Source organism: Pedobacter ginsenosidimutans, assembly GCF_001442625.1.
Classification (GTDB): domain Bacteria; phylum Bacteroidota; class Bacteroidia; order Sphingobacteriales; family Sphingobacteriaceae; genus Pedobacter; species Pedobacter ginsenosidimutans.
The window spans coordinates 57672-115342 of sequence record NZ_LMZQ01000003.1; the positions used below are offsets into that span (position 1 = coordinate 57672).

Annotated in this window: 56 protein-coding genes (2 of these 56 cut by a window edge); 26 read left to right on the forward strand and 30 right to left on the reverse strand. The window is 37.7% G+C overall.

Features of this window, described 5'->3' with window-relative positions; genetic code table 11:
• Nucleotides 1-621 carry the 3' portion of an MBL fold metallo-hydrolase gene (locus ASU31_RS04240; protein ID WP_209434955.1) on the forward strand. It extends 147 nt beyond the left edge of the window, so 621 of the gene's 768 nt are visible here — the last part of the coding sequence; the start codon falls outside the window, past its left edge; it ends in the stop codon at nucleotides 619-621.
• 405 nt (nucleotides 622-1026) lie between these two features.
• Here ASU31_RS04240 and ASU31_RS04245 read toward each other — a convergent pair whose 3' ends face one another.
• Entirely contained in the window at nucleotides 1027-1614 is a 588-nt protein-coding gene (locus tag ASU31_RS04245; RefSeq protein WP_057931152.1) for a YceI family protein, read from the reverse strand.
• Between the two features lie 318 nt (nucleotides 1615-1932).
• On the opposite strand from ASU31_RS04245, the gene ASU31_RS04250 reads away from it, so the two are divergent.
• The gene (locus ASU31_RS04250) at nucleotides 1933-2382 is read left to right on the forward strand and encodes a hypothetical protein (RefSeq protein WP_057931153.1); all 450 of its coding nucleotides are present in this window, start codon (nucleotides 1933-1935) and stop codon (nucleotides 2380-2382) included.
• Between the two features lie 46 nt (nucleotides 2383-2428).
• Nucleotides 2429-2746 carry an eCIS core domain-containing protein gene (locus tag ASU31_RS04255; RefSeq protein ID WP_057931154.1) on the forward strand — a complete coding sequence of 106 codons (318 nt, stop codon included), beginning with the start codon at nucleotides 2429-2431 and terminating at the stop codon, nucleotides 2744-2746.
• Nucleotides 2747-3453: 707 nt separating this feature from the next.
• On the opposite strand, the gene gcvP is transcribed toward ASU31_RS04255, so the two are convergent.
• Nucleotides 3454-6330, reverse strand: coding sequence for an aminomethyl-transferring glycine dehydrogenase (gene gcvP / locus ASU31_RS04265; protein ID WP_057931156.1), 2877 nt, complete (start codon nucleotides 6328-6330; stop codon nucleotides 3454-3456).
• Between the two features lie 341 nt (nucleotides 6331-6671).
• Here gcvP and ASU31_RS04270 point away from each other — a divergent pair, with 341 nt between their 5' ends.
• Nucleotides 6672-7520, forward strand: coding sequence for a hypothetical protein (locus tag ASU31_RS04270; protein ID WP_057931157.1), 849 nt, complete (start codon nucleotides 6672-6674; stop codon nucleotides 7518-7520).
• A gap of 237 nt (nucleotides 7521-7757) precedes the next feature.
• On the opposite strand, the gene ASU31_RS04275 is transcribed toward ASU31_RS04270, so the two are convergent.
• From ASU31_RS04275 to ASU31_RS04285, 3 genes are all read right to left on the reverse strand, one after another.
• On the reverse strand, nucleotides 7758-8321 hold the full coding sequence (locus ASU31_RS04275; RefSeq protein WP_057931158.1) for a hypothetical protein: 564 nt from the start codon (nucleotides 8319-8321) through the stop codon (nucleotides 7758-7760).
• Between the two features lie 197 nt (nucleotides 8322-8518).
• On the reverse strand, nucleotides 8519-9409 hold the full coding sequence (locus ASU31_RS04280) for an EamA family transporter (protein WP_083505269.1): 891 nt from the start codon (nucleotides 9407-9409) through the stop codon (nucleotides 8519-8521).
• Between the two features lie 124 nt (nucleotides 9410-9533).
• Entirely contained in the window at nucleotides 9534-10250 is a 717-nt protein-coding gene (locus ASU31_RS04285) for a pyridoxine 5'-phosphate synthase (RefSeq protein ID WP_057931160.1), read from the reverse strand.
• Between the two features lie 83 nt (nucleotides 10251-10333).
• Here ASU31_RS04285 and ASU31_RS04290 point away from each other — a divergent pair, with 83 nt between their 5' ends.
• Nucleotides 10334-11974, forward strand: coding sequence for an ArnT family glycosyltransferase (locus ASU31_RS04290; protein WP_057931161.1), 1641 nt, complete (start codon nucleotides 10334-10336; stop codon nucleotides 11972-11974).
• Nucleotide 11975: 1 nt separating this feature from the next.
• The gene (locus ASU31_RS04295; protein WP_057931162.1) at nucleotides 11976-12356 is read left to right on the forward strand and encodes a GtrA family protein; all 381 of its coding nucleotides are present in this window, start codon (nucleotides 11976-11978) and stop codon (nucleotides 12354-12356) included.
• Between the two features lie 124 nt (nucleotides 12357-12480).
• Here the strand turns inward: ASU31_RS04295 and ASU31_RS27980 are convergent, their stop codons facing one another.
• The gene (locus ASU31_RS27980; RefSeq protein ID WP_262890336.1) at nucleotides 12481-12603 is read right to left on the reverse strand and encodes a hypothetical protein; all 123 of its coding nucleotides are present in this window, start codon (nucleotides 12601-12603) and stop codon (nucleotides 12481-12483) included.
• A gap of 60 nt (nucleotides 12604-12663) precedes the next feature.
• Here ASU31_RS27980 and ASU31_RS04300 point away from each other — a divergent pair, with 60 nt between their 5' ends.
• Nucleotides 12664-13644 (forward strand): polysaccharide deacetylase family protein, encoded by a 981-nt coding sequence (locus tag ASU31_RS04300; RefSeq protein WP_057931163.1) that lies wholly within the window; start codon nucleotides 12664-12666, stop codon nucleotides 13642-13644.
• A 121-nt stretch (nucleotides 13645-13765) separates the two neighbouring features.
• On the opposite strand, the gene ASU31_RS04305 is transcribed toward ASU31_RS04300, so the two are convergent.
• The 3 genes from ASU31_RS04305 to ASU31_RS04315 all read right to left on the reverse strand — a co-directional run bounded on the left by ASU31_RS04305 (nucleotide 13766) and on the right by ASU31_RS04315 (nucleotide 16802).
• On the reverse strand, nucleotides 13766-14107 hold the full coding sequence (locus ASU31_RS04305) for a DUF6370 family protein (RefSeq protein WP_057931164.1): 342 nt from the start codon (nucleotides 14105-14107) through the stop codon (nucleotides 13766-13768).
• 299 nt (nucleotides 14108-14406) lie between these two features.
• Complete coding sequence (ahcY, locus tag ASU31_RS04310; protein ID WP_057931165.1) at nucleotides 14407-15723, reverse strand: adenosylhomocysteinase; 1317 nt, start codon at nucleotides 15721-15723, stop codon at nucleotides 14407-14409.
• 269 nt (nucleotides 15724-15992) lie between these two features.
• On the reverse strand, nucleotides 15993-16802 hold the full coding sequence (locus tag ASU31_RS04315; protein ID WP_057931166.1) for a hypothetical protein: 810 nt from the start codon (nucleotides 16800-16802) through the stop codon (nucleotides 15993-15995).
• A 577-nt stretch (nucleotides 16803-17379) separates the two neighbouring features.
• Here ASU31_RS04315 and ASU31_RS04320 point away from each other — a divergent pair.
• Entirely contained in the window at nucleotides 17380-17808 is a 429-nt protein-coding gene (locus tag ASU31_RS04320; protein WP_057931167.1) for a CBS domain-containing protein, read from the forward strand.
• A gap of 48 nt (nucleotides 17809-17856) precedes the next feature.
• Here ASU31_RS04320 and ASU31_RS04325 read toward each other — a convergent pair whose 3' ends face one another.
• Nucleotides 17857-18246 (reverse strand): bactofilin family protein, encoded by a 390-nt coding sequence (locus tag ASU31_RS04325; protein ID WP_057931168.1) that lies wholly within the window; start codon nucleotides 18244-18246, stop codon nucleotides 17857-17859.
• Nucleotides 18247-18251: 5 nt separating this feature from the next.
• Complete coding sequence (locus ASU31_RS04330; RefSeq protein WP_057931169.1) at nucleotides 18252-19088, reverse strand: M23 family metallopeptidase; 837 nt, start codon at nucleotides 19086-19088, stop codon at nucleotides 18252-18254.
• A gap of 253 nt (nucleotides 19089-19341) precedes the next feature.
• Here ASU31_RS04330 and ASU31_RS04335 point away from each other — a divergent pair, with 253 nt between their 5' ends.
• A complete protein-coding gene (locus ASU31_RS04335) occupies nucleotides 19342-20094 on the forward strand; it encodes a hypothetical protein (protein WP_057931170.1) in 753 nt (250 codons plus the stop codon).
• 21 nt (nucleotides 20095-20115) lie between these two features.
• Here ASU31_RS04335 and ASU31_RS04340 read toward each other — a convergent pair whose 3' ends face one another.
• The 4 genes from ASU31_RS04340 to ASU31_RS04355 all read right to left on the reverse strand — a co-directional run bounded on the left by ASU31_RS04340 (nucleotide 20116) and on the right by ASU31_RS04355 (nucleotide 24308).
• On the reverse strand, nucleotides 20116-20523 hold the full coding sequence (locus ASU31_RS04340) for a hypothetical protein (RefSeq protein ID WP_057931171.1): 408 nt from the start codon (nucleotides 20521-20523) through the stop codon (nucleotides 20116-20118).
• A 1-nt stretch (nucleotide 20524) separates the two neighbouring features.
• Complete coding sequence (locus ASU31_RS04345) at nucleotides 20525-21973, reverse strand: M20/M25/M40 family metallo-hydrolase (RefSeq protein ID WP_057931172.1); 1449 nt, start codon at nucleotides 21971-21973, stop codon at nucleotides 20525-20527.
• A 308-nt stretch (nucleotides 21974-22281) separates the two neighbouring features.
• Entirely contained in the window at nucleotides 22282-23337 is a 1056-nt protein-coding gene (locus ASU31_RS04350; protein WP_057931173.1) for a TerC family protein, read from the reverse strand.
• Nucleotides 23337-24308, reverse strand: coding sequence for a polyprenyl synthetase family protein (locus tag ASU31_RS04355; RefSeq protein WP_057931174.1), 972 nt, complete (start codon nucleotides 24306-24308; stop codon nucleotides 23337-23339). Before ASU31_RS04355 ends, ASU31_RS04350 begins: the two co-directional genes overlap by 1 nt.
• Before the next feature lie 292 nt (nucleotides 24309-24600).
• On the opposite strand from ASU31_RS04355, the gene ASU31_RS04360 reads away from it, so the two are divergent.
• A complete protein-coding gene (locus tag ASU31_RS04360) occupies nucleotides 24601-25602 on the forward strand; it encodes an alpha/beta hydrolase (protein WP_057931175.1) in 1002 nt (333 codons plus the stop codon).
• An 11-nt stretch (nucleotides 25603-25613) separates the two neighbouring features.
• On the forward strand, nucleotides 25614-26060 hold the full coding sequence (locus ASU31_RS04365) for a hypothetical protein (RefSeq protein WP_057931176.1): 447 nt from the start codon (nucleotides 25614-25616) through the stop codon (nucleotides 26058-26060).
• 196 nt (nucleotides 26061-26256) lie between these two features.
• On the opposite strand, the gene ASU31_RS04370 is transcribed toward ASU31_RS04365, so the two are convergent.
• The 7 genes from ASU31_RS04370 to ASU31_RS04400 all read right to left on the reverse strand — a co-directional run bounded on the left by ASU31_RS04370 (nucleotide 26257) and on the right by ASU31_RS04400 (nucleotide 36985).
• A complete protein-coding gene (locus ASU31_RS04370) occupies nucleotides 26257-27225 on the reverse strand; it encodes a YpdA family putative bacillithiol disulfide reductase (RefSeq protein ID WP_057931177.1) in 969 nt (322 codons plus the stop codon).
• Between the two features lie 138 nt (nucleotides 27226-27363).
• Nucleotides 27364-28776: an MBL fold metallo-hydrolase gene (locus tag ASU31_RS04375; RefSeq protein WP_057931178.1), complete on the reverse strand. Its 1413-nt coding sequence runs from the start codon at nucleotides 28774-28776 to the stop codon at nucleotides 27364-27366.
• 254 nt (nucleotides 28777-29030) lie between these two features.
• On the reverse strand, nucleotides 29031-30050 hold the full coding sequence (locus ASU31_RS04380) for an asparaginase (RefSeq protein ID WP_057931179.1): 1020 nt from the start codon (nucleotides 30048-30050) through the stop codon (nucleotides 29031-29033).
• Nucleotides 30051-30391: 341 nt separating this feature from the next.
• A complete protein-coding gene (locus ASU31_RS04385) occupies nucleotides 30392-31159 on the reverse strand; it encodes a TatD family hydrolase (protein ID WP_057931180.1) in 768 nt (255 codons plus the stop codon).
• 231 nt (nucleotides 31160-31390) lie between these two features.
• Nucleotides 31391-34288 carry an excinuclease ABC subunit UvrA gene (gene uvrA, locus ASU31_RS04390; RefSeq protein ID WP_057931181.1) on the reverse strand — a complete coding sequence of 966 codons (2898 nt, stop codon included), beginning with the start codon at nucleotides 34286-34288 and terminating at the stop codon, nucleotides 31391-31393.
• Between the two features lie 391 nt (nucleotides 34289-34679).
• Entirely contained in the window at nucleotides 34680-35726 is a 1047-nt protein-coding gene (locus ASU31_RS04395; RefSeq protein WP_057931182.1) for a ferredoxin--NADP reductase, read from the reverse strand.
• Nucleotides 35727-36202: 476 nt separating this feature from the next.
• Nucleotides 36203-36985 (reverse strand): lytic transglycosylase domain-containing protein, encoded by a 783-nt coding sequence (locus ASU31_RS04400; RefSeq protein WP_057931183.1) that lies wholly within the window; start codon nucleotides 36983-36985, stop codon nucleotides 36203-36205.
• 263 nt (nucleotides 36986-37248) lie between these two features.
• Between ASU31_RS04400 and ASU31_RS04405 the strand changes: the two genes are divergently transcribed.
• From ASU31_RS04405 to ASU31_RS04420, 4 genes are all read left to right on the forward strand, one after another.
• A complete protein-coding gene (locus ASU31_RS04405; RefSeq protein WP_057931184.1) occupies nucleotides 37249-38781 on the forward strand; it encodes a pseudouridine synthase in 1533 nt (510 codons plus the stop codon).
• A gap of 190 nt (nucleotides 38782-38971) precedes the next feature.
• Nucleotides 38972-40081 carry a lactonase family protein gene (locus ASU31_RS04410; protein WP_057931185.1) on the forward strand — a complete coding sequence of 370 codons (1110 nt, stop codon included), beginning with the start codon at nucleotides 38972-38974 and terminating at the stop codon, nucleotides 40079-40081.
• A gap of 18 nt (nucleotides 40082-40099) precedes the next feature.
• Nucleotides 40100-40594 (forward strand): SRPBCC family protein, encoded by a 495-nt coding sequence (locus tag ASU31_RS04415; protein ID WP_057931186.1) that lies wholly within the window; start codon nucleotides 40100-40102, stop codon nucleotides 40592-40594.
• 4 nt (nucleotides 40595-40598) lie between these two features.
• Nucleotides 40599-41318, forward strand: coding sequence for a phytanoyl-CoA dioxygenase family protein (locus tag ASU31_RS04420; RefSeq protein ID WP_057931187.1), 720 nt, complete (start codon nucleotides 40599-40601; stop codon nucleotides 41316-41318).
• A 177-nt stretch (nucleotides 41319-41495) separates the two neighbouring features.
• Here the strand turns inward: ASU31_RS04420 and ASU31_RS04425 are convergent, their stop codons facing one another.
• From ASU31_RS04425 to tilS, 5 genes are all read right to left on the reverse strand, one after another.
• Entirely contained in the window at nucleotides 41496-41942 is a 447-nt protein-coding gene (locus tag ASU31_RS04425) for a KTSC domain-containing protein (RefSeq protein ID WP_029279950.1), read from the reverse strand.
• 265 nt (nucleotides 41943-42207) lie between these two features.
• Nucleotides 42208-43350 (reverse strand): N-acetyl-alpha-D-glucosaminyl L-malate synthase BshA, encoded by a 1143-nt coding sequence (gene bshA, locus ASU31_RS04430; protein WP_057931188.1) that lies wholly within the window; start codon nucleotides 43348-43350, stop codon nucleotides 42208-42210.
• 138 nt (nucleotides 43351-43488) lie between these two features.
• Nucleotides 43489-43887 carry a GxxExxY protein gene (locus tag ASU31_RS04435; protein WP_057931189.1) on the reverse strand — a complete coding sequence of 133 codons (399 nt, stop codon included), beginning with the start codon at nucleotides 43885-43887 and terminating at the stop codon, nucleotides 43489-43491.
• A gap of 173 nt (nucleotides 43888-44060) precedes the next feature.
• On the reverse strand, nucleotides 44061-44549 hold the full coding sequence (locus ASU31_RS04440) for a hypothetical protein (protein WP_029282618.1): 489 nt from the start codon (nucleotides 44547-44549) through the stop codon (nucleotides 44061-44063).
• Nucleotides 44550-45881 carry a tRNA lysidine(34) synthetase TilS gene (tilS, locus tag ASU31_RS04445; RefSeq protein ID WP_057931190.1) on the reverse strand — a complete coding sequence of 444 codons (1332 nt, stop codon included), beginning with the start codon at nucleotides 45879-45881 and terminating at the stop codon, nucleotides 44550-44552. It abuts the gene before it with no gap.
• A gap of 65 nt (nucleotides 45882-45946) precedes the next feature.
• Between tilS and ASU31_RS04450 the strand changes: the two genes are divergently transcribed.
• On the forward strand, nucleotides 45947-48376 hold the full coding sequence (locus tag ASU31_RS04450; RefSeq protein ID WP_057931191.1) for an OstA-like protein: 2430 nt from the start codon (nucleotides 45947-45949) through the stop codon (nucleotides 48374-48376).
• Between the two features lie 154 nt (nucleotides 48377-48530).
• Here the strand turns inward: ASU31_RS04450 and ASU31_RS04455 are convergent, their stop codons facing one another.
• Both ASU31_RS04455 and ASU31_RS04460 read right to left on the reverse strand, forming a co-directional pair.
• Complete coding sequence (locus ASU31_RS04455; RefSeq protein ID WP_057931192.1) at nucleotides 48531-49103, reverse strand: non-canonical purine NTP diphosphatase; 573 nt, start codon at nucleotides 49101-49103, stop codon at nucleotides 48531-48533.
• A gap of 114 nt (nucleotides 49104-49217) precedes the next feature.
• Entirely contained in the window at nucleotides 49218-49871 is a 654-nt protein-coding gene (locus ASU31_RS04460) for a hypothetical protein (RefSeq protein ID WP_057931193.1), read from the reverse strand.
• 209 nt (nucleotides 49872-50080) lie between these two features.
• Here ASU31_RS04460 and ASU31_RS04465 point away from each other — a divergent pair, with 209 nt between their 5' ends.
• The 10 genes from ASU31_RS04465 (at nucleotide 50081) to ASU31_RS04510 (ending at nucleotide 57427) form a co-directional block, all read left to right on the forward strand.
• Nucleotides 50081-50563 carry a hypothetical protein gene (locus ASU31_RS04465; protein ID WP_245224465.1) on the forward strand — a complete coding sequence of 161 codons (483 nt, stop codon included), beginning with the start codon at nucleotides 50081-50083 and terminating at the stop codon, nucleotides 50561-50563.
• Between the two features lie 54 nt (nucleotides 50564-50617).
• Nucleotides 50618-51976 (forward strand): peptidylprolyl isomerase, encoded by a 1359-nt coding sequence (locus tag ASU31_RS04470; protein ID WP_057931195.1) that lies wholly within the window; start codon nucleotides 50618-50620, stop codon nucleotides 51974-51976.
• A gap of 5 nt (nucleotides 51977-51981) precedes the next feature.
• The gene (locus tag ASU31_RS04475) at nucleotides 51982-52944 is read left to right on the forward strand and encodes an AAA family ATPase (RefSeq protein WP_029279992.1); all 963 of its coding nucleotides are present in this window, start codon (nucleotides 51982-51984) and stop codon (nucleotides 52942-52944) included.
• A gap of 140 nt (nucleotides 52945-53084) precedes the next feature.
• On the forward strand, nucleotides 53085-53702 hold the full coding sequence (locus tag ASU31_RS04480) for an HD domain-containing protein (protein WP_209434956.1): 618 nt from the start codon (nucleotides 53085-53087) through the stop codon (nucleotides 53700-53702).
• Nucleotides 53703-53801: 99 nt separating this feature from the next.
• Nucleotides 53802-54191 (forward strand): RDD family protein, encoded by a 390-nt coding sequence (locus ASU31_RS04485; RefSeq protein WP_057931196.1) that lies wholly within the window; start codon nucleotides 53802-53804, stop codon nucleotides 54189-54191.
• Between the two features lie 540 nt (nucleotides 54192-54731).
• On the forward strand, nucleotides 54732-55220 hold the full coding sequence (locus ASU31_RS27690; protein ID WP_057931197.1) for a DinB family protein: 489 nt from the start codon (nucleotides 54732-54734) through the stop codon (nucleotides 55218-55220).
• Between the two features lie 10 nt (nucleotides 55221-55230).
• On the forward strand, nucleotides 55231-55818 hold the full coding sequence (locus ASU31_RS04495; RefSeq protein ID WP_057931198.1) for a class I SAM-dependent methyltransferase: 588 nt from the start codon (nucleotides 55231-55233) through the stop codon (nucleotides 55816-55818).
• Nucleotides 55815-56318: a hypothetical protein gene (locus ASU31_RS04500; protein WP_245224466.1), complete on the forward strand. Its 504-nt coding sequence runs from the start codon at nucleotides 55815-55817 to the stop codon at nucleotides 56316-56318. The genes ASU31_RS04495 and ASU31_RS04500 overlap by 4 nt, the downstream gene beginning before the upstream one ends.
• 259 nt (nucleotides 56319-56577) lie before the next feature.
• Entirely contained in the window at nucleotides 56578-57099 is a 522-nt protein-coding gene (locus ASU31_RS04505; protein ID WP_057931199.1) for a hypothetical protein, read from the forward strand.
• A 139-nt stretch (nucleotides 57100-57238) separates the two neighbouring features.
• Nucleotides 57239-57427 (forward strand): hypothetical protein, encoded by a 189-nt coding sequence (locus tag ASU31_RS04510; RefSeq protein WP_029280597.1) that lies wholly within the window; start codon nucleotides 57239-57241, stop codon nucleotides 57425-57427.
• A 79-nt stretch (nucleotides 57428-57506) separates the two neighbouring features.
• Here ASU31_RS04510 and ASU31_RS04515 read toward each other — a convergent pair whose 3' ends face one another.
• Nucleotides 57507-57671 carry the final stretch of a glycerophosphodiester phosphodiesterase family protein gene (locus tag ASU31_RS04515; protein ID WP_057931200.1) on the reverse strand. 720 nt of this gene lie beyond the right edge of the window, so 165 of the gene's 885 nt are visible here — the last part of the coding sequence; its start codon lies off the right edge, out of view; its stop codon occupies nucleotides 57507-57509.

A 57671-nucleotide genomic window follows, 5' to 3' on the forward strand; every position in this document is an offset into this window, starting at 1 on the left:
GACCTGATACTTTTTGATACTGGCTTAGGTTTTAGTGATGACCATGGCGAGCTGATTCTACATAAGAATATTCGCAATGCTGGTTTCGACCCTACTGATGTAACCAAGGTGTTAATGTCGCATTTACACTACGACCATTCTGGGGGCATGATCCACAAACAAGGCAACGATAAAGTTGAATTAAGTTTCCCCGATGCAGAATATGTAATTAACCGTGGCGAGTGGGAAACAGCATTTAGCAGCACTTCATCTTCTTACCACACCGATATTTTCGATTTTGTACAACGCAATGCACAATTAAAATTTGTAGAGGGCGATGGCGCATTGGATGAAACCATTGCTTACGAATTTACAGGTGCGCATTGTCCCAACCACCAGGTTTTCCTATTAACAGAAGGTAAACAAAAGATATTTTTTGGTGGCGATGTACTGCCTGAACCTGAAGAACTGGTTAAAAATTTTATTGCCAAATACGATTTCGATGGCCGTAAGGCAATGGAATTACGCAAGGAATTTGGCAAAAGAGCAGCCGAAGAAAATTGGGAATGTTTGTTCTACCATGGCAAAAGCGCTGCCACTGGCTTTGTTGATGTTGTTGAAGGCGGATTTAGGATTAGATAAGTCTAGTCGTTTTTTACCGCAAAGCACGCAAAGAGTAAACGCAAAGTACCCAGAGCTGTTTCTTTTTACCCCAAAGATCATAGAGAAAGGACACAAAGCTCACAGAGCTGGGTGTGCATTTAGAATTCTTAATAACGCTGTGTTCCTGTGTATAAACTCAATGCACTCGGTGGTAAAAACTTAGCGCTCCTTCGCGTCAAACTTAGCCCTCTTTGCGGTTAAACAAAATAGAATCTTTTTTTACCACTGAGAAAGACACAAAGTTGGGTGCTTATAGCTATAGGGTCTCTGTGTTCTCTGTGTAAAACTCTATGCACTCTGTGGTAAAAACTTAACGCTCTTTGCGGTTAAACAAAAAAAGCCCAGGCCAATGCCTGAGCTTTAATTTTTCAAAGACGGAAATAATTATTTTTTAGCTACCAATTTAACAGCTAATTCGAAGTTATCATCAATTGCTTTGTCGCCAATGCTATCGAAGAATGATTTAGAACCGTATTTGATGTCGTATTTAGTTCTGTCAACAACGATTTTACCTGCTAAAGCCGAAGCTGTACCATCTGCATTTACAGTTACAGTTGCAGGGAAACTTAATGGTTTAGTGATGCCTTTGATGGTTAAATTACCTGTTACAGTTACGTTTGCTCCTGAACCAGCAACTTTAGTAATTACGAAAGTTGAAGTTGGGAATTTAGCTGTACCGAAGAAATCGTCTGCTTTTAAGTGACCTTCTAATTTAGCGCTTCCATCAGCATCTTTAATTGAAGCCATATCAATTACAAATGTACCACCAGTTACACTTTTACCGTTAACGGCTAAGGTACCTGATTGTAAAGCTACAGTTCCGTTGTGAGAACCTGTTACTTTTTTACCAACCCAAGTAATGGTCGATTTTGCTGCATCTACAGTATAAGTTACTGGTTTAGTTGGGTTTTTAAAAGCTGACAATGCTACAACTGCCACTAATAAAAAAATTGAGCTAATTTTTAATTTCATTTTCTGGTTTTTTAAAATTTGATACAAATATAGACTAACTCCCGATTTACTGTTGTTGACCTATGTTAAGTTTTTTCAAAAATAATCGGATTTATTTAAAATCATTCTATTGACTGTAGAATTATGGGGAAGGTTTAATTTGTTTACTTTTTTATGTGAATAAAGAAAGGTAGAAGGCTGAAGGTCTAAGGCAGAGGGTTTCCTTAGCATCGCCTAAAAAATGCAAATATTTACTACCTACCTATCATGCTTAATTTTATTCTATACTGTTCATAGAAAAAATAATCTTCTATATTTAGAGAATAATATTAAATGCTCATGAAAAATAAAATTTACGCTTCATTATATTTATTCAGCTTATTACTAATTGCAAGCAGCTGTAATTTCAACAGCACTTATTTAAACCGCGAGGAAGATAAAAAAGATGCAGAGAAAGTAGCGGATCAGTTTTATACTTTGGTTGAGAAAAATGATTTGAAAAATCTAAGCCCTCTTCTTAGCAATCAATTTAAAGCAGTAACCAGTGCACAAAAATTAAAGGATTATTTAACCGGAACTGCCAACAAGCTAGGTGAAATAGAAAGCAAAAAACTAGATCACTGGGAAACGAAAGTGATCAGAGGTTCGAATGCATCAGCGAGTTACGTGCTCTATTATATTGTAGAAAGGGCAAAATTTCAGGCAAAAGAAACCGTTACTTTAACTGCAGAAAACGATCAGATTAAAGTTTTAGGCTATAATGTTAATTCTGAAGGTTTATTCAAATAGGAAGAACCCTTGATCTATAAAAGGTATTGAAATCGGCAGCTAAATCATGTCCAAGAAAAATCTACCCGATAATTTAAAAAAAGGCATTGAAGCGCTTTCAGGTATTTCAATGGATGGCGTGAAAGTGCACACGAATTCGGATCGACCTGCACAATTAAATGCATTAGCCTATGCTCAGGGTACTGATATTCATTTGGCTGCCGATCAGGAAAAACATTTACCGCACGAAGCATGGCATGTGGTGCAGCAAAAACAAGGTAGGGTTAAATCAACAACACAACTAAAACCCAAGGTGATTGTTAACGATAATGCAGGTTTAGAAAAAGAAGCCGATGAAATGGGATCGAAAGCGGCTGATCTTTAAATTATAAATAAGGCGCCCGCTATTTATATTACTGCGTTTGGCTTTTATATTAATGCATCCGCTTTTTATAATAACGCACCTTGTTTTTATAATAACGCACCCGCAATTTATATTAAGGCACCTGTGATTTATATTAATGCATCCAAACTTTATATTATTGCACTTCGTTTTTACAATAACGCACCCGTTTAGTTAAATACAGCTATCGCTGAATTGGTTTACACCCCAGCCACTCCTTCCTAAACCTGACAACAGCAAAAATCCTTTTTGTTTGCACTTACAGTAAAAGATTGCCGCGTCGTTCCTCCTCGCAATGACGATAACGAAAGCAGAACTCTCAAAAAGATTGAAGCGAATGGCAGGACTGCTGCCTCCGATGGAAAACTGGCATTCATTTCCAAAAAAATGCTTTGCATCTTCCATTGATATATTCATAAGAAAAATCGTCATCTCGACTGAAACGCAGTGGAATGGAGAGATCTATCTTGTGATAGATTTAGCTGCGCTGAGCACTTCGTGGTTCTCGACTTCGCTGCACCCGATAGCTATCGGGTCCGCTCGAAATGACGATATCGCGATAAAAGATCTCTTCTTAACTTCAACAAAGTTCAGCATAACAATCACAAAAAAAGGTTTAAGATTTTCTGCTGTATGCTTTACGCACCCTGCAAAAACCTTAAACCTTCGGCCTTATAGCTTAAACCTTACTAAGGAACGATCTCTTCTAAATAACTCTCAATCGGCGGACAAGCACAGATTAACGCTCTATCGCCATGGCTATCGTTAACACGACCAACTGATGGCCAGAACTTGCGCTCTAACACATAAGGAAGCGGAAACGCAGCTGTTTGACGGCTATAAGCATGATCCCATTCGTTAGCGGTAATTACCGAAACCGTATGTGGAGCATTCTTTAATGGGTTATCTATTTTATCTAAAGTGCCGTTTTCTACAGCGGTAATTTCGTTTTTAATCGCGATTAAGGCATCACAGAAACGGTCTAACTCGTGTTTAGGCTCCGATTCTGTAGGCTCAACCATTAAAGTACCCGCAACCGGGAACGAAACTGTTGGGGCGTGGAAACCATAATCCATTAAACGTTTTGCAATATCAGTTACTTCGATTCCGAAAGCTTTGAACGAACGGCAATCTAAAATCATCTCATGTGCACAACGGCCCTGAGCACCTGAATAAAGCACTGGATAATGTTGCTCTAAACGCGCTTTCATGTAGTTTGCGTTTAAAATAGCGTATTTGGTAGCATTGGTTAACCCTTCAGCGCCCATCATAGCGATATAAGCATGAGAGATAATCAAAATCGAAGCCGAACCCCATGGTGCAGATGAAACTGCAGAAATTGATTTTCCTTTATCAATATCAACCACAGCATGCCCCGGAAGATAAGGAACCAGGTGTTTTGCCACACCGATTGGACCCATACCAGGACCACCACCACCGTGAGGGATACAGAAAGTTTTGTGCAAGTTTAAGTGACAAACATCGGCCCCGATATTCGCCGGGCTTGTTAAACCAACCTGTGCGTTCATGTTTGCACCATCCATATATACCTGTCCGCCATTAGCATGGATGGTTTCGCAGATTTCGATAATACTTTCTTCGAACACGCCGTGAGTAGATGGATAAGTTACCATCAAACACGATAAGTTGTCTTTGTGTAATTCTGCTTTCGCTTTTAAATCTTCAACATCGATGTTACCATTCTCTAAAGATTTAACCACAACAATTTTCATATCGGCCATTGCAGCAGAAGCAGGGTTTGTTCCGTGTGCCGAAGCAGGAATTAACGCTACATTACGGTGGAAATCGCCTCTATCGTGGTGATAAGCGCGGATAACCATTAAACCTGCATATTCGCCCTGGGCACCAGCATTTGGCTGTAAACTCATTGCGGCAAAACCGGTAATTTCACTTAACCATTTATCCAGTTCATTAAAAACCGAATAATAACCCAATACCTGATCGGCAGGTGCAAATGGGTGGATGCGACCAAAGTGAGACCAGGTAACAGGAATCATCTCGGCAGTAGCATTTAATTTCATGGTACAGCTACCCAAAGCAATCATTGAGTGGCAAAGCGATAAATCTTTAGCTTCTAATGATTTGATATAACGCAACATTTCATGTTCTGAATGGTGCAAATTAAAGATTGGGTGTGTTAGATAGGCTGAAGTACGTTGTAATGACGCAGGGATAACTGTTTCTACATTTTCTACCACCTCAACCTGATCGGCAGCAATGGCTTTAACTTTAGCAAAGATTTTAGCAATTAAAGCTACATCTTCGAAAGTACTAGTTTCATCAAACGAAATAGTTGCAACGTTACCAACATAATTTAAGTTGATTTCGTTATCAATACATCCTGAATGGATACCACCTTTTAAATCGCCTAAATCGAAACGGATCGTATCGAAATAAGCAGAATTTAACTGCTCAAAGCCTAAACTTTTCAATGTAGAAGCTAAGCTGATGGCCAGACCGTGTGTACGTTCTGCAATGGCCTTTAGTCCTTTCGGACCATGGTAAGCTGCATAAAAACCAGCCATAATGGCCAACAATGCTTGTGCAGTACAGATGTTTGATGTTGCTTTATCTCTACGGATATGCTGTTCGCGGGTTTGCAAAGCCATACGTAAAGCATAATCGCCGTGACTATCGATGGTTACACCGATAATACGACCCGGGATGTTACGTTTATATTCTTCTTTAGTTGCAAAAAATGCAGCATGTGGTCCACCGAAACCCATTGGTATACCCAAACGCTGGGTAGTTCCAACTACCACATCAGCTCCCCACTCGCCCGGAGGCGTTAACAAGGTTAAGCTTAAAATATCGGCAACTACCGTTAATTTAATATTTTGATTGTGCAATGCCGATGCAAAATCTTTGTAGTCGAAAACTTCACCGTTCCCTGCCGGGTACTGAACAATTGCGCCAAAGAAATCTTCACTAGCTACGAAATCTAAATGACTTCCAATCACCAGTTCAATGCCGTAAGGATTAGCTCTAGTTTTTAAAATATCGATCGTTTGAGGGAAAAGCAATTCCGAAACGAAGAACTTTTTAGCCGCCTGATTTTTACGCAAGCTATATTGCATAAACATCGCTTCAGCTGCAGCAGTACCTTCATCCAATAAAGATGCATTGGCAATCTCCATTCCGGTTAAATCGATAACCATCGTTTGGAAATTTAACAAAGCCTGCAAACGACCCTGTGCAATTTCCGCCTGATATGGTGTATATTGTGTGTACCATCCTGGATTTTCGAATACATTACGTAAAATTACACCCGGGGTAATGGTATCATAATAACCCTGTCCGATAAAGCTTTTAAAAACTTTATTCAACAATGAAGTTTGTTTTAAAGCACCAAGATATTCAGTTTCTGATTTCGCTGCAGGCAAGTTTAAAGGTTGTTTTAACCTGATTGCCGTCGGAACAGTTTGTTCAATCAGCTCATCAATAGAATTTACGCCAACAGCTTGCAACATTTCGACTGTATCTGCCTCATTTGGTGCAATATGACGATTTTGAAAATCTTCCTTGTAATGGATATTTAAGCTCATGCGGTATGAATAATAAATTTGCGTGCAAAGGTAACAAAAACGAAGCTGTATTTCACTATCAATCAGTGTAAAAAAGGCGTCTTATTCATACTTAAAAGCGACAAAATTGGTAGATTTTGTGCACAAACAAGAAGACAAACGTTTGTTCATTTTTAAACGGATAACCGATTATTTGGAAAGCGGGACGTGTACTGAAATTAAAATCTGTTTAACCCATCAACTTCGATCTTTTGTAGTCTGTTAGGCTGAGGCCAGAAACACCTCCAATGTAAAATAGAAGCTACCTAAGGAAAGAAAAAAAGCATTTGCATAAATTTGAAAAGCATCTACCCCACGTTTTTATGTCAACATTTAAAAATAACGTCGCACTTTTAGTTCATGCCTGCGATAGTTATGAATTTCTTTATAAAGGTTTTGATTACACTTTCTCAGAAAACTGGGATTTTAAAATACCTTGCAATTATTATTTCGCTACAGAAATAAAAAACGCTGATGTGAATGGCTTCACCAACATCAAATCGGGCAAAGGCGAATGGGCCGATCGCCTGGTAACGCTGTTAGGTAATATAGACGAAGAATATGTACTCTACTTCCAGGAAGATATGTGGTTAAGCAAACCTGTAAATCCTAAGTTCTTTACAGCACTGTTCGAACAGGCAATTGAAAACGATTGGCAACAGGTTAAACTTCATAGTTCTGGTGTTTATAAAACTAAAGAAACCACTAATTTTATTGAAGGATTTAATATTGCGGAGATCGATAATGAAGCTTCAAATTATTTAATGTCGCACCAGATTACGCTTTGGAAAAAAGATTTTCTACTTGCCCAGCTCTATAAAAAAGAACATCCCTGGCGGAATGAGCGTAAAGGCACCAGGAGGTTGAAAAAATTAAATCCTTTGATTCTTCATGCCGATTACTTTGCAGAAAACGGCGCGGAGGAAATCAACAACAATAGAAATCCATCAGAACGGAGCGAGTATTATGCCGTTTCATTTAACAGCACCCTAAATCACAATGCCGTTCGGTTTATCGAACTGTTAAAGTCGGGTAGTCAACCTCAAAAAGACTATGCTGCAGAACTGCTAAACCATTACGACAACAATTTAACCCATAACGGTAAGGAAAGGCCTAAAAAAGAAGATTTTTTTAAGAAGCTTAAAACCTATCTATTGAAAAAGAATTCGTAATTAATTTTTTCATATCATATGGTTTGAAGAGCAATGGCTGTACTAAAATTCAAGTTTGTTCCCGCCATTTGCTACAATCTTTTTGAGATCATATCAACTTATTCAAGGTTGCTGTAAACAAAAAGGATTTTCACTGCTGTAGGGTTTAAAAACGACGGGCATTATAACAAACAGAGGCTGCAGGGCGCAATAGGTATTACGCTTTTATCTTTGGTCTTTCAGCTTTAGTCTTTAAATCTACTTCTGCACTTTCCAGCCCTCATCTTTACTCAACTTTAATTTATAGGTTTTGGTAATGAAGTTGCTGTTTTTATTGGCATCTTTATCAAAGGGTTCGAAATCTGTTGTTGTCATTTTAAGTGATACCGTAACTTTTGCGGTGCTCGAATTTACCTGTGCAAAATCGACAGGTTTTTCGTCTGATAAAACATATTCTACAACTTTTACAGTGGCTTTGTCACCGTCCTGTTTCAACACCAACGGACTTGCCTTATCGGTTAAAGTGATCTGATAAACGTAGCTGCTATCTTTCGATAAGAATTTTTTCTTTGCTTCCTTTAAGCTTAATGAAACCAGACCTTTACTCGCTAAGGATTTATATTTCCCAAGCTCGAACATATCGTTTGTGCTGTTGAATTTGATCTCCCCAAAATTAAACCTGGCGGTTTTATATTCGGGATTGGCTTTTAGATAATCGGTAATTACCTCAGCAGCCTCATCCTGATTGATGGTAGTTTTGGTTTTACATGCGGTTAATCCGACAATGATAAAGGATAAAATATAAATGGTAAGTTTTTTCATGTGTATATGCTTTATGCTTTTTAAAGATATTTAATTTTAGTTTAACCGCAAAGAACGCGAAGTTTATTAATCTTTAAGGCTTAAACCACAAAGGCGCTAAGAACGCTAAGTTGCATTCAAGGCCAACAATAAATTCCAAAGCCCTGCTTTGCACCCTCTGCGTCTTCACTCTGCGTACTTTGCGGTAAAAAACTAGATTAATCTCGCTTTAAATATTTAAGATTCGGCAAAACCATCGCCGATAAAATTATTACAACGCCAACCCACCTTAAAAACGATACCTGCTCTTGTAACACAAAACCCGCCATCATTACGGCAACGGGCAATTCTGCAGCGCTTAATATCGAACTTATGGCTGTTCCAATTCTGGGCACGCCTTCTGCGTAAAATAAAGGAGGAATAACCGTACCAAAAACTGAGATAATTAATCCCCATTTTAATAAACTACCATTTAAAGCACCGTTAAATAAGAATGTTGGCGGAAAAATAATGAAGATCAATATACAGGCACCGGTAATCATCAAGGCACTTTTTTGCAATGGAGCATATTCATTTCCAATTCTACCACTCAATAATAAAAAGCCGGCATAACAAATTGCAGCCAATAAACCGAAACCTATCCCTTTAAGATCCATGCTTTCGATACTTGTTTCGGCCATCCCACTTGCTAAAATTGTTCCGCCCAAAACCAAGAGAATTGCCAAAAGCTGTAAACCTGTTGGTTTCTTTTTAAAAATTAGGTATTCCATTAAAATACTCATCCAAATGAACTGCATTAACAAAATAATCGCCACCGAATTGGGCACCAACTTTACACACTGATAATAAAAAATACTCACCAAGCCCGTGCATGTTCCTGCGATTATCATTTTCCACCAAGGGGTTTTAGGTACAATCGCTTTAGCCTTATAACCAGCTGTTCTGCTTTGAAAGAAAAATAGTACCCATAAAATTACGGCACCAAAGAAAGCCTGAGCCCCTGTAACATCACCCAGCGTATAACCTTCATGATAAGCCAGTTTAACAAAAGTAGAGAGGATACCAAAACTGCAGGCACCAAAAAAAACAAGGAGAATTCCTTTTAACATAAAATTCAATATTTAACCGCAAAGGACACTAAGGTTTTCGCAAAGAAGCGCAGCGCTTGATTAAACCGATGCACCTAACTTTGCGTTCTTTGCGCCCTTTTCTTTGCAGTCTTTGCGGTTAAAACTAAGCCAATTGTTGTAAATATTTCTGAATGGTGGTTTCCAGCCCCAGATAAAGTGCATCGCTAATTAGCGCATGACCGATTGAAACTTCTAATAAACCAGGGATGCTCTGCGCAAAATAATGTAAGTTGTGTAAGTCGAGATCATGCCCCGCGTTAATTCCCAAACCTAATTTGTTGGCATGATGTGCTGCAGCAATGTAACTCACTACTGCCTTTTCGCGGTCGGCAAAATAATTATGTGCATAAGCCTCGGTATATAATTCAATCCGGTCTGTTCCGGTTTCTACCGCACCCTCAACCATCTCTACAACCGGATCTACAAAAATAGAAACGCGGATACCTTCCTTTTGGAAAACAGCAACCATTTCTTTCAGGTAGTCTTTGTGTTTAATTGTATCCCAACCGTGGTTTGATGTAATCTGACCTTCGGCATCAGGCACCAGTGTAACCTGAGCAGGTTTGTTGGCCAATACCAGATCAACAAATTTATCTTCTTTGCAATTTCCTTCAATATTAAATTCTGTCGCAATAACAGCCTTTAAATCGTAAACATCCTGGTAACGGATATGGCGTTCATCAGGGCGTGGATGCACAGTAATTCCCTGTGCGCCGAAACGCTCGCAATCTAATGCAACCTTAACCAGATCAGGATTATTACCTCCGCGACTGTTGCGGAGTGTAGCAATTTTATTGATATTAACCGATAACTTTGTCATGAAGCAAAGATAAGGCTTTGCCCTTGTTAATCTTAAACCTTAAAAAAATTTGACTTTTTTTTGCTCATATTTGCTTCTTGTAAATGAACTTAAAAGATACAACACTATATAAATTCCTGATCGTTTTACTTGCAATTGCGAGTATACCAGCACTTTTTGGCGGCGTGATGGAGCCCGATGGCGCATTGTATGCCTCCATGTCTAAAAACATCATCCTGTTTAAAGATTGGTTTAACCTTTACGGTCGCGGGGCCGACTGGCTGGATAAACCCCACCTCACTTTTTGGATTTCTGCAGCATCCTTTAAAATTTTCGGAATCTCATCCTTCGCCTATAAATTACCATCATTTCTGTTCGGTTTACTGGGTGCGTGGTATTTATACAAATTAGCTAAAGATATATACGATGAAAAAACCGGGTTAATCAGTGCGGTGATTTTTCTAAGTGCCTTGCATATCATCACCTCTACTTTTGATGTTAGGGCCGAAATTTATATTGCAACCTTTACATTAGCATCTATTTACCATTATTATAAAGCACATCAAAATTCTTTTTGGCACATTGTAGCAGGCTCATTTTTTGCTGCCTGCGCAATATTGATCAAAGGAATTTTTGTGCTGATCCCTGTATTTGCCGGTTTTATTATCTACTGGTTACTAACAAAACAGTACCGTCAGCTTTTAAAACCTAAATGGTATATCGCCATTCTTTTGATTTTTGTTTTTATTACACCCGAGCTGTATTCACTTTACACGCAATTCGATCTGCATCCCGAAAAAATTGTTTTTGAAAGGACGGGTGTTTCGGGTTTAAAATTTTTCTTTTGGGACAGTCAATTTGGGCGTTTCTTTAACAATGGGCCGATTAAAGGTAAAGGGGATATTTCGTTTTTTCTACACACTACTCTTTGGGCATTCCTTCCTTGGTCTGTACTATTTTATACGGCAGTTGTAAATCTGTTTAAAAGAAAAAATAGAATTACTTTAGCTCCCGAAAGCATTATAATCTGGGCAAGTGCAGCAGTTACTTTTCTGATCTTTTCGCTTTCTAAATTTCAGTTGCCGCATTATATCCTGATTATCTTTCCTCAGTTTTCGATCATAACAGCGCTGTACTTAAGGCAGCTTGGCAGCAAAGGTTTAAAAACCTTCTTTTTTATCCAGAATATCATTTTCATTTTGGTTATTGCCTTACTTTCTGTCTTAGCCTTTTTCTTTGGGTTCGAAAACCCGTATTTAATTATCGGTATCCTGATTGTTGTTCTCGCCATCTCTTTCTTACTATTTAAAGGCATTTTATTGGAAACCATCATTGCGAGGAGTGCATTTTTATCTGTTGGATTAATGATATTCCTCTTCATTTTTTTCTACCCGGCCCTTTTAAAATATCAATCAGGTATGCAGGCAGGTAATTGGTTAAAGCAAAATTATCCTACTGCTCAACCTGCAGTATTAAATTATATAGATGCATTCTCTTTTGATTTTTATGCCCCGGGAGAAGTAAAATATCTGCATAATTATAGTGATCTCGACAAATCAAAGAACCTAAAAGACTTGGTTATATACATTCCAGAACAGGAATTGGCAAAACTAAAAAGCGAATACCATGCTGAAATTCTAAAATCGTTTGAATATTTTCATACCACGAAACTGACGGGTAAATTTTTAAACGTGAAAACGCGACCTCAGGTTTTAGAGCATTTTTATCTGGTTAAAATACATTAACATGGATTTATTCTTCCGCATCTTAAAATTTGGATTAACGGGTTTCCTCGGAATGGCGATTGATTTCGGCGCCACCTGGTTGTGTAAGGAGAAAATCAAGATAAACAAATACATTTCTAATGCCATTGGTTTTACTTTGGCGGTAACCAATAACTACCTCATTAACCGCGTATGGACATTTCAGAGCACTAATAGTCATTGGGGAACAGAATTTAGTAAATTTCTGGTAGTAAGTTTAATCGGTTTAGGGCTAAACACCTTTATCATTTACCTGTTCCACCAAAGGAAAAACGGCACCAATTTTTATGTAGCCAAATTCTTTGCAATAGTGATTGTTTTTGTCTGGAATTTCCTTGCGAACATGCTTTTTACATTTAGGTAAAATACTTTCGAAATAGATCCTTAAACAAATCCGATAGCTATCGGATCAGGATGACGGTCTGTTCAAAATTTTTATACAATTCGCGCGGACTAATGAGCTAATGACTACTGAACGAATGAACCATTTAAGTAACGTTTTTGCCAATAAAATAGAACACAACAAGCCATATTAATCCTTTAATCAGGAAGAATAAAAACCCAACCAGTCCCACCCGCTTAAACCATAATTTTACTTTTTCTTTGTTCATGGCGATGTTTGTAAAGATAATGGATTTGGCTTAAATTAGAAAGATTTTAAATAAGGAATTATGAAGTTATCTAAATCTTTGCTCCTCGTTATTTTTTCCATTTGCTTTTTTGGTGTTAAAGTTTTTGCACAGAATTTTGATGATATCAAACGTTACAAGGTGAACTTTGCTACAGCCGTCCGCGCTAATGAAAAGCTGATTGCAGTTAGAAGCTTTTCTGCAAATAATCAAAAGTATTTGCTGTTGGTGAATCCAGAAAACTTAGAAACCAAAACAGATTTGGCAAATAAGTATGCTTTAAGCGGCTTACAATTTCAAAACGTATTGGCGATTTTCAAAAATACAGCTTATGTCAAATCGATTGAGGCAGCTGCGGCTAAAGATTTGCAACTTCAAAATGCGGGGATCGATCATGCCATTCCGAATGAAAAGGGGATTACCTTAACGATTGATCTTTGTCCATCGCATAGGGCCTTAGACAGGATTATTTTTCAGTCTGTTTTCGATGAATTTAAAAAGATAGAACAGCCTGCGCCACTCGCGGTTTCTGTTTCTGGTAAATGGATGTTAAAGCATCAGGATGATTTGAACTGGCTGAAAAGTCTGGTAGAGAAAAAGGAACTGAATATTACCTGGGTAAACCATACCTACAACCACGAGGTGAATAAGTTACCCTTAGCTGAAAACTTTTTATTGGCACCCGGAACCAATTTAGATGTGGAGGTATTGGAGAATGAAAAACTGATGCTCAAAAATGGTTTAACGCCATCTGTATTTTTCCGTTTCCCCGGCCTGGTATCTGATAAGACCATCGTAGAAAAGATCGAGGCCTACGGATTAATCCCTGTAGGAAGTGACGCCTGGCTTGCAAAAGGACAACAGCCTAATGCGGGCAGTATTGTTTTGATTCATGGCAACGGCAATGAAGAAATCGGCGTGAAAGATTTCATCCAGTTATTAAAAACCAAACAGGCCGATGTAAAAAGTAAACAATGGCTGCTTTTCGATTTAAGACAGGGATTGGAAAAGGAATTTGAATAACCTGCTTTTTAACCGCAAAGGATGCAGAGGGAAGGCGCAGAGCACGCAAAGCTTGGTTCAGATAGCTTTAAATCAGCCTTAGCACCTCTTTGCGAAAAACTTTGCGTTCTTTGCGGTAAAACTACTTCTTAGCTGGCAATAACTTTATTTCTTTGGCCTTAAAGCGGTTGTTCACGATTTCGCCGGTAACCTCTGCTTTGCTTACGGCATTGCAAAAACCATGTTCGCCATGGGCATCGCCAAAATCATCAATACCTTTTCCATCAACAAAATAAGATTTACCATCTATTTTTACTGCTAACTCGCAGTCTTTACCTTTCATTTTAAACTGACATTCGCCACAAGCAATATCTACTGTTTGTTTAGTGATTACTTTTGCCGTTTCAGCTTTTTTAGGAGCAGTTTGGGCATTTACAGAAAACGCAAATACACCAAGAATTAAAGCAAATATTAACTTTTTCATCTCTTTTCTTTTTTCAAATGTAAGTTTTCAAGGGCAAAAGAACCACAATTCTTTGTAAAATAAACCTGATGGAAACGAACATCCCGATTCTTCCATCGGGATAAAGTGTACAGCAGGACTGAAACCTCCGAAGAGAACAGGAACCAACGTTTTCAAAAAACAGGAGACTCGCCTAGACTTTAGAAACACCCCGCCTTGCAGGCACCTCCGATAAATCGGAGGAATAAAAAAAGGGATATGCAAATTGCACATCCCTCTTAAATCATATCGACTTCAGACGCTCGACTGAAGACCAAGGACTAATACCTGTATGTATCTGCTTTGAACGGACCTTCTACCGGTACGCCGATATAATCAGCCTGGTGTTGATCCAAAACATCTAATTCTACACCGATTTTTTCTAAGTGTAAACGGGCAACTTTTTCATCTAAATGCTTAGGCAAAGTATAAACTTTGTTTTCGTAAGCTGCAGTATTGGTCCAAAGCTCTAATTGAGCTAAAGTTTGGTTGGTAAATGAGTTACTCATTACAAAACTTGGGTGACCAGTTGCACAGCCTAAGTTAACCAAACGACCTTCGGCCAGGATGATTACATCTTTACCATCAATGGTGTATTTATCAACCTGAGGTTTAATCTCCACTTTGGTATCGCCATAATTGCCATTTAACCAAGCCATATCAATTTCGTTATCGAAGTGACCGATGTTACAAACAATCGCTTTATCTTTTAATGCTCTGAAGTGTTGTTCGCGAACGATATCACAGTTACCAGTAGTGGTTACCACGATATCAGCTTCTTTAATTGCAGTAGCTAATTTTTTAACTTCATAACCTTCCATTGCAGCCTGTAAAGCACAGATCGGGTCAATTTCGGTAACAATAACACGTACACCTTGCGAGCTTAACGATTCTGCAGAACCTTTACCCACATCGCCATAACCACAAACAACAGCCACTTTACCTGCCATCATTACATCGGTAGCACGACGGATCGCATCAACCAATGACTCACGACATCCGTATTTGTTATCGAATTTAGATTTGGTAACCGAATCGTTAACGTTAATTGCAGGTAAGTGCAATGTTCCGTTTTTCATTCTTTCGTACAAACGGTGAACACCAGTTGTAGTTTCTTCTGATAAACCTTTAATCGCCGTAATTAGCTCAGGATATTTATCAAAAACCATATTGGTTAAATCGCCACCATCATCCAAAATCATGTTTAATGGTTGTTGTTCCGGACCGAAGTGTAAAGTTTGCTCAATACACCAATCGAATTCTTCTTCGTTTAAGCCTTTCCAGGCATAAACCTGAATACCAGCAGCAGCAATTGCAGCCGCAGCGTGATCTTGTGTAGAAAAAATATTGCAAGATGACCAGGTAACTTCAGCACCCAGTGCAGTTAATGTTTCGATTAATACAGCCGTTTGGATGGTCATGTGCAGACAACCTGCAATGCGCGCACCTTTTAATGGTTGTGTTGGACCGAATTCTTTACGTAAACTCATTAAACCTGGCATTTCTGCTTCGGCTAATTCGATTTCTTTACGGCCCCATTCTGCCAGTGAAATGTCCTTAACTTTGTAAGGGATATAAGAAGTCTCTACTGATGACATAATTATTTGTTTTAAAATGAAATGCAAAGTTACGGCATAGCTTTGTCAAACCCAAATAATTAAAAGTACAAGGTGGTTTGCGGATTGTAAAATAGTGGCCAGATTTTCACACTTAAATTTCTATACTTCATAGGCTCGAGCAAGAATGCATAGAAGAATACAAATAAAATTTAAAAAGTTTTCAAAGCGATAAATTCGATTGAATAGATTCAGTGAGATAATGATTTTGAGGCAGATTGAATTTATAAAACCCAAATTGCTTTATTAATTTATCCAAGTTCATGTAAATATTCTTCAGGAAAATTTTTACTTATATCCCTGTAAACCTCTCGATATTCCCCATCTGTAATAGTATGTGAGATTTTGCATGCAAAGGATACTGATGATCCTGACTTAAATATGACCATCCTTTGAGTAGTCATTAATCCAAGACTTGTAACAAAAATATTCCATGTTGTTATTCCTTCTTGCAATATCAAATTTCGATTTTCTAATTTCGACATTTGTGGTGCTAACACTGCTAATTCTATCATTAAATTATATGATAGAGAAAGAATATCTGGGTTTAGCCCTCTCTCTTTATCTCTATTAAAATCTGAGTTCCTAAAGATTCTGGCCTGCAATTCTCTTATTGGATACTTACCTTGGTTGATTACAGCCAGCGTAATGCCATTTGGATTCAAATTCTGCACCAACTGAATAACGACATAACTATCACCTCCAGTGATGTTACCAACTATATCTTTTGAAGCTTGATCCAAGTGTTCAGTTATATCTTCATTCCTTTTTGTTAACCTTTCTAACTTCTGTAGTTGCAAAATAGTATTATCAAGTATGCTATTTGTTTTTATGGAAGACTTCCAGTTTTGCACTAGGGTTGCAAAGGCAACCATGAAGGCCCCAAGCAACGTAAAAGGGTTAAAGCTCAATTCCTGTATCCCATTATCGTAAGGCATCTTAATTTTAAACGGGGGAAATATTGAACCAAGTGCAGCTATAAAAGCGCCAAAGAAGATGATATGGATCGGCTTTAATTGCTTAATAATATCAGAGAAAAAAGAACTTATTTTTTTTGGCATGAGTATTAAATAAACTTAAGCCACTTATCGGTATGGCTTACTAATATTGAATTGTTAAGGGGATGGTAAGAGCCATTGTCAGCAAATTTTAGGTTATTTTCTCCAGCATGGTATTTTACAACTTTTACCTATATTGCAAATATGTAGATATTTGATTCAAATCCCTACATAATTTTAATTTTATAGCTTTAAGATTCTGATCTTACTGTCTAATGTCGAGAGCTCTCTCAGTTGGTAAAATTACAACTGGACTTTTAGCTTCAGCCAAGAATTCGTCCAACGATTCTCTGCAGACCACTATAGATGCAAAACCACTTAAAGATTGATAAATATTTATTATTAGTTGGATAAAATGTAATTTGAAAAGCAAAACCAGCAGTGCTTAGGTTTGGCTTGGTTCTGCCATACACTATAGCTCCGATAGAATCCCGATGTAAAATCGGGACGGAGGCTGCCGTTCCCGTCAGGTTTAGAAAACACAAAACTGTGCTCCGTTTGTAAAGCCATGAACAACCTGAAATAAAACTTTGATTTACAGCTAATTATTTCTTAAATTGTTATAACCAAATTAAGTTTTATGAAAAGCGTAAAACACTTGTTAGATACCAAACAGGTACGAATTATCTCGGTATCAGAAAATATTTCTGTTTTAGATGCCTTAAAAGTAATGACAGAAAAGAACATCAGCGCGGTACTAGTCATGGAGAACGATCGACTACATGGCATTTTTACGGAACGCGATTATGCCAGGAAAATCATCCTTCAAGGCAAATCATCAAAAGATACCCTGATTAAAGAAGCAATGACGAGCAGTCCGATCACCATTAATTTAAGCGACAGTATCGATTATTGCATGGAGCTAATGACCGACAAGCACATCCGTCATTTACCAGTTGTAGAAAACGACGAAGTAAAAGGAATGGTTTCAATCGGTGATGTGGTAAAGTTTATCATTGCAGATCAAAAACAGACCATTTCTCAATTGGAAAGCTATATTAGTGGTTAATACTGAGTTGGATTATGTTGGTTGGTGAGACACCAACCAACAGATGGCCTAGGCTTTCACCGCTACTTTATCTTCAGTTTTACCTGATTGGTGCATTTCGAGTTTTCCATTGTATTGTGCACCCAGTTCAATTTCAATGGCCTCTGTTTTAATGTCGCCATTAACCCTGCCTGTCTTTTTTATTTCCAGGTTTTGGGCTTTTACATTTCCGTTAACGGTTCCATAAATAATGGCTGAGCCTGTTTGAATGTCACCTTTAATCATTCCTTTTTCACCTAAAACAACACCGCCTTCAACATTTACATTACCAATTACAGTTCCATCGATCCTCACTACTGCTTTCCCTTTTAGCTCTCCGGTAATGGTAAATCCGAGGCCAATTAGGGTAGAAATTTCTTGTTGATTTAAGTCTTTAATCTGATTGTTTTTCTTGAACATGTTTCTTATAAGGTTAAAAAGGATCTTGGATTTATAACTTTACCATTTTTATGCACTTCATAATGTAAATGAGGCCCTGTTGATCGACCGGTTGAGCCCGCTTTGCCAATGTCGTTGCCAGCAATAACATCCTCATCTACCTTTACCAAAATTTTAGAAAGATGACCGTAGTAGGTCTCAAAGCCATTACCGTGTTTAATCACAATACAATTGCCATAACCACCACGCCTTCCTGCAAAAACTACTTTACCATTTGCTGTACATTTAACAACATCGCCATAATTAGCCCTGATATCAAGTCCCTTATGAGTCTCCACATTTTCACCACTGAAAGGATTTTCGCGATGCCCATACCCGGATGTAATTGTACCTAAATGTGGGTAACCCATTGGCGTATAGGCAACGTTATAGGCAATTTTACTCAGGTAGTTGTCGTAAAATTCGCCGATTTCTTCAGCCGATAAAATATCATCGCTTTGCTCCCCGCCTTCGTTACCAGTTAAAATCGGTTTTAGTCCTCTTGCTTTTAGGTATTTATTGATGGTGAGTAGTTTTTTATCAATTGATTGGTAATGCTTTTTCAGGGAAGAAGTATCGATTACAGATAGTTTGTCTTTACTTTTTAAAAGTGCAAGTTCGAGTTTGCTCTTGGCTAATTCTACACTCGAATTACTGCGGATCAGGTAAAATATACTGGATATCAGTATTAAGAATAATCCTAAAATGCCTAAAATATACTTTTTCCAATGTACAATGTATCCTGTTGGAACTTGAATGGGCTTGCTTGAACTTTGATTTTTATTTACAAAAATTACGGTTGTTTTGCTCCGTTTTCTGTTCATTTTTACTCCGATTTTTTGTTTGGGACTAAAACAAATATATGATTAACAACCACATAGTCAAAAACTAAGCTCAGATTTAACACTTACAGGAATAAAAATCACAATGCATTAACATCGAATTAACCTATACTTCATTGCTCATGCTAGTTAAAAGACAGATGTGTAACATTTAAGTGGCTTACATTGTACAGCCATATAACCGTTCGGTACAACGAATACTATTAAAAACTATATTCGCATACAAAATATTTAAATGAAAGCGTTTATTTATCCATCAGTAGCACTTGTGCTAAACTTTATTTTATTTCAAAGTTTCCCCATGGCTGGTGAGGGTGCAAGTTTAGGGGCACTATTAACAATCCCAATCATCGGTGTTATCTCACTCTTATTTGCACTTATCCATTACATACTGGCAAGGAAAAAGATTAAAACAAAATATTTTCAACCTCTTGGGATAACTGTAATGGTTTTGATCAGTTATTTTTTATTTATTGCTGATGAAGGCAATACCCCAATTGATATTGTTGGTAGGATGTTTAAAACAGCAAGAAATTACAACAACATTAAGCTGACGGATTTCTACCTGGATGACATTCCAACCAATGCAGAAAAGATATTAGCAGCAAAGAAAAAGTTTAAAGATCAGATTCCTGATACAGCATATACCATTAATGTTTTTAAACATAACGATTATAAAACAATAGAAACCTTCGGCATTTTTTATCAAAACGGGAAACCAATAGCTGTAAATGAGAATGTTAAAATCAGGCAAATAAACAGAACGGCAATTATGCTAACAAGGATTGCAGGAAAGGATAGTTTAAGTTTTGTTCTATCGCCATTGGCAATAAAACTAGGCGAAAGCAGAATAAGTGGCTTCCCAGAAGAAAACTCTAAAAGAAAGCCAGAAGAATCGTTAAGACAGGCTGACATTAACCCCGTTAGTAAAAGAACAACCTTAGACCGACAATTCTTCGCTTACAAAGTTTTTTATTGGTTGCTTTAACTTTCTCTGCGCTAACCCCAGCTAAAATGAGAGTAAAATATTTTCTTTAAGCCTTCTGTCAAGTTCTGCATCCTGATAAAAAGCTGAAACCTGTTTAGCAAGATTCGGTATATACCAACCACTATCCCAATCAAATGGAGCAGGTTCATTTGAAGCATTGTATGTGATTTTTGCTATGTTCTCTGCTAACAATAAGTAAACTTCATACTCCTTATTCCTGTTTTCTAAATTCAATTCTCTGATTTTTGAAAACTGATTATGTGCCTCTTTCCATCTAAGTTTATCATCAATAATTTCATAAAGCGTTAATACTTCAGCTGGTATAAAGATTAAACACTTATCGAATAGAGATAAGATATTCTTACCCCACATAGGTCGAAAATCATTTGGTATTTTTTCAAATACGACTTTACTCGCTCCTATATCCATATTACTTCCACCTCCACTCGCCGGCAATACTCAAAGGCTCCTTTAGGTTCTGCGATTCTAAGAAGGCCCTTAGTTCTTCTTCTCCCTGAACACCAACAGGAATTTTCGGTGTATTGGCTAAAGCGTAAGTTAACATGGCGCTGTAACGTACTGTATTTTTAAGTTCCTGCTCATCAACCAGTTTAAAACTATCGCCATCTGAATGATAAAATGGACCAGAATTGTTAGGCAGTTTACCACCAAAACCACCGCCTGTAGGAATACCTTCTAACATAAAAGGTTGATGATCGCTATGCAAACCTGCACCAGCATTAAACAGATTTTTAAAACCAGTATCAATTTTTACAATATCAGCTCCCCAGGCCGTAAACAGATCTTTCATTTCCGCTCTTGAGGTAGAAAAACCCTTCGGATCGTTCGTCATGTCGTAGTTTAACATAAACTTCACCTGGTTTAAGGTTTTGTCTTTCTTAGCCTGATCGATGTATGCTTTAGAACCCAACAAACCTTGCTCCTCGCCCATAAACAGTACAAATTCTACAGTACGTTTGGTTTTTAAATTCAGCTTTTTAAAAGTACGTGCCATATCCATAATAGCAAAAGAACCAATTCCATTGTCTATCGCTCCGGTTGCTAAATCCCAGCTATCTAAATGTCCACCCACTACAATTTTATCTTTAGGCAACCCGGTCCCTTTAAAAGTAGCAATTACATTTTTCGCCTTAATCATACCCGAGAAATTAGTCATAGCGATGTGCGCTACCTGTGGCTGTGATTTAATTTTTTCTTTTAAAGCTATACCGTCTTCTAAACCAATACAAATAGCGGGAATGGAGATCAACTTACCTGTTACCGAAGCTGTCCCGGTTAAAAGTACACCATCTTTTACGGTATTGATAATAATCACTCCAATTGCTCCATATTTTGTGGCAATGGCCGTCTTTTCTGAGCGGTGTAATGACTTTGTTCCAGCTGGAGAGCCTGGCAATACGCCTAGGTAAATTAAAGCAATTTTACCTTTAAATTTCTCCGGATTGGCCTGATAATCTGCCTCCAATCCATTACCTGCATCTACTATCTCACCAGTAATGTCTGCACTAACAGGCGAATGCGCTAAGGTAACAGCCTTCATTTTTGTCAAACTGTTTTTATCGGTCCCAATTTCTACACTGATTGTTTTTCTTGCCCAGCTTTCTACTTCGAAAGGTTGAAACTTCACTTCACAACCATAAGATTTCAATAAATCGAAGGCATATTGCTCTGCTTTTGCGCCGTTCGTAGAGCCTGTTAAACGATGACCAATGGTTTCAGTTTCATATTTAAGTGTTTGATAAGCTTTTGAATTCTGCTGTACATCGGTATTGATCTTGGCAAAAACATCACCGAATTTATCCTGGGCATTTACAAATAAAGTGGTACAAAGAAGCGCTGCAGAGAAAAGATATTTCATTAGGAATAATAGTTTAGCTGCTGAAAGTACAAATTTTAGCCAGAGATTACTAGCTGTAACGTATATTTTGCTTTAGATAATGGCTTTTTCCATGGAAATGGTCGTCATTGCGAGGCACGAAGCTAACCGGACGAAGTGAGCTCATGAATACCTTTAAAAACAACTGCAAAAATGAATAATCTTAATTCACACGCTATTAGCGATCGTTGTAAGATTGCTTTGTCGGCTGAAAAAGCCTTCTCGCAATCACGAATCTTCTCGGCTTATCGCAATAAAAAAGATTCTTCGATGTGCTCAGAATGATAAAACTATGGCTTTACATGCACTTTTTTCTTAGGAAACACCAGCGAAGCCACAATACTGATCACCAGGATACTCAAAATCACGATCAAAGAATGCTCTGTAGTGAAACCCCATTTCTCCAGATAAGTATGCCCTAACATTTTTATCCCGATAAATGCCAATAATACGGCTAATCCGGTTTTTAAATAGTGGAATTTATGGATGATATTCACCAACAGGAAGAACATGGAACGCAAACCCATGATGGCAAAAATATTAGAGAAAAATACAATGTAAGGATCTTTTGTTACCGCAAAAATAGCCGGAATAGAATCTACAGCGAATAAAAGATCGGTAAACTCAACAATCAGCAGCACCAAAAATAAAGGTGTTACCAGTGTTTTATGGTTAATTTTTACGAAGAATTTTTTGCCCTCATACTTTGGGTGAATAGAAAATATTTTCGAAGCCCATTTTACTACAGGGTGGTTTTCCGGATCAATCTTATCATCTTCATCTTTGCTGAAGAACATTTTTACACCGGTAAAAACAAGGAAAGCGCCAAACAAATAGAGGATCCAGGCAAATTTTGCAATTAATGCTGCACCAACAAAAATGAAGATGAAACGCATGATAATGGCACCTAAAATACCCCAGAACAATACACGGTGATAATATTTTTCTTCAACGGCGAAAGCAGAGAAAACGAGTACGATCACAAAGATATTATCTACCGAAAGTGCATACTCAATTACATAACCGGTCAAAAATTCTAAGCCGAGGTTTTGTCTATAAATCGCTAAACTTCCTTCAAAATCATTGGGGATTAATTTAATGTGGTGCTGGTGTCGCGTTACAATTTCTTGCAGGTGTGCAAAATCCTTTATTCCATGGAGCTGGTGCCCTTCAGTTAACAGAATAAAGTAAAAACCGATAGCCAAAGCCACCATAATCAAACTCATTACTCCAGCCTGTTTTAAGCTCACCACATGCTCTTTCCGGCTAAATAGACCAAGGTCTAAAGCAAGAATCAACGCAATAAAAAGAAGAAAACCTAAGCTAAAAAGTAATTCGTTACCCATTATTTTTTACGTTCAGTGGTGTACAGTACAAGTTGTTCTAAACCAGTTCGTGCTTCGCCTGCCTCAAAACTGTGCAAAATATCAAATGCTTCCTTCTGGTACTCCAGCATTTTCTGGTTCGCGTAATACACACCTTCGTGGGCATTTACGAAATCTATAATCTGCTGAATTTTAACCGGATCGTCCTGGTGGTTTTTCACAAGGTTAATTATTTTTTTACGTTCAGTTTTTTCGGCTTTATTCAGCGCATAAATTAAAGGTAGCGTTACTTTCTTCTCTTTAATATCAATACCCAAAGGTTTACCTACATCATCAGTCCCGAAATCGAAGGTATCGTCTTTAATCTGAAAGGCAATCCCTACTTTTTCGCCAAACAGACGCATTTTTTCTATCGTTTCATCATCAGCACCTGCCGAAGCAGCACCCGCAGCGCAACAAGAAGCAATTAAAGAAGCTGTTTTCTGTCGAATCACATCAAAATATAAATCTTCCGAAATATCCATCCTCCGCACCTTTTCTACTTGCAAGAGCTCGCCCTCACTCATCTGTTTCACCGCTTCCGATACAATCTGTAACAAACGGTGTTCGTTATTGTTTACCGAAAGCAACAATCCTTTAGCCAACAGGTAGTCGCCAACTAAAACGGCAATCTTGTTTTTCCATAAAGCATTGATAGAGAAAAAGCCGCGGCGTTCGTAAGCATTGTCTACCACATCATCATGCACCAAAGTAGCCGTATGTAAAAGCTCTACCAAAGCAGCTCCGCGATGGGTTGATTCTGTAATGCCACCGCATAGTTTAGCCGCAAAAAATACGAACATCGGCCGCATTTGTTTGCCTTTCTGCTTTACAATATAATGGGTAATCCTATCCAGCAACGGTGCGTCGCTATGCATAGATTCTTTAAAGGTTTTTTCAAACGCTTTAATATCAGCAGCAATAGGTGTTTTTATCTGTTCGATTCCCGGCATTAAGTCGAAAAATTTTGATTGCAAACTTAAACTAATTTCCCATAAAAAGGTAATGTACAATCGTATTATTAAGGATTTGAAAAGCAATAGCTTAATCTTTAATATCTTTTGCTCCTGCTATTGCCCATAGTCCTCGCCCTCATGCTTCGGGCTGTGGGCCATTTAGCGCGATCAGGTTAACATTATGGGTTAGTGAAGGTAAAAACCCCTCCATACGACAATTAATTCCTCAGAAATATTAGCTTTATTTAATTTCAAATTTTACATTTAAACCAATATTAGCTGAGCTAAGATGAAAAAACGCTACAAAGTACTTATTGGCCTTTCGGCATTAATTGTTGCAGGCTACTTATTGGGGCCAAAACCCAAAAAACCGGTTTACAACAAAGAACTTACCCAGGTTCCCGATCTGGAAGACTTAGACCGTTATGTGGCGAGTATCGAATCGATGCACAAAATAAAACCAGGTAACGAAGCCGAAATTATCTGGGCAGATCCCCTCCACAAGCAAACCGAGTATGCCATTGTTTACCTGCATGGTTTTTCGGCATCAAAAACAGAAGGAAACCCCGTTTACCTAAATTTAGCAAAAGAACTAAATGCCAATTTATATTTAGCGCGTTTGGCCGACCATGGCATTGATACACTTGCACCCATGCAATATTTTACCGCAGATCGCCTTTGGGAAACCAGCAAACAGGCTTATGCTATCGGTAAAAAATTAGGAAAAAAGGTAATTTTGGTGGGCACCTCTACAGGAGGCACAGTAGCTTTAAAGTTAGCGGCAACCTATCCTGAAATTAACAGTTTGATATTGTTATCGCCAAATGTGGCCATTAACGATAAAAATGCATGGCTTTTGAATAACCCCTGGGGTTTGCAGATAGCCAGAAAAGTGGTGGGTGGCGATGAACGTAAAGTAGACGATCGCACTGACGAATATAAAAAATACTGGTACACCAATTACCGCCTCGAATCTTTGGTAGAACTGGAAGAGTTTATCGAGAGCAGTATGGTAAAAACAACTTTCCAAAAAGTAAAACAACCTGTTTTAATGCTCTACTACTACAAAAATGAACTCGAGCAGGATCCGGTAGTGCGTGTAGATGCTATGCTGAAAATGTTCGATGAACTGGGCACGCCGAATAATTTAAAAAGAAAACAAGCCATACCAAACGCAGGGAATCACGTAATGGGATCGTATATTACTTCGAAAGATTTACCAAGTGTAGGGGCTGCTATTGATAACTATATCAAGAATGTATTGAAAATATCATTTGAACTTACTAAATAACATCATCTAAAATGAAAATATGCTTCTCAATTATTATCTTAACACTATGCTTTTTAAGCACCAAGGCCCAAACCTTAAGCTATGAAGATTTTAAAAAATTAATTCCCTTGCTAGAAAAGGAAGATTGGAGAAATGCATATCAACAATCCGAAAAGTTGTTAATTTCTTCAAAAACGGACACTTCAGATTTTAGAGCAATTATATTATATGCTAACATTCTATCTGCGGCAGGTATGGTAACCGAAAATTCTATGTCATACAAAGAAATAGAGAAAAACTTAATGAAGTATAAGGGGCAGAAAATCATTTTCTCTTCTCATCCCATTACAGAAAAAGAAGGTTCGCTAAACTGTGTTCAGTTCTCAGACCCAAAACTGGCAGCAAGTGCTTTTATCACAGCTACAAACGGGGTATCAATATTCTGTGTTTTGAAAAAATTGTTTTTAAGCATCCGGTAAAGCCTAGTGATTTTGCTGGCTCGTTTGTACGGTGTGGAGGAATATTAGATAAAATAGAATTTAACCCGAATAAATCTTTAATCTGGATTAGCAGATTATCAGTAAAGGAAGGTTTTGCAAACGCTGTTAATTAACTTGGTGAGAGACTTACGAGGTTATTCCATCGCTAATCCCCAGGCCAAACTTCGCAAGAAATTTAACTCAAAATATTTTTTACAATCATTTCAGCGTGCACCCTAGAATTTTCGATAAAAAGTTTGTGTGTATCCAATCCACCGCAAACTACACCCGCCAAATACAAACCTTTTACATTGGTTTCCATGGTTTCTTCGTTATAAACCGGGCAAAGTGTTTCGGGCAGTTCGATGCCGAATTTTCTTAACATACTAAAATCTGGCTGATAACCTGTCATGGCGATAACGAAATCGTTTGGAATGGTTTTTATCCCTTCTGGTGTTTTGATATCGACTTCACCTTCTCTTATTTCAACCAGTTCAGAATTGAAAAGTGCTTTCACTTCTCCTTCTTTAATCCTGTTCTGTATATCCGGACGCACCCAATATTTAACATGAGGACCAAGATCGCTACTACGAACAACCATGGTTACGTTTGCACCTTTTCGGTAGGTTTCTAAAGCAGCATCTACACCAGAGTTATTGGCGCCAACCACCACTACATTTTGAAAGGCGTATAAATGAGGATCTTTGTAATAATGCGTTACTTTTGGTAAATCCTCTCCCGGAACATTCATCAACAAAGGCACATCATAAAAACCAGTAGCCACAATTACATTCTTCGCAGTATAATCGGTTTTAGAAGTATTGATTTCGAAAATATCGCTATTATTTTTAACAACCTGTTTTACGCTTTCAAAAAGATGGATATTTAAATCAAATTTTTCGCCTACACGACGGTAATATTCAACAGCTTCATTACGGTTAGGTTTTGGACTTATGGTTACGAAAGGAACTCCTCCAATTTCTAACTTTTGAGAAGTAGAAAAGAAGGTCATAAACACCGGATAGTTAAACAAACTGTTCACCAAAGCGCCTTTCTCTACAATTACATAGCTTAAGTTCGCTTTTTGAGCTTCAATTGCACAAGCCATCCCTATTGGGCCGGCACCTATGATTAATACGTCGTAATGATTTTGATTGTCAGACATCCAGTTTTTATTTCGCTTAAAGAGTGGTCGTCATCTCGCCTGGAGCGTCGTCCCGATGTTAAGTCGGGAGAGAGATCTATTGATATAGATTTCTCGACTACACTGCGTTCCGCTCGAAATGACGATTTCCTTTAATTATTACACTTTCATTGCTTTACTTGGGCAGGCGAAATCGGTTCTTTTTAAACCGGTATTTTTAATTGCACCATAACCGCCTGCAACATCGATCACATTTTCTACTCCACGTGATTTTAAGATGGAAGCAGCAATCATCGAGCGGTAGCCACCTGCACAGTGAATATAATAGGTAGATTTTGGATTGATTTCGCCAGTCCAGTCGTTAATAAAATCTAACGGGCGACTCAGTGTAAATTCCAGATGTTCTGATTCATATTCACCTGGTTTACGTACATCAAGGGCTGTAATTTCTCCATCGGATGCAGCCTGTTCAAAAGCTTCAGCCGAAATAGATTCTATGGTATCGATTTCCTTGCCAGCATCTGTCCATCTTTCGAAACCACCATCTAAATAACCAATGGTACTATCGTATCCTACGCGGGTTAAACGGGTAATGGTTTCTTCTTCTTTACCTTGATCTGTAATCAGTAAAATTGGCTGCTGTAAATCGGTAATCAAAGCACCAACCCAGGGCGCAAACTGTCCGTTAAGGCCTATGTTGATTGAATTTGGAATAAAACCTTTGGCAAAAACCTGCGGATCGCGGGTATCAAGCATAATAGCCCCTGTTTGGTTTGCCGTATCTTCAAACTGCTGAGGTGTCAAAGCGTTTAATCCTTTCTCATAAACCTCATCAATGCTTTCCACACCACCTTTATTAATGGCAGCATTTTTAGCAAAATATTGTGGTGGCGGCATAATGCCATCCGTCACTTCGGCAATAAACTGCTCTTTCGTTTCGGCTTTCAAAGCGTAATTTACTTCCTTTTGATGCCCTAAAGTATCGAAAGTTTCTTTACTCATACTTTTGCCACAGGCAGAACCTGCACCATGTGCCGGATAAACAATTACATCATCAGCCAACGGCTTTATTTTCTCATTTAACGAATCGTAAAGCATTCCGGCTAAGTCTTCCATGGTTAAATGACCTTTCTGTGCTAAATCCGGGCGACCAACATCACCGATAAATAAAGTATCACCACTAAAAATACAATGATCTTTACCGTTTTCATCGGTCAATAAATAGGTAGTCGATTCTAAAGTATGCCCAGGAGTATGTAAAGCGGTAATGGTCACGTTTCCAATTTTAAACTGCTCGCCATCTTTAGCTATGTGCGATTTAAACTCGGTTTTAGCGGTTGGGCCATAGATGATTTCGGCACCAGATTTTTCTGCCAGATCTACATGTCCGGAAACAAAATCGGCATGAAAATGCGTTTCAAAAATATATTTAATGGTTGCCCCTGCTTTTTCAGCTTTCTTTAAGTACGTTCCAACCTCTCTTAGCGGATCAATAATTGCAGCTTCGCCATTACTTTCGATGTAATAAGCGGCTTCTGCCAGGCAACCTGTATATATTTGTTCTATTTTCATGATTTCTTCGCAACGTCACCCTGAATTTATTTCAGGGTCTTACCAGAAAGATGCTGAAACAAGTTCAGCATGACGGATCTATTACAGCAAAAATAGCGCTAAATACTTATAACCGAAATGATGTCGGTCATAATTGCAGAAGTTTTACTTATTAAAACCTTTTTGTTGGTCGAGATTTGCAATCTCGACCTTATTAGCTTAAAAGAATTACAAATCATTAGTTCTGTAGACGGGATTACAAATCCCAACCAACGCTAATCTTTAGTCAACTCACCTCTTAGTGATTCTTCCATTAATTTGCGGCTTTCTTCTATTGGCAAACCTAAGCCCATAACGAACATTAATTTGGTTACCGTAGCCTCGAAAGTTAAATCGTAACCACTTAAAATGCCCATTTTCAGCAATTCTCTGCTGGTTTCGTAGCGGCCTAGTTGAACCGATCCTTTTTTACATTGAGAAATATCGATTATAATCTTTCCATTCAGAATAGCCTGACGCAAACTATCTAAAAACCATTGTGCAGTTGTGGTATTGCCTGAGCCAAAAGTCTCTAAAATAATGGCATCAACCTTAGAATCTGTTATTGCCTGAACTGCCTGTGGCGTTATTCCAGGGTATAATTTCAGCACCCCGATATTAGAATTAAAATTGGTGTGTAATTTTAATTCTCCTTCGGTAGCTTTTAGGATATAGTTTCGATGAAATTGCAAGTGAACGCCTGCTTCGGCAAGTATCGGGTAATTTGGCGAACGGAAAGCTTCAAACTTTTCACTGTTATATTTTATAGAGCGGTTGCCTCTAAATAATTGTGCATCAAAATAAATGCAAACCTCTGGAAAAAGTGCTTTTCCATCTTCTTTGGTCGCTGCAATCTCTAGAGCGGTAATTAAATTCTCTTTGGCATCCGTCCTGATTTCGCCAATTGGCAGTTGCGAACCGGTTAAAACAACAGGTTTAGATAGATTTTCGAGCATGAAGCTCAATGCCGATGCTGTAAAAGCCATAGTATCAGACCCGTGTAGGATCACAAAACCATCGTACTGATCGTATTTATGATAAACAAGTTCGGCTAATGTTTTCCATATTTCAGGATCCATGTTTGAAGAATCCAATACTGGATTGAAGGAATGCACATCTAAATCGTAATCTAAACGGCTTAATTCAGGAACGTTTTCTTTTATCTGCTGGAAATCAAATGGAATTAACATCCCATTTGTAGGATCGTTAACCATACCGATGGTACCACCGGTATAAATTATAAGTATTTTGGTCATTTGGTTGGTGAAGGTTGCTCACCGCAAAGAAACTAAAAATTTACAAATGATTAGACAATATTTTTAAATTAGCAACAAAAAAGCTAAAAAACGTTAGTAAATTGCCAAAATGATAAATTTTAAATCACTATTTTACAATACAAGAAATTCAATACAATCGTCATTCCCAACTTGATTGGGAATCGTAATGCCTTGGTCGGGTTTGTAGATTGCATAAGATTCCCGCCTGCGCGGGAAAGACGATCTTCCGTCAGAATCTGTCATTAGTAATTTGTTTCAGGATCCTGATAGGAAAGATGCTGAAATAAATTCAGCATGACGGCCTAGCAAAAAATTGATGTTTAAACCCCGAAAATTTTCTTCGAATTCTCAGTGGTTACATCTGCAATTTCTTCAATAGAAACACCATAAATATCAGTCAGTTTTTGGGCAACATAAATTAAATAACTGCTTTCATTGGGTTTTCCACGGAAAGGAACTGGAGCCAAATAAGGTGAATCTGTTTCTAAAACCAGATTAGCCAAAGGAATCTCTGACAATACCAGATCCAATCCAGCTTTTTTATAGGTAACCACACCACCAATGCCTAAATAGAAATTTAAATCGATGGCCTGTTTAGCATGCGCTAAATTACCCGTAAAACAATGAAATATTCCGCGCAGTTTTTCGTCCCTTTCACTTTCCAGTAACTCGAAAACCTCATCAAAAGCTTCACGACAATGGATCACAATCGGCAAACCCAAATCTTTTGCCCAGCCGATCTGTTTACGAAAAGCATCTTGTTGAATGGCCAAAGTAGTTTTATCCCAATACAGATCTATCCCGATCTCGCCAATGGCATAAATTTTCCGACCGGAAGTGCTATTGTAGATTTCGTCCAATTTTGCAAGATAATCTTCCTTCACATCGCAGGGGTGTAAACCCGCCATTGCAAAACAATTTGCCGGATATTTTGCCACCAGATCATCAATCATAGCAATTGATTTTACATCAACATTTGGCAAAAACAAACGGTTAACGTTATTCTCAAAACAACGCTCCATTAACTGCGCTTGTTTCTCAGCATCCTGCTCGTAATATAAATGGGTATGGGTATCGGTGAAAAGCATGTTTATAATGTAAAATGGGTTAGAGGTTAGGTTATGAATTCATAAATGTATTGCTAAGGTTAATCTGAACTCGAATTTGTCATGTTGAGCTTGTCGAAACACTTAACGCAAATTTAAGCAGGTCCTTCGACAGGCTCAGGATGACAAATTTATTTGTACATAAAGACCCTGAAACAAATCCGATAGCTATCGGATCAGGTGACGAATGATGCGTGAACCTCCAACCTCGGACTATTTCTTCTTCTTAGACGCTTTGACCTCCAACTTCAGACTGCTGAACTCGGACTCTAAAGCCATTTCCTTTTTCAAAAACTTTCCGGTTAAACTAATTGGATTCTGGATTAAACCTTCTGGTGTGCCTTCGAATAAAATTCTTCCGCCACCAGCACCGCCTTCTTCACCTAAATCGATTACCCAATCGGCTACTTTAACTACATCTAAATTATGTTCGATTACCAAAATCGTATTTCCTTTATCAACCAGCTCTTGCAATACCCCTAAAAGCACATTAATATCTTCGAAATGAAGTCCGGTGGTAGGCTCATCTAAAATATAAAATGTTTTCCCTGTATCTTTTTTAGAAAGCTCTGTAGCCAGTTTAACCCGCTGCGCCTCGCCACCTGATAAAGTAACCGACGATTGCCCCAAAGTGATATAACCTAAACCAACATCTTTCAATGTTTTGATCTTCCTATAGATGATCGGGATATTTTCAAAGAAATTACAAGCATCTTCGATACTCATATCAAGCACATCACTGATCGATTTTCCGCGGAAACGAACTTCTAAGGTTTCCCTGTTATATCTTTTTCCGCCACATTCTTCACAAGGCACCTGTACATCAGGCAAGAAATTCATTTCAATCACCTTTAAACCAGCGCCCTGACAGGTTTCGCAACGACCACCTTTTACATTAAAAGAGAAACGGCCTGGTTTGTAGCCACGAATTTTTGCCTCAGGCAACTGTACAAATAAATTTCTGATATCGGAGAAAACTCCGGTATAAGTAGATGGATTAGAACGGGGTGTTCTGCCAATAGGTGCCTGATCGATTTCAATCACCTTATCTATTTCTTTTAATCCGTTAATTTTCTCATAAGGCAAAGGTTGTTTTTTCGCCCTAAAGAAATGATGATTTAAAATCGGATATAAGGTTTCTGTAATCAAACTCGATTTACCACTGCCCGAAACTCCGGTTACGGCAATAAATTTACCTAAAGGAAAATCTACTGAAACCTCTTTTAAATTATGTCCGGTGGCTTTAACAATCGATAATTTATGCCCATTGCCCTTTCTGCGGGTTTTTGGCGTTTCAATTTTCTTTTTGCCGTTGAGGTAATCTGCAGTTAGCGTGTTCGATTTCAGAATCTGTGCAGCTGTTCCTTCTGCAACTACCGTTCCGCCGTGAATACCTGCTCCTGGGCCAACATCAATTACCCAATCGGCCTCCAGAATCATATCCTTATCATGCTCTACCACTAAAACGGTATTTCCGAGATCACGGAGATTCTTCAGCGCATTGATCAAACGTTCGTTATCGCGTTGATGCAAACCGATACTTGGCTCATCGAGGATATACATTACATTCATCAACTGCGAACCGATCTGTGTAGCCAAACGGATCCGTTGCGCCTCGCCACCAGAAAGTGTCCTGGCTGTTCTATCTAGCGTTAAATAGGTTAAACCAACATCTGTTAAGAAACCGATCCTGGCTTTAATCTCTTTTAAAATTTCTTTTGCAATAATATTCTGACGGTCGCTAAGGCGTTCATCTACTTTTTCGAACCAGATGTTCAGGTTGAAAATATCCATTGATGACAGTTCGAAAATATTTTTGCCATCAACTTTAAAGTGTAGGCTTTCTTTTTTCAAACGGGCACCATGACACTCCGGACAGGTTTTCAGTTTCCTGAATTCGTCCATATCATCTGATGCAGATTCATTTCTCTTTTCATTCTGCTCTTCGAGCATTTTAATAATACCATCAAAAGTGATATTATAATTTTGAACGTTCCATTTATTGTATTCTACCTCAACCTTGATCAGATCGGGCGTACCGTTTAAGATGATGTTTATTACTTCATCGCTTAACTTTTCGATCGGGGTTGAAAGTGAGAAACTATATTTTTTGGCTAATGCTTTTAATACCTGGAACATCCAAATATCACGATATTCGCCTAATGGAGCCAAACCACCATTTAAAATACTCAGTTTTGGATTCGGGATCACCGATTCTTTATCCACTACAAAGATATAGCCTAAACCATCGCAACGCTCGCAGGCACCATATGGAGAATTGAATGAAAAACTGTTCGGTTGAGGTTCATCGTAAGAAATACCCGTGGTTGGGCACATTAAAAACTTACTAAAATGTGCAACGTTATTATCTTTATCGCTGATTTTGATTACTCCCTTACCCATTTTCATCGCAATCTGTAGCGAATCTAAAAGGCGTTTTTTATCCTTTACATCAATAATCAAGCGATCAATCACCACTTCGATATCGTGAATTTTATAACGGTCTACCTGCATTTTAGCAGAAATATCCCTTATTTCTCCATCCACACGAACTTTTACATAACCCTGTTTACGGATCTGCTCAAAAAGTTCGCGGTAATGCCCCTTTCTACCTTTAACAACAGGTGCAAGAATATTTACTGCAACACCATCAAATTTATTGAAGATATTCTGCAGGATCTGATCTTCACTCATCCGCTCCATCTTCTCGCCAGTATTGTACGAATAGGCATCGGCAACACGTGCATAAAGCAAACGCATAAAATCGTAGATCTCAGTAATGGTACCCACGGTAGAGCGCGGGTTTTTGCTGGTGGTTTTTTGCTCAATGGCAATAACCGGGCTCAGTCCCGAAACCTTATCTACATCCGGGCGCTCCATCCCTCCCATAAACTGGCGGCTGTAAGCGCTAAATGTTTCCATATACCGGCGCTGTCCTTCCGCATAAATGGTATCAAAAGCCAGTGATGATTTACCGCTACCACTTAAACCTGTTATAACAACAAGCTGATTGCGCGGAAAACTTACATCTATATTCTTTAAATTATGTACCCTCGCACCATATACTTCTACATCTTTTTGCTCGCCGAGGTCGATAGATTTATTGCTCATATTTTATTTAAAGTTGGAGGCAAAATCGAGTCTTTAAAAAGACAAAATTTCAATCCGCAAAAATGCTAAAAATTTTATCAAAATGAAAGTCAAAACCAATCTTGATTAAGGATTAATTGTCATAATGTCGACTTCTATTTCGTAGGAAATCAGAGGTAAACAGAAGAGACAGATTAAAAGGCTAAAAAAAGTTTTCGCCATACTTCACAAACGCTGTAAATGATAAAATGGTTTTGTATTTTTAGAGAACTTTTAAAGCTTTTAAGCCCCTTACCCAATGCAACCTAATAAACATCTTTAAAAGATCTCTCGACTCCGCTGCTCTCCGCTCGAGATGACGACGCAAAGCGGGCACCATGCTAACCAATGAACCAATGGCTAATGAACTAACCTACCACTCTATCGTTGTTCCATTCTCAGTCGGGTGCCCGGTACACACCAAAACCCTGCCTCTTTCCAATTCATCATCGGTAAGTACTTCGTTATAATCCATTCTTACTCCACCTTTAGTGCAATTGGCTACGCAGGTACTGCATACTCCTCCACGGCAGCTATACGGAAGTTTGATCTTATTTTCCAACGCAACATCTAAAATTCTTTTTGGCCAGGGCACTTCGAGGTTATAAATTTCCCCTCTAAAATTTAAAATTACCGAGTAAGTATTTTTATCGACGGCTTTTTCTGCCGAACCATCATCCTCATCCACCTCATCTTCCGGTAATACAAAAGTTTCTCTTTTAATCTGTTTGATATCGAAACCCATACCCAGCAAGGTGATCCGACATAAATCCATATAAATTATCGGGCCACAACTGTAAAACAGCGCATCATTCCGATCAAAATGCAAATGTTCCTTGAGTAGTTTTTCGATATAGAATTTGTTTAAGCGGGCCGTCATTAAGTTTTTACTATTGCTAAAAACCCAAACAATCTTTAATCTATCCGGATATTTCTTTTGCCATTCGTTCAGCTCGTCATAAAATAATGCATCTTCCATCGACCGGTTGCTATATACCAGCGTAACCAACGATTTTTTCTCACGTACCAATGCCGTTTTCAAAATTGAGAATAATGGTGTAATCCCCACCCCCGCAGCGAATAGAAAAAGATCACGCTCCAGATTTTCATCAGGAATATAGCTAAACATCCCTTGAGGCTCTTGCGCTAAAAGAATATCGTTTACAGAAGTTTTATGATGTAAAAATCTCGAAATCTCTCCATTCTCTACCCTTTTCACTGTAATCGCCAAAGGCTCATCTACATCAGGCGAGCTGTTAAAAGAATATGATCGCCTTATTTCCTTATGTTTTCCCTGAAAAATCAATGAAATAAACTGACCAGCTAAATACTTCGGATATTGTTCATCCACCTCCTCAAATTGAAAGGTAATGTTATCGCCAGGTTGATTGATGATTTTATTGATGCGCAGTTTGAACATAACACAAAGAAAGGAAATTGATTTATTAGTTCAATCGTTCATTGGTCATTAGTTAGCATGATTTAGGGTTTAGGGTTTAGGGTTTAGGGTTTAGGGTTTAGGGTTTAGGGTTTAGGGAAAACATTGGTCAGACAAGTTTGTGTTTGATAATAATGAAAAACGTATGATAATGACCAATGTATTTGGACACACATGCACTTAAATGACCTTCTATTTCTTATATGGTAAAACTATTCCGTGTTAATCTGTTTTTGCGTGGCGATAAAGTTCATTGGTTTATCTGCCATCGGTTAGCGTGATGCGGAGAAAATTCTCGTATCAATCAATAATTCCTAAAAAAACGCTTAGGGGTTAGCGTTTAGTAAAAAACAAATCTGTGTAATCCAACAATCCGTGTAATCACTTTCCAAAAAAAAGCGTCCCGATTTACAACCGGGACGCCTTACCAAATGCTTGTCTTTATCTTAATTATTATATTATTCGGCGTTGTAGGCCAATAATACTCTCGGTTTTTCGTAACCGTAACGTTTCGGGTGTTCCATAATCTGTTTCATAGAAATCACTTTATAAACATAGCCACCCGTTTCGCGGTTCAGCTTCATTTTGTAGTAATTATCCTGATTTTGATTATTGATCTGCTTGCGCAGGCGTCCGTCGCCAACATTGTAAGCCGCAGCTACCAATGTCCAGCTTTCTAAACCTTTATACATTTCTTTAATGTATTTACAGGCAGCGATGGTCGATTTACGCAGATTATAGCGTTCATCAACATTTCCGTTTACTCTTAATCCATAGGTACGGGCTGTGCCAGGCATAAACTGCCAGATTCCGGCTGCACCTTTTGGAGAAACTCCTTCTGCCATTCCAGATTCGACTAATGCCAAATACTTAAAATCGTTAGGAATTCCGTACGCAGCGAGAATGGGCTCAATTACGGGAAACCATTTTGCTGCTTTTGCATGCAATTTATTGGTTTGTGTATTACCGTAAGTGTGTGCTGCAAGGATTTTTTTCATTTTGCGTTCTACCTTTTTATCGCCTAATGGCAGGGTTTCTTCTGCAAAATTTAACTGTGCCATTAAAGATAGCGGCTTTTCCGCATTTTCAACTTCCAGGCTATCAGATTTGGGTATTGTAGTGTTTAATTTTTCTTCTTTTAAAAGACTTTTTTGTGCTAAGGGCATTTGGTAAGCGAACACTTTTGCCAAGATAAATAGTGTTGCCACTACCGCAAATGGTACGATGTGTTTCTTTAACATCTTCCTCCTTTTTTTGGTGAACTTATATAAAAACGTTGGCAAAGGTAAAAAATAATGATCACATTATCAAATAGTTACAAAAATAACCCCCAAAATCAGCCCTTAAAGCGCTTTAAACGTGGATTTTAAATTTTGATTTTAATCCAAATTTTCCTATTTTGGAGGCTATTTTTTTATCTAATTTTTCCGCTCTTAAAATTGTTATGTTCATCAATTTTTCATAAATTTGCAACCCGCATTTTTAATGTGGTTAAAAGCGTATCATGATAAATAAAAACAACAGGAACAGTCGGGATGACAAGTCCAAACCAGGCAGTCGAAAAACAGAAGGCAGAAGCAGTTCAGCCGGGTCTGACAGAAGAAGATCAGACGACAAAGACAGCAAATTCAAAAAATCATCCGATTCTAAAGACGGCTTCAAACCTAGAAGCTCAGAGGGTAAAGATTTCAAATCAAAATCTTTCGGAGACAAAAAAGACTTCAGGCCAAGAACAGGAGACCGTGATTTTAAATCGAAAGATGGAGAGTCAAAGGGATTCAAATTTGGAGACCGCGAGTTTAAATCAAAAGATAACAACTCAAAATCAGAAGACCGCAGCTTCAAATCAAGAGAAGGAGGATCAAGAGACTACAAACCGAGAACAGGAGATAGAGATTTTAAACCAAGAGAAGGTGGTGCAAGAGATTATAAGCCAAGAACAGGAGAACGCGATTTCAGATCTAAGGATGGAGATTCGAGAGATTTTAAACCGAGAACTGGCGACCGCGACTTTAAACCTAGAGAAGGCGGATCAAGAGATTACAAACCAAGAACTGGCGACCGTGATTTTAAGTCGAAAGATGGTGGATCAAGAGATTTCAAACCGAGAGAAGGCGGCTATAAAGATTACAAATCAAGAGGCAAATCTGATGATTTCAAGCCAAGTGCTGGAAGTTCAAGAGATGTAAAACCCAGAGAACCGAGGGAAGGCGACACCCGTCCGTTTAGAAAACGCGAGAATGCCCAGCCAAGAGATACAGAATTTAACCGCCCTGAGCGCACTGTAATTGCCCAAGGCCGCAAAACAAATGAAGATAAAGGCTTAATTCGCCTTAACAGATATATTTCAAATGCAGGTATCTGCTCTCGCCGTAAAGCTGATGAGCTAATTGCTGCCGGCATTATTACCGTAAACGGAGAAGCCATTACAGAATTAGGGCATAAAGTTGACCCTGCAAAAGATTTAGTACGCTATAATGGCGAGCTATTGAAACGCGAGAAAAAAGTTTACGTTTTATTAAACAAACCAAAAGATTACATCACCACTACCGACGATCCACAAGAACGCCGTACGGTAATGCAATTGGTTGACAAAGCGAGCCGCGAGCGTATTTACCCAGTTGGCCGTTTAGACCGTAATACAACAGGTTTGTTGTTGATGACAAACGATGGTGATTTAGCAGATAAATTATCACATCCTAAAAACGGTATCACCAAAATTTACAATATTGAGTTGGATAAAGCTTTATCACAAGGCGATTTAAACAAAATTGCTTTTGGTTTAGAGCTGGAAGACGGATTGATTAAACCGGATAACATTTCTTACGTTGCGGGTGGAACCAAAAAAGAAATCGGCATCCAGATCCACAGCGGTAAAAACAGAATTGTTCGTCGTATTTTCGAACACCTGGGTTACAATGTAGAAAAATTAGACCGTGTTGTATATGGCAATTTAACCAAGAAAGATTTACCTCGTGGTAGATGGCGCTATCTTGAAGATCATGAATTGATCCAGATTAAACATCTGATAAAATAATATGTAAAAGGCAACCAATGGTTGCCTTTTTTTGTATTGCTATTTTTTACCACAAAGTGCACAGAGAAAAGCACAAAGTTCGCAGAGCCCCCTCCCATCGTCCCCAGGCGATAATTAAGAAACATGTTCCATGTTTTCTGGGCTTCCGTGGCCAACTTTCTTTATATTTGTTAATCAACACCATATTTTCATGAAAAAACTCAGTTCATTGCTTATACTTTCTATATTTTCGACCCTTAGCTTCGCTCAAAAAACCAATTACAACCTCATTGTTGGCACCTATACCGCACCGGGAAAAAGCGAAGGGATCTATACTTACAACTTTAATACTTCAACTGCAGCCACAACGGTAAAAAGCATCACAAAAAATACAGCTAACCCAAGTTATCTGGCTGTTTCTCCGGATCAGAAATTTGTATACGTGGTTAATGAAACCGGAGCAACAAGTACGGTAAGCGCATTTAAATATGATGCCAAAACAGGCGATTTAACTTTTTTAAACAAAGTTGACAGTCACGGTGCTGATCCTTGTTTTATTACCGTTGATGCCAAAAATGTAATTGTAGCCAATTATAGCGGGGGCAGTTTAGCGGTATTCGCACGCAAGGCTGATGGCGCCTTAACCGAAGCTTTACAAACGATCAAGCATACTGGAAAAAGTATTGACCCTAAAGGCAGACAAGAAAGCGCACACGTGCATATGGTTAAATTTACGCCAGATCACAAGTATTTAATTGTTAACGATCTGGGCGAAGATCAAACTTATGTTTACAACTATAACCCTACCTCAAAAGAAAAAATATTAACCGTTAAGTCGGTAATTAAAACCACTGCAGGCACTGGCCCGAGGCACATCACTTTTAGTCCGAATGGAAAATTTGCTTATTTAGCGCACGAATTTAATGGCAGCATAACCGTTTTCGCTTATTCGAATGGAAGCTTAACCAAAATCCAGGAAATTGGTACTACGCCGAAAGATTTTAGCGGAAAAATTGATGGTGCCGACATCCATGTTTCGGCTGATGGAAAATTCCTTTACGAAACCAACCGCGGAGATGCCAATAGCATTTCTGCCTTTTCAATTCTGCCTACGGGAAAATTAAAATTCATCGAAACGGTAAGCACACTGGGTAAAGGACCAAGAAACTTCGCGATTGATCCGACTGGAAAATTTTTATTGATCGGCCACCAATACACCAACAACATCGTTATTTTTAACCGAAATAAAACCACTGGTAAATTAACCGATAGCGGCAAACGCATTGATGTTGGCGCGCCAGTTTGTTTGGTTTTCAATTAATCACCTAAAATTAAGCCAATGGAAAACTTCGATTGGACCAGATTCACCATCAAGATTGCTGTTAAAGCGAAACTTGAAGACATGTATAATGCCTGGACAAAAGCCAGCGAAATCGAAAAATGGTTTTTAAGCGATGCGGAATTCTCTGATGAGAACAGCGTATTGCTCAACAAAACGCAAAACGTATTGAAAGGCGATAAATACAAATGGATCTGGTATCTCTATGATGATATTGAAAAAGGGAGCATAACTGAAGCCAATGGCAAAGATGAACTTCAATTTACTTTTGCAGGCGAATGTTTGGTCGACATTAAACTCAAAGAAGAGTTTGAATATGTAATTGTGGAGTTGACTCAAAAGAATATTCCCTTGGATGACAATGCAAAAAGAAACATTCGCTTAGGTTGTCACAACGGCTGGAGTTTCTATTTGGTTAATCTAAAATCTGTTTATGAAGGTGGTTTGGACTTAAGGAACAAAGACAACCGCTTTAAACCTATGCTGAACAATTGAGGTAATGGATTTAGCGGTGAAGTCAAAAGAAATTCAGGAATTAGGATTTTCGGTGATAGATGATGTATTTACAGACCAGGAAGTTGAAGATATCCTCGCAGCGATTAACAGGACAGATTCGACAAAAGAAACCTTTAGAAAATCGGACGATCTTTTTGCGATACGTCAATTTTTAAAAGAAGTTCCAGAAACAATCGACCTTATTTTTAATGGCAAACTCAAACATATCGTAAAAGGGGTTTTTGGTGAAGATTATTTTCTTGTCAAATCGATCTATTTCGACAAACCCGAAACTTCAAATTGGTTTGTTTCCTATCATCAGGATTTAACAATTTCAGTTAATCAGAAAGTGGAAATAGCCGGATTTGGTCCGTATACTAACAAACACAAGCAGTTTGCCGTACAGCCTCCGATTGATATACTTGAAAGCAATTTCACCGTCCGCATTCATCTCGACGATACCAACGAGGAGAACGGTGCATTAAAAGTAATTGCCAATTCACACAGTAAAGGCATTTACCGTCCCGAAACAATCGACTGGAATGTAGAAAAAGAAATGAGTTGCAACGTAGAAAGAGGCGGTGTGATGATTATGAAACCACTGCTGCTCCATAGTTCGGGCAGAACAAGCAACAATAAAAAAAGAAGGGTAATTCATTTAGAGTTTAGCAACAAAATATTGCCAAAGGAGTTGAAGTGGTCTGAATATTTGAGTTTAATGTGATAGACACTGAAACAAGCTCAATACAGTGGAACTCACCAAGCGATCGTCATTCTGAGTTTAACTCAGGATCTTATAGCCTGATAGATACTGAAACAAGTTCAGTATGACGACCCGAAAAAACAAAAAAAATGGCCCCAATTTGCATTGAGGCCATTCTAAATATTGTATTTAGCAATTTTATGCGGGCTCTGCAACTCTGGCTACATTGCGATAGGGGAATTCATTAAAGATATGTCTGCGGGCAAAACGGCCCGGAGAATCGGCGTTAACCAATTTTACGTAAATTGCTTTTGGCACATCGAAATATTCGTAAGCACTTCCATCAAAAAACTGGATATTTAAAACCTGTTGTTTGTATTCGAAATCCTGAATATTCGATAATGTTGTAGTTTGCGTGTACGTTTCGATATTCTGTTCGCGTGTTTCTGGCGCAATACTTACCAGGAAATGGTAAGCTTCGATAATTTCTTTACTTCTAGCTTCTGCATCTAATTTCTCTTCTTCCTGCTGAAATTTATCAGGGTGACAATCTTTCATCAATGTGCGGTACACAGATTTAAGCTCTTTTAACTCAGCATTTTTATCTACGCTCAAAAGCTTTCTGTAATCAACTATTTTCTTCATTTGGGATAACCTCTTTTTTAATTTTGTCGAAATGATTTCAGGGATCTTTATCTGCAAAACCGTTTCAAGCCGCAAAGATACGATTTATAATCATTTGATTTTGAGAAAGTTTACTTTTATTAAATATTGCTGATATGAATCATCAACTAACAAGTTCTCCTGTATCTTACTTAAGTTTTTAACAACAGATGCACACAGATAAACACGGATTTCATCTGTTTGCATCCTTTCTATCTGTGGTTAAAATAACGTAAGCCTTAATTTGTTAATATTTAGCCTGTAATGAGTTTTCGATTACTTCCTTATAATAGTTAACATAAACAGGTAGGATCTTTTTCAGGTCAAAATCTTGTGCCCTTGCAAAAGCATTTTCTTTGAAACGATTCAAAGTTTCATCATCTTTTAATATTTCAATAGCATGAGCGGCCATCGCGTCTACATCCCCAACATTGCTCATGTAGCCACAAAATCCGTCAACATTAAGCTCAGGCAGCCCACCGGCGTTTGTAGTAATTGCCGGCACTTTACAAGCCATTGCCTCTAACGCAGCCAAACCGAAGCTTTCAGATTCTGATGGCATTAAGAAAAGATCTGAAACCGATAAGATTTCTTCTACCGCATCCTGCTTACCTAAAAACCTTACATTTTCACAAATATTTAACGATCTGCAAAGCTGCTCATCATAAGCACGCTCAGGTCCATCGCCTACCATTAATAGTTTTGATGGAATAACCGCTTGTACTTTTTCGAAAATCCTAATCACATCAGCCGTACGTTTTACTTTCCTGAAATTACTGGTGTGGATTAAAATCCTTTCGTTATTTGGTGCAATTGCTTTTTTGAAGTGACCTTTTGCCTGTAAACTGAAGCGCGAAAAATCTATAAAATTTGGGATTACCTTAATTTCCTTTGTAATCTCGAAGTGATTATAAGTATCTTCTTTTAAATCTTCCGATACTGTAGTTACACCATCGCTTTGATTAATAGAAAAGGTAACCACAGGTTTATAAGTTGGATCTTTACCCACCAAAGTAATATCGGTACCATGCAAAGTAGTTACCACCGGAATATGAATGCCATAACTTGCCAAAATCTGTTTCGCCATAAAAGCTGCAGAAGCATGTGGAATGGCATAATGAACGTGTAATACATCCAATTGTTCAAAACGGACAACATCTACCAGTTTGCTGGCCAGAGCCGATTCGTAAGGAGCGTAATCAAAAAGTGGATAATCTCTTACCGAAACCTCGTGATAAAACAGGTTGGCAGAAAAGAAATCGAGCCTGGCAGGCTGACTATAAGTAATAAAGTGAACCTGATGTCCCTCGTTAGCAAGTGCTTTACCAAGTTCTGTTGCAACTACTCCACTACCGCCAAAAGTGGGGTAGCAAACAATTCCTATCTTCATTGTACATGTATTGTTGTTATCGCAAATGTACCCGATTTTAATCTATAATGCGTGTCGGCTTATTGCAATAAAAACAGATAGCTTTTCGAGAACAATTGCCGCAGATTCGCAGATTAATTTCAATTCGAAAATTGAAGCTTAATAGCTTCTAATGATTCTTTTGTACTGCAAAGATTTCTCATTAAAATTAATTAACAAACCTATTCCTAGTTTTGATATAGCCAGATAATTCAAAACTTGTGCATAATGTTCATTTATCAACTCAGATTTAGATTTCACCTCGATAATAACCTTATCATCGACAACAAAATCAGCATAAAATTTATGTTTAAGTATAGTTCCTTTGTAATTTACAGAAAATTCTCTCTCTCTTTCGTAATTGATATTTCTATTCCTAAGTTCGAATTCTAGCGCATCTTTGTAGACAATTTCTGAAAATCCTTTCCCCAAAATACGATGTATTTCCATCATAATTCCAATTAACAAATAACATTCTTCCTGAAAAGGATAATCAATATCACTATATGAATCTCCCATAAATATAAGTTTATTTAATCTGCGAATCTGCGGCTAAAACATCCTCCCTTATATCAGCAAACTTTCAATTAAAATGCCAAATCAAAAAACCTCATGTAACCTTTAATAACAGGTAACATAGAAATCACTAAAATGTAAGATGAGGAAAATTGAGGAAATTTCTCCCTAAATAATTATTTTAGGTTTCTCATTTCTTCTTTTATTACAAGGAAAAGTTCATTAGGCCTTTGGGTACCAATAAAATATTCCAAGCCATCGCGATCGGTTAAAACAACTGCATCTTTACCCGATGAATAAAAACGGATCGTACCTTTTGTGTGCAGATTATAAACCGGATTATTGAAAAAATAACGGCTATAAGTCGCCTTACGAACATCAACAATACTGTTCAGGTCTATCTTAACACGTTTGGTCGTCCAAAGACCATCCAAAATCATGCTGCCATTATCTACTACAATTTTGTACTGGATCAGGAAAAGCAAAAGCATAGAAACACCGATGATCCCAAAGCCTACAACAAGGAACAAGTCTTGCGTATTGTCACGATCGCGCTCATAAACATAGGCTGCAAAACAGAACGCAGCCATAATAAGCCTAATGAAAATACGAACATAATCACGTCCGATGTACTGTTTTTCGATATAGGCGTATTTGCTTTCCACTTATTTAATTTTGAGTTCGAATATAGCAACTTTTTTTGTTGCTGTAGTTAATTTATATCGGTTATCCTGCCGCATACCGGCAATCCAAACAATTTCACCATTGCCGTTAACCAAAATCGGTGTAACGCTTTTCAAATGTAGGGGAACTTTCTCGTCGATAAAATAATCGCTCACTTTTTTGGGATTACGCATACCCAATGGAATAAATTTATCTCCATTTTGCCAGTTCCTCAACACCAAAGGGAAAATTAATTTATCAGCATTTACAAACGCTTTATTCGAATTAATTTCGAATTTCACTTCATCTGTAAGCGTCAACGAAATTTCATCATTAGCAAAAGCAATGTTTTCAGTTGTTGGGTGGATAAACTGATTGGATGTAACCGATGTATTTTTCTCAACAATAACCAGATCACGTCTATTGATAATGGCCTGATGTGTGGCGCTAAAAAAATGTGTACCACTTAAAGCCCTTAAACTGTCTAAAATTTCCTCTACAACATTTTCGCCAAAATTAAAAGTCTTAAGTAACTCGTAAAGCAAGAGCTTTTGCGGGTTTAACTTCGAAACCTCTTCCAAAGGGATATAAATGCCATCACTTCTTTTATTTAGGATTCTATTTGCAAGTTTTTGAACCTGGATATTTAAAAAAGTCTCCAATTCAGCAAAGCGCGAGATATTTTCGGCAAATGTTTTTTCGAGGTTAGGGTTAATTTCCTGCAAATGCGGTACTACCTGTAGTCTGATTTTATTCCTTGTATAATTCGTACTTGCGTTCGAGCTATCCTCTACAAAATCGATGTTATTAGTCCTTACAATTTCATCAATCTGCTGTCGGTTTAAAAAGAGCAAGGGTCTGATCAGTAAATCACGTTTAGGTAAAATGCCATGCAATCCGCTTATGCCTGTGCCACGGGTAAGGTTAATGAGTACGGTTTCTACCGCATCGTTCTGGTGTTGAGCCAGGGCTATATAATCGTAGCCTTCTTTACGCCTAATTTCTTCAAACCAGTTATAGCGCAGATCGCGCGCTGCCATCTGGGTAGAAATTTTATTTTCGGCCGCATATTTTTTGGTATCAAAATGCGTTACATAAAAAGGTAATCCTAAATTTTTGGCCAGTAGCGCAACAAAACTTTCATCACGTTGTGCTTCATCAGCCCTTAAATTAAAATTACAATGTGCCACACCAATATCAACGCCTATTGCTTTAAACAAATGCAACATTAATACCGAATCTTTTCCCCCACTTACGGCCAAAAGGATCTTGTTAGCCCGAACAAACAGCTGTTGCTGTTCAATAAAATCCTGAAATTGTTTTACGGGTAACATCCACCAAAAATATTTAATTTTAACTGGTATTCCGAACGTTCGGAACAAAAAACTAACTTTGTAGTGTGCAAAAACTATTTGTCTTTTTATTTCTTTTAATCAGTCCAGTATTTTTATTCGGTCAGCAACCCGCTTCGAAGATTAAAATCGTTTCATTTTCCAAGATAACTGGCGATACCAAGAAAAAAATCAGCTACCTGCGAAACCCTGTTTTTCAACAAGATAACGCAACTTTGACCTGCGATAGTGCCGTGTTTTATAGCGAACGAAACTATTTCGAAGCTTTTAAAAATGTACACATCAACCAGCTTACCACCGATATTTATTCAGATCAATTGGAGTATGATGGGAATAAAAAACATGCGCATTTAACCGGAAATGTGAAGATGATCGATCCCACGTCGATTTTGACGACCAACATTTTAGATTATAATACACTTACAAAAATAGGAACTTACACCAGTGGGGGTAAAATTGTAAACAAAGAAGTAACCTTAACGAGTAAAAACGGCTATTATTTTAGCGAAAGAAACGTAGCCTACTTTAAATATGATGTAGTAGTAGTTACGCCTCAATCGGTTATAAAATCGGATACAATGAGCTATAATACCCAGGATAAATGGACCTACTTTTATGGCCCTACCAATATCAAGGGAAAAGACGATAATCTTTACACCGAAAATGGTCAGTATAATACGATGACTGAGGATGCTTTTTTTGGAAAGAAAAACCTATATACACAAGGCACCAGATCGTTAAAAGGAGATAGTTTATATTATTATGGTAAGAAAGGGGTTGGTAAAGCAGTAAAAAACATTGTTTTTTCTGACACAAAAGATAAGATGAAAATGTTCGGCGATTTGGGCTATTACTATAAACTGGATCAAAGAACATTGGTTACCCGAAATGCATATCTGGGTATAGGCACGGAAGATTCTATAATGGTGAAGAATAAAAAAAGACCTGATAGTTTATGGATGGGTGCAGATACTTTAGAAACGCAGATGGTGCTACAAAAAACCTTAAAGCTAATCCCTAAAATTTCGATTAAAGCCGATAATCAGGTTGGCGAAGATGATGAAGATACCGGAGAAAAGAAAGAAAAAGGGGAGCCAAAATATAAACCAGAAACAGAATCTACCCAAAAAGAAGACAGAAATAAGCGTAAAAATAGCAGGGCTGATAAAAAGAAAAAGAACAAAGGCGATGCCGAAACAGATGAACAGCTTAACCTCAAAGATAAAAGCATCGATAGCTTAAAATCGAAAGTAGACTCACTTGGCAAAGGACTGCCCAAGCTTAATCCAGACAGCTTGCAAAAAAACAATATGTTAAAGGGAAAGGCTGACTCCATTATCAAAAATCTGCCTAAACTTAAAACCGATAGCCTGAAAAAGCTGGCTGATAAAGCCAATTCGATAGTAAAGGATTTATCGAAAACAAAAAGCGATAGTTTGCAAAAAAAGATCGCCGATAAGGCCTCTCCAATTGTAAAGGATATTTCAAAAACAAAAATCGATAGCCTGCAAAAAAAGATAACAAAATCTGGCGCCAAAGATAGTTTAACAAAAGCGCTAGGAAACTTAAAGCCAGGAATATTAAAGACTGATACAGCCAAATTTAACCCGGCTGATACTGTTCAAACCCGTATCATTAAGGCTTACCATGGCGTTAAGATTTTTAAAACGAATATACAGGCCAAAACCGACAGTCTGTTTTACACCAGTGCCGATTCTACGCTACGTTGCTACAGTAATCCGATTATCTGGTCAGAAGGTTCTCAACAGGTTGGCGATACGATATTTGTTCAGTTCAAGAATAAAAAACTAAACAATTTACAGGCATTTAGAAATGCATTTTTAGTAAATACACCAAAAGATTCGTTAAGGTTTAACCAAATAAAAGGAAGGTTAATGACTGGTTTCTTTAAGGATGGTAAATTTAAGAACCTCTATGTGGATGGCAATGCCGAAAGTATTTATTATACCCAGGATGACAGTACAAAGGTGTATAAAGAAATGAATCAAACCTTAAGCAGCAGGATAAAATTCATCTTTAAGGATAAGGAAAATGCAATTGAGGAAATTGTTTATATCAAGGGAATAGAAGGAGCTTTGAATCCGGAAAACACGATTGCAAAAGATCATGTATTAAAAGGATTTTCGTGGAAACCTACCGAGCGCCCAAAATCAAAGAAAGATGCCATTGGCTCATCTGGAAAACCTAAACCCAAAGTAAAGGCAAAAACTGCTGCAGGTAAAACTGTAGCTGGCACTAAAACCACAGGCCCAGTAAATAAACCATCAACAACGGCACCTGCTGTTAAACCGAAAATCACATTGGGGAAAGACAGCTTAAATGTGGATAAGAAATTGCCACAAGCTAAACCAGCAGACACGGCCAATTTTGGCATTAAACCCATTTTACCCAAAAAGGACTCCGTACAGGTGAAAAAAGATTCTGTTCAGTTGAAAAAGGTAGTTGGTAAAATGTAATAAGTATGATCGTCATTTCGACTGGAGCGCAGCGGAATGGAGAAATCTTTTGATGAAAAATTCAAAGATTTCCCCTCCAAAGGAGTTCCTTCGGAACACCACGGTCGAAATGAAGACCCATCAAAATTTAATAATCTGGTAAAGCCTATACCCCCTATCCCTTCAAAAATTCCAACATCTTTTTTAGTGCAATAGCCCTATGGCTAATTTTATTCTTTTCAGCCATATCCATTTCGGCAAAAGTGATATTGTAGCCATCTGGCTGGAAAATAGGGTCATAACCGAAACCCTTTGAACCTGATAACCCTGTCCTGATTGTTCCTTCAATTAAACCTTCAAAAATATGGTTTTTACCATCCTGCATTAATGAGATCACTGTTTTAAACCTTGCTTTTCTGTTGCGGCTCCCCTCAAGCTTAGTTAAAACCAGTTCAATATTTTCTAAGCTATCCCTGCTTCCCGAATATCGGGCAGAATAAACACCTGGTTCGTTATTCAAAGCATCTACCTCTAAACCGCTATCATCTGCGAAACAGTCCAAACCAAAATGTTCGACCACGTAGCTGCTTTTTAAGGTAGCATTTCCTTCAAAGGTATCTGCAGTTTCAGGAATATCAACGAAACAACCAATATCTTCCAGATTCAGCACCTCATATTTACCTTCAAGTGCAGCACGTATTTCTTCGGTTTTATGTAGATTGTTGGTGGCAAATACAAGTTTTTTCATCTTAGGGAAGGTAAAAGGTTTAAGGTGTAGGGTTTAAGGTTTTAAGAGCCGAATTAAAATGCCATATCTCGCACTTGATACTTATTCTCAATACTTGATACGCTTGCGAAGCTGCTATTTAATTTTCTGAAGGTGCCCCCAAAGCGTTTTCTTAGCAGTTAAATCGCTATCCAGATGATGGAGATTTGGAGCAAAGATAATCCTGGTGGTTTCGTGAACAATGATTTCATTCTGCCAGGTAAGGTTCAGCCTCAAGTCGGCAATCTCTACACCAAAAGATAACATAATGGCCGGTTTAAAAAACCGGTGCAATTCCTCGAAATCAGTTCCCTTATAATTCGAATAATTTAGAATAGCAAAATCAGGTGTACCTAAATCTACAGCTTTAACAATTTTCCGCAACAGTTCTCTGCCCTGCTCAGTACTTACATCATGTTCATTATCGTTAACCAAAATCAGCACTGATTTTTTATTTCCACCTAAAAATTTAAACGTTTTTTCGGGCAATGGTTCGGCCACAATATGCGGAATTTCAGGAGCTTGCGTATAAACTTTAGGTACATTTGTAGGATTAATCCCAGAAATTTGTGTTGTTTCTGGTTTTAAAACTGGTTCTTTCACTTCAGTATCGGAAACATTTCCGACAGCAAAAACTGGCTCTGGATTACGTAAAGGCAGAATTTCTACGCTTTCATCCTTTACCAAAAAAACCTCTTCAGTAAAAAATAAACGTAAAGCATTCGCATTGTTGGTAACCTGGTTTTCCATTCGTATTTTTGTTGGATAATAATTTCTGTTAAAATTAGTTAAATATCTTATAATAGCGTCGCTAATTGTTACTTTTATCCCTTAAAATTTATAGAGTGCTCTGCGTGAGGAAAGCTTATTGCCTATTTGTTTTTAGCTTTATTTATAGCATTTCGTTTGCACAAAACGTGGCTGTGGTAAATGGTAAATCAATAAGTGCCAAAGAGTTTATGTGGGCATACAAAAAAAGCCACAATGGAAACATCAGCGCTGCATACGATACTTTGCAAGCTTATTTAAACTTGTACATAAATTTTAAACTTAAAGTTTTGGATGCCCGTGAAATGGGCTTGGATAAAAACACAAGCTACCAGGAGGAAATCAAAACCTATGAAGATGCATTAACCACACATAAAAAAGTTGGGGTCAGCAATAAAGACCGCGATTTTTTATTGAATGAATACCGCGAAGGTGTTTTAATGTTCAATGTTTCGGAACAAAAAATATGGAACAAAGCACAGGAAGACGAGCAGGCTATAAATGAATTTTACACAAAAAACCAACAAAATTACAATAAACCCTTAAGCGAAGTTAGAGGAGAGGTAATTGCCGATTACCAACTAAGTTTAGAAGAAAAATGGCTAAAAAGCCTAAAACAAAAATATCAGATCAAAATTAACGAAAACGAGCTAAAAAAACTTGCCAAGTTATAACCAACTGATTTTTTTTGACCATAAGTATTAAATTTGCAAAATATAACAAATAGAATGAAGAAAGTTTTTTTAGTAGCAACCGCTTTAATTTGCCTGTTTTTAAACAGTTTCGCTCAAAAGCATACTGTAGATAAAGTTGCTGCTGTTGTAGGAAATAATATTATCCTGCTATCAGATTTAAACCAACAATACACTCAATATCTTTATCAGGGTAACCAGCCTAACAACGAGATTAAATGTAAAATCCTACAACAAACCTTAACCCAAAAGCTGCTTAAACAACAGGCCGAAATCGATTCGGTAATGGTTGAAGACGGTGCTGTTGATGATGAGGTGAACAAGCGTATGCGTTATAGTATGCAACGTGCAGGTGGCCAGGAGCGTTTAGAGCAGTTCCTAAACAAATCTGTTCTGCAGTATAAAGATGAGATCAGACCATCAGTAAAAGATGAGTTGATTGCACAGAAAATGCAACAAAAAATCACCGAAAACATTAATGTTACGCCAATGGAGGTTGAAAAATATTTCAAATCTTTAGGTGATAGCATCCCCGAATTTAATACAGAGGTAGAAGTTGGTGAGGTGATTTTAAACCCGCAGTTAACAAGAGCTGAAAAACAAAAATTCCGCGATAAAATTGAAGCCCTTCGTTTAAGGGTTAAAAGTGGCGAAGATATGGGTGTGTTAGCTAAAACCTATTCTGAAGATCCAGGTTCTGCTGCCGATGGTGGTGATTACGGTTTTATCGACAGGAATACCATGGTTAAAGAGTTTACTGCCTGGGCATTTAAACTGAAAGCTGGAGAAATTTCACCTGTATTCGAAACAGATTATGGTTTCCACTTTTTACAGGTTTTAGAGCGTAGAGGCGAGCAAGTACACGTTAGACATATTTTAATTATGCCTAAAACTACACCAGAAAGTTTAACCCGTTTAAAATTGCATGCAGATAGCATTTACAACAATATTATCGGTAAAAAGTTAAGTTTCGCGGCGGCGGCAAACCTTTATTCAGATAATAAAGAGAGTAAATATAATGGTGGTATGATGCTTAATGCCGAAAACGTTCAGGCAAGAAGTACCTTTATCCCTGTTGATAAATTAGACCCTTCGGTGTTTTTGGTAATCGATAGCATGAAAATTGGCGGTATTTCTAAGCCAGATTTATTTACTGCAGCTGATGGAAAACAAGGGTACCGCATTTTATATTTAAAATCTAAAATTCCACCGCACAAAGCAAACTTAGTTCAAGATTTTCCAAAAATCAGAGATGCGGCGCAAAGTGATAAAATTAATCGTACTTTAAGCGAATGGTTTGAAAAACGTCGCGAAAGCACTTACATCAAAATCGACGATGAATTTAATACCTGTGATGAATTAAAAATCTGGACTAAAACCACAGCCGCAAAATAACACCAATGCAGTATAAGAACGAAGTAGAAGCTGTTGATGCACTTCATCAATCTTTCAACAACATTAAAGCCGAAATAAGCAAAGTAGTAGTTGGACAAGATGACATCATTAAATCTGTTTTAATCGCCATTTTTAGTAACGGACATTGTCTGTTGGTTGGCGTACCAGGATTAGCTAAAACTTTACTTGTACAAACGGTAGCTTCTGTTTTAGACCTCGATTTTAACCGTATCCAGTTTACACCCGATTTAATGCCAAGCGATATTATTGGCGCAGAGATTTTAGGAGAAGACAGGCACTTTAAATTTATAAAAGGGCCTGTTTTTTCTAATATTATCCTCGCTGATGAGATTAACCGTACTCCACCAAAAACTCAGGCCGCCTTACTAGAAGCCATGCAGGAGAAATCGGTTACCGCAGCCGGGCAAACTCATATTTTACCAAAACCATTTTTCGTTTTGGCCACACAAAACCCTATTGAGCAGGAAGGAACTTACCCCCTACCCGAAGCTCAGTTAGATCGTTTCATGTTCAATATTCAGTTAAATTATCCTGCCTTTGCAGATGAGTTGAACATCGTAAAAAACACGACCAGCAATAAAACCGTTCAACTGCAGAAAATTATCCATGCAGATGATATTCAATATTTCCAGAAACTAATCCGCGATATTCCCATTACCGATAATGTTTTGGAATATGCTGTAAAACTTGCTGCTAAAACCCGCCCTAATAGCGAGTTTGCTACCGATGCAGTTAATAAATACATCAGCTGGGGTGCTGGTCCCCGTGCCTCGCAGTTTTTAGTGTTAGGCGCAAAATGCCATGCCGCCGTAACGGGAAAATACTCGCCAGATATTGAAGATGTTAAAGCTGTTGCTGAGCCTATTTTACGTCACCGTATTGTGCGTAACTACCGTGCAGAGGCAGAGGGCTTATCAATAGAGAAAATCATTAAAGATTTATTGTAGTAGCATTTAGCTAGTCAGGATTTGCAATCCCGTCTGATGAGCCAGAACTTTTAACTTTTATTAGTGGATTACAAAGCCACAATACAACAGGAAAAGTCAACTCCAATCTGTATCTTGTGTCGATCTATTCGCAAAACGTCGTGCTAAAAGAAACATTCACTAATCTCTTAACAAATTATACGGCTAGCAACCTTATAATAGCCGAATTTTGGGCTGAGATTGAGAAAAGCTACACTCATAAAAAAAGATATTATCATACACTTTCACATCTTGATAACTTGTTGACACAGCTTACTGAAGTAAAAGTTAACATTGAAAGTTGGGAAAGTATTCTATTTACAATGTTCTATCATGACATTATTTATAACGCTTTAAAATCGGACAATGAAGAGAAAAGCGCCGAACTCGCCCAGAAGAGAATGACGCAGATTTCAGTTCCCAATTACATTATCAATAACTGCAAAACTCAAATAATAGCCACTAAAAAACACCTTGCTTATCCTGAATCAGATACAAATTATTTTACTGATGCAGATCTTTCTATATTAGGCCAAAGCTTAGAAAACTATACTACTTATTCGCAAAACGTAAGAAAAGAATATTCAGTTTATCCAGATCTCATTTATAATCCAGGACGAAAAAAGGTTCTGGAACATTTCATAAAAATGGAACGGATTTTTAAAACAGATTATTTTTATCACAAATTTGAAAGCCAGGCAAAATCAAATTTACGGCTCGAGTTAGAACAACTTAGTTAGCTGGGATTTTAATCCTTATATTGTAGATTGCAAATTCAGACTAACGAAAAATATTATTATTTTTAACTTAATATCCTAAAATAAATTATCGCACTCAAAATGGAAGAAAAATACCCAAGTCTGGTAGAAAGATTACAATCTACATTTATCGATACTATAATCATCATCATTCTTATGGTGGTTTTCTCTAATATACTTGACGGTTTTAACAACGTTCCGGAGTGGGTACGAATCTTATTATTTGCATTTCTTTTTGTGATTTATGAACCACTTTTCATGACATTTGGCTGCACCATCGGTAATTACATTAAAGGAATCAGAGTAAGGAAAAATGAGAACATTCACCAGAAAATCAATATCGGACAAGCTATTCTCCGGTACCCAATAAAACTGTCTTTGGGTTGGATCTCCTTTTTAACCATCAATTCAAACCTACAGAGAAGAGCCATTCATGATCTTGCCTCAGGTAGTGTAATGATAAAGCTTTAATTTCCTCCCATTTTGACTGACGATTTGTTATCCGCTATTGCAAATCCTGTCTAATAAAATGTTTAGGTTACCTTTCTATACTACATGTATTAAGGATAAACATGCAGTTCATAAAAACAGTGTTCGCATTTGTTAGAAGGAGAATTATTTCTTTAATATTTCTTTGCTTTTATATCAGAAGCTGGGTGTTTTGTTTTATGTTTTTTCATAGTTTACCAACTAGCTCTACCCCAAGATGCGGGATGCCTGATTTTGGTATGTTTATTTCCATAATGTTTCTATCATGCATCTATTTCATAACATTTCTAGTTCTTACTTTGGTAAATATAGGACAATCTAAAAATGAATTCATTGTGATTACCGCAATGATTCCTTTACCACTCTACATTGGAATAATCGATCTGTTAACTTAAACTTTGTTAGTCAGGATTTTCAATCCTTTTATTAGTGGATTATAAATACAAAAGATCCGGATTGCAAATCCAGACCGACAAAGAGCCTCGCAACACAAAATTCATCCCAAACAATTATATTTGTTTTATGATGGGTGCCAATAAACTTACCGGTGCTATAGCCGCACTGATGGATGAATATAAAAAGGCAATTGATGAACTTATTGCGGTAATCGAACCAATTAGTCCGCATCAACTGATTAAAACCATTGAGCCAGAAAGTTCAAATCCAGATTGCATTTCCATTCAAACTATCTTAACGCATGTAACCGCTTCGATGTTCAGTTATGCGGTGTATATCGAAAATTCTATTGGATTGCAAACAACAAGACCAGAACGACTGCAGTTTGATCACATCACACCTTATATCTCAAGACTCCGGGAAGCACTTAAATATAACGAGGACTTTTTCACCAGAAATCCCGACATCACCATGGAAGAGTTCGATCAATCGAAAAAGATAAACACAAGGTGGGGACAGCAATACGATGTAGAACAAATGTTAGAGCATGCCATCGTTCATATTTTAAGGCATAGGCGGCAGATTAAAAATGCTTTAATTCAATTTAATTCTTAAAACTAAAAAATTGAGCGCTCAAACCAATTTCTATAACCGGTTTTCATTTTTATATCCACTGGTCGATATTTTTCTTAAACCGCAAAAGAAAAAATTTTTCGATGAGATTAATCAATTGCCCTATGGAAACCTGCTCGAAATCGGTGTTGGTAATGGATCTCATTTCCCACTTTATAAAAGCCACAAAATTACCGGGATAGAAATTTCTACATCAATGCTCAATGCGGCTAAAAAGAATTCAATCGGCGAAATTGAGTTATTCCAAATGAATGGCGAACAACTCGAGTTTGCAGAAAATAGTTTCGACTATGTGGTATTATCGCATATAATTGCGGTTGCAGATCAGCCTGAAAAATTACTCATGCAATGCCACCATGTTTTGAAACCAGGTGGAAAACTCTTAATTCTAAATCACTTTACACCAAATAATTGGCTAAAATACTTGGATCGGCTATTTAATTTTTGTTCTGGATGGTTCCATTTAAAATCTTTATTTTACATAGAGAATATTAAAGCGATTAATCAGTTTGAACTTGAAAAAGAAATTGCTTTAAAACCATTCTCTTATTTTAAAATTCTAATTTTCACCAAACCTTGAAAAAGCACTATTGGTATATTTTATTTGCCCTGATAATCAGCCTGTTCATATATGTATTTTACAGGACTGATAAAACCTTGGTAAACCAAATTATCATTCAGCTGATCTCCTTCAAAACCTACCAAAGCTTAAAACAGACTGTCACAGCAAGCTTGCCACTAAATGAGTACCTGATCTATTCACTTCCTGAGGGTTTATGGGTTTTCTGCATCACCTTAACCTCAAAGGAATTTTATTTTGATCTTTTCAAAAAACGCATCAATTGTGTTTTCATTCCACTTTTATTCGTTGTAGTACTCGAACTGTTTCAATTACTCCACATTACCAATGGTCATTTCGACTTTTTAGACATCGGCATTTCATTATTTTTTTGGTTTATAGCGGCTAAAATTATCGATACCCAGCAACGTTTAGAAAATCTGTTCCATTCGTTAAATTATAATAGTGCATTTTGTTTATTGAGTTATTGCATCATTTATCTCGCACACGTAATCCATTAGAAAATTTTATTTTAAAATTTGCAATTCGCTGAAAATAAATATCTTTGCATCAAAATTTACAGAAATGCTATGTCAACTACATATCCAACAATTAAGCTTTAGCCCGTCTTGTGGCATAAAGGGCTTGGGTATTGACTTAAATTTCCTTCCCAACCCTTAGCGCGGTTTTAAGTTTCAACAAACAAAACCCACATTTAAAATCAATTTATTACGCATTTGATCGGCATTTAACCGCTTATCAAAATTAATTATATCCGTTATGGACATTTATACCACTGTAGAAGAAAAGTATCTACAGGCCATTGAAGAGTTGCACTGGGGCGAATTACCCAAAGCACTTCAGTATTTTAACGAAATTATTGTTTTCGACCCTGATTATGCAAGAGCTTATTTTCAGTTGGGCGATATTTATCAGAACCATTTTAAAGATTATAAAACCGCGGGTTATTATTACAAACGCTGCATTGAGCTGGATCATGATTTCCCCGAGGTTTATAAACCCTATCTGGAACTTGTGATTACACTTAAAATGCACAAATTGGTGAAACAGGTTGCAGAAAAGGCTTTGCTTGTGCCTGGTGTTTGCGAAGCACACATTTACGAATGTTTGGGGCTGCATGCTGAGCAACAGCAAAATTTTACAGAAGCGGCAAACTATTTCAAAAAAGCCGAACTGTTTAATGCCATTCAGGATGAGCAAAGCACTTTACGGGAGCACCAAAACCGTATTAAGAGCAAAATGAACAGCACAAAAGCAATGATTTACGATTTACAGGGATAAAGGGCGCTGCCTTTTATCCTTTTTAACTAGCCGTTAATCTTAAAATACAATTCACCGAATTGCCCTTGTTATTTTAATTTTGTTACTATCTTTACCGCACAATTACAAAGCATAAATCTTTAAATCAAAAATATTCGATATGTCAGCTCACGATTCACACGCACCGGTTCAGCAAACAAAAGGCATTTGGGCTTTACCATTAACGGCATGGATTCTGGTTTTATTATTGGTTGTTTATTTCACCAGACCAATCTTTAACCACGAAGAAGCACCTGCTCATCATGAAAAAACTGAAGCAGCGCACGAAAAACCAGAAGCACACCACTAGGATTTTCGAGTTATAAAAGCATAAAAAAAGCGTTCCGATTTTAAATCTGAACGCTTTTTTTGTATCCCCTTATTTCTTACTATTTAAGTTGCCCCATGATGTTCGGAAAATCGGTAATGATGCCGTCTACTCCGAGGCTCATAAAATAATTTACTTCCTTTACCGTATTAACCGTCCAAGGGATAATTTTAATACCCATTTCGTGACAACGGTCTACCAAACCCTTACCAACCAAAACCGAGTA

Bases quoted from the DNA above. Each gene is read 5' to 3' on its own strand.
- ASU31_RS04245 (WP_057931152.1), bottom strand. From the start codon at position 1,614: ATGAAATTAAAAATTAGCTCAATTTTTTTATTAGTGGCAGTTGTAGCA.
- ASU31_RS04250 (WP_057931153.1), top strand. From the start codon at position 1,933: ATGAAAAATAAAATTTACGCTTCATTATATTTATTCAGCTTATTACTA.
- ASU31_RS04255 (WP_057931154.1), top strand. From the start codon at position 2,429: ATGTCCAAGAAAAATCTACCCGATAATTTAAAAAAAGGCATTGAAGCG.
- gcvP (WP_057931156.1), bottom strand. From the start codon at position 6,330: ATGAGCTTAAATATCCATTACAAGGAAGATTTTCAAAATCGTCATATT.
- ASU31_RS04270 (WP_057931157.1), top strand. From the start codon at position 6,672: ATGTCAACATTTAAAAATAACGTCGCACTTTTAGTTCATGCCTGCGAT.
- ASU31_RS04275 (WP_057931158.1), bottom strand. From the start codon at position 8,321: ATGAAAAAACTTACCATTTATATTTTATCCTTTATCATTGTCGGATTA.
- ASU31_RS04280 (WP_083505269.1), bottom strand. From the start codon at position 9,409: ATGTTAAAAGGAATTCTCCTTGTTTTTTTTGGTGCCTGCAGTTTTGGT.
- ASU31_RS04285 (WP_057931160.1), bottom strand. From the start codon at position 10,250: ATGACAAAGTTATCGGTTAATATCAATAAAATTGCTACACTCCGCAAC.
- ASU31_RS04290 (WP_057931161.1), top strand. From the start codon at position 10,334: ATGAACTTAAAAGATACAACACTATATAAATTCCTGATCGTTTTACTT.
- ASU31_RS04295 (WP_057931162.1), top strand. From the start codon at position 11,976: ATGGATTTATTCTTCCGCATCTTAAAATTTGGATTAACGGGTTTCCTC.
- ASU31_RS27980 (WP_262890336.1), bottom strand. From the start codon at position 12,603: ATGAACAAAGAAAAAGTAAAATTATGGTTTAAGCGGGTGGGACTGGTT.
- ASU31_RS04300 (WP_057931163.1), top strand. From the start codon at position 12,664: ATGAAGTTATCTAAATCTTTGCTCCTCGTTATTTTTTCCATTTGCTTT.
- ASU31_RS04305 (WP_057931164.1), bottom strand. From the start codon at position 14,107: ATGAAAAAGTTAATATTTGCTTTAATTCTTGGTGTATTTGCGTTTTCT.
- ahcY (WP_057931165.1), bottom strand. From the start codon at position 15,723: ATGTCATCAGTAGAGACTTCTTATATCCCTTACAAAGTTAAGGACATT.
- ASU31_RS04315 (WP_057931166.1), bottom strand. From the start codon at position 16,802: ATGCCAAAAAAAATAAGTTCTTTTTTCTCTGATATTATTAAGCAATTA.
- ASU31_RS04320 (WP_057931167.1), top strand. From the start codon at position 17,380: ATGAAAAGCGTAAAACACTTGTTAGATACCAAACAGGTACGAATTATC.
- ASU31_RS04325 (WP_057931168.1), bottom strand. From the start codon at position 18,246: ATGTTCAAGAAAAACAATCAGATTAAAGACTTAAATCAACAAGAAATT.
- ASU31_RS04330 (WP_057931169.1), bottom strand. From the start codon at position 19,088: ATGAACAGAAAACGGAGCAAAACAACCGTAATTTTTGTAAATAAAAAT.
- ASU31_RS04335 (WP_057931170.1), top strand. From the start codon at position 19,342: ATGAAAGCGTTTATTTATCCATCAGTAGCACTTGTGCTAAACTTTATT.
- ASU31_RS04340 (WP_057931171.1), bottom strand. From the start codon at position 20,523: ATGGATATAGGAGCGAGTAAAGTCGTATTTGAAAAAATACCAAATGAT.
- ASU31_RS04345 (WP_057931172.1), bottom strand. From the start codon at position 21,973: ATGAAATATCTTTTCTCTGCAGCGCTTCTTTGTACCACTTTATTTGTA.
- ASU31_RS04350 (WP_057931173.1), bottom strand. From the start codon at position 23,337: ATGGGTAACGAATTACTTTTTAGCTTAGGTTTTCTTCTTTTTATTGCG.
- ASU31_RS04355 (WP_057931174.1), bottom strand. From the start codon at position 24,308: ATGCCGGGAATCGAACAGATAAAAACACCTATTGCTGCTGATATTAAA.
- ASU31_RS04360 (WP_057931175.1), top strand. From the start codon at position 24,601: ATGAAAAAACGCTACAAAGTACTTATTGGCCTTTCGGCATTAATTGTT.
- ASU31_RS04365 (WP_057931176.1), top strand. From the start codon at position 25,614: ATGAAAATATGCTTCTCAATTATTATCTTAACACTATGCTTTTTAAGC.
- ASU31_RS04370 (WP_057931177.1), bottom strand. From the start codon at position 27,225: ATGTCTGACAATCAAAATCATTACGACGTATTAATCATAGGTGCCGGC.
- ASU31_RS04375 (WP_057931178.1), bottom strand. From the start codon at position 28,776: ATGAAAATAGAACAAATATATACAGGTTGCCTGGCAGAAGCCGCTTAT.
- ASU31_RS04380 (WP_057931179.1), bottom strand. From the start codon at position 30,050: ATGACCAAAATACTTATAATTTATACCGGTGGTACCATCGGTATGGTT.
- ASU31_RS04385 (WP_057931180.1), bottom strand. From the start codon at position 31,159: ATGCTTTTCACCGATACCCATACCCATTTATATTACGAGCAGGATGCT.
- uvrA (WP_057931181.1), bottom strand. From the start codon at position 34,288: ATGAGCAATAAATCTATCGACCTCGGCGAGCAAAAAGATGTAGAAGTA.
- ASU31_RS04395 (WP_057931182.1), bottom strand. From the start codon at position 35,726: ATGTTCAAACTGCGCATCAATAAAATCATCAATCAACCTGGCGATAAC.
- ASU31_RS04400 (WP_057931183.1), bottom strand. From the start codon at position 36,985: ATGTTAAAGAAACACATCGTACCATTTGCGGTAGTGGCAACACTATTT.
- ASU31_RS04405 (WP_057931184.1), top strand. From the start codon at position 37,249: ATGATAAATAAAAACAACAGGAACAGTCGGGATGACAAGTCCAAACCA.
- ASU31_RS04410 (WP_057931185.1), top strand. From the start codon at position 38,972: ATGAAAAAACTCAGTTCATTGCTTATACTTTCTATATTTTCGACCCTT.
- ASU31_RS04415 (WP_057931186.1), top strand. From the start codon at position 40,100: ATGGAAAACTTCGATTGGACCAGATTCACCATCAAGATTGCTGTTAAA.
- ASU31_RS04420 (WP_057931187.1), top strand. From the start codon at position 40,599: ATGGATTTAGCGGTGAAGTCAAAAGAAATTCAGGAATTAGGATTTTCG.
- ASU31_RS04425 (WP_029279950.1), bottom strand. From the start codon at position 41,942: ATGAAGAAAATAGTTGATTACAGAAAGCTTTTGAGCGTAGATAAAAAT.
- bshA (WP_057931188.1), bottom strand. From the start codon at position 43,350: ATGAAGATAGGAATTGTTTGCTACCCCACTTTTGGCGGTAGTGGAGTA.
- ASU31_RS04435 (WP_057931189.1), bottom strand. From the start codon at position 43,887: ATGGGAGATTCATATAGTGATATTGATTATCCTTTTCAGGAAGAATGT.
- tilS (WP_057931190.1), bottom strand. From the start codon at position 45,881: ATGTTACCCGTAAAACAATTTCAGGATTTTATTGAACAGCAACAGCTG.
- ASU31_RS04455 (WP_057931192.1), bottom strand. From the start codon at position 49,103: ATGAAAAAACTTGTATTTGCCACCAACAATCTACATAAAACCGAAGAA.
- ASU31_RS04460 (WP_057931193.1), bottom strand. From the start codon at position 49,871: ATGGAAAACCAGGTTACCAACAATGCGAATGCTTTACGTTTATTTTTT.
- ASU31_RS04465 (WP_245224465.1), top strand. From the start codon at position 50,081: ATGTGGGCATACAAAAAAAGCCACAATGGAAACATCAGCGCTGCATAC.
- ASU31_RS04470 (WP_057931195.1), top strand. From the start codon at position 50,618: ATGAAGAAAGTTTTTTTAGTAGCAACCGCTTTAATTTGCCTGTTTTTA.
- ASU31_RS04475 (WP_029279992.1), top strand. From the start codon at position 51,982: ATGCAGTATAAGAACGAAGTAGAAGCTGTTGATGCACTTCATCAATCT.
- ASU31_RS04485 (WP_057931196.1), top strand. From the start codon at position 53,802: ATGGAAGAAAAATACCCAAGTCTGGTAGAAAGATTACAATCTACATTT.
- ASU31_RS27690 (WP_057931197.1), top strand. From the start codon at position 54,732: ATGATGGGTGCCAATAAACTTACCGGTGCTATAGCCGCACTGATGGAT.
- ASU31_RS04505 (WP_057931199.1), top strand. From the start codon at position 56,578: ATGGACATTTATACCACTGTAGAAGAAAAGTATCTACAGGCCATTGAA.
- ASU31_RS04510 (WP_029280597.1), top strand. From the start codon at position 57,239: ATGTCAGCTCACGATTCACACGCACCGGTTCAGCAAACAAAAGGCATT.